The sequence below is a fragment of the Variovorax sp. P1_G12 genome (assembly GCF_056405555.1).
The window spans coordinates 166,956-221,089 of sequence record NZ_JBFUBW010000011.1 but is presented as its reverse complement, the minus strand read 5'-3'; the positions used below and the strand labels follow the sequence as shown (position 1 = coordinate 221,089).

The window sequence follows — 54,134 nt, the reverse complement described above, 5'->3', positions numbered from 1 at the left end:
TGCCGGTGCCGGTGCCGGTGCGGCCGCCGGCGGCGCGGCCGCCGCACGCTGCTGCGCGATCTCGCGTGCGCGCTTCGACTGCGTCAGCCAGTCCTGCACGCTGCCTTCGTATTCGCGCCAGCGCCCGTCGCCCTCGAAGGCGATCGTGCTGGTCACCACGTTGTCGAGGAAGGTGCGGTCATGGCTCACCAGGAACACCGTGCCGTCGTAGTTCTGCAGCAGGTCCTCGAGCAGCTCCAGCGTGTCGATGTCGAGGTCGTTGGTCGGCTCGTCGAGCACCAGCACATTGGCCGGTCGTGCGAACAGGCGCGCCAGCAGCAGCCGGTTGCGCTCCCCGCCGCTGAGCGAGCGCACCGGTGAATGGGCGCGCGCCGGCGAGAACAGGAAGTCGGCCAGGTAGCTCTTCACGTGCTTGCGCTGGCTGCCGATCTCGATCCATTCGCTGCCCGGGCTGATGAAGTCCTCCAGCGTGGCGTCGAGGTTCAGCGCGTTGCGCATCTGGTCGAAGTAGGCCACCTGCAGGTTGGCGCCGCGGCGGATCTTGCCGCCATCGGGCTCGAGCTCTCCGAGGATCAGTTTCAGCAGCGTGGTCTTGCCTGCGCCGTTGGGACCGATCAGGCCGACCTTGTCGCCGCGCAGGATCGTCCCCGTGAAGTTGCGGATCACCGCCTTGTCTCCGAAGGACTTGGAGGCCTCCGTCAGCTCCGCGACGATCTTGCCGCTGGCCTGGCCCGAGGCCACATCCATGTTCACGCTGCCCTGGACCTCGCGCCGCGCCGAGCGGTTGGCGCGCATTTCCTGGAGCCGGCTGATGCGGCTCTGGCTGCGCGTGCGGCGCGCCTCCACGCCCTTGCGGATCCAGATCTCTTCCTGGGCCAGCAACTTGTCGGCCTTGGCATTGATCACGGCCTCCTGGGCGAGCTGCTCCTCCTTCTGTATGAGGTACTGCTCGAAGTTGCCCGGGTAGGAGCCGAGCTTGCCCCGGTCCAGCTCGATGATGCGGGTCGCTACGCGGTTCAGGAAGCTGCGGTCATGGGTGATCGTCACCACACTGCCCTTGAAATCGATCAGCAACTGCTCGAGCCATTCGATCGAATCGAGGTCGAGGTGATTGGTGGGTTCGTCGAGCAGCAGCACATCGGGCGAAGCCACCAGCGCCTGCGCCAGCGCGACCCGCTTGCGCGTGCCGCCCGACAGCGAGCCGACGATGGCGCTGCCGTCCAGATGCAGGCGATGCAGCGTTTCTTCGACGCGCTGCTCCCAGTTCCAGGCGTCGAAGGCTTCTATCTGCGACTGGAGCGCATCGAGGTCCAGCCCTGGGGCGCCCGACAGATACTGGTCGCGAACCGCGATCACCGCGGCGAGCCCCGCGCTCGCGGAAGTGAACACGTCGGCTTCCATATCGAGCATCGGCTCCTGCGCGACATACGTCACCCGCACGCCTTGCTGGATCTGCAGCGTCCCGTCGTCGGGCTTCTCGAGGCCGGCCAGTATCTTGAGCAGCGAGGACTTGCCCGCGCCGTTGCGTCCGATCAGCCCGATGCGCTCCGATTCGATGAGAGAGAAGTCCGCATGGTCGAGCAGCGGGACGTGACCGAACGCGAGTTGCGCGTCGAGGAGTGTGATGAGTGCCATGTGGACCCAATTATCGGAGCGAAGTGCCTGCGAGCCGTTAAAAGTGGCATATACTCGCAGGCTCGGCTGAAAACGCGAAAGCGTCTTCTGTCAGGCGGCCCGAAAGGACCTGCCAGGCAAGTCGAAAAAAAGCCGAAGACGGTTGACGAAGTTAGAAAAAACGAGTCATAATCGAAGGCTCCGCTGAACGAAGGCGATGCGGCATTCCTCCCGAGGGGTGTTGCGGAAGTCGAAGGGAAGCGGGAAGAAAAAAGACCTCCGGGTTTGACGAAGTTGAAAAAACTGTGTCATAATCGAAGGCTCCGCAGAAAACGCAGACTGCAGCGGCTTCCAAGTGAAGCGGTTGTAGAAAACGAAAGAAAGCGAAAAAAGTTTGCCGGTTCTTAAAAAACCGTGTCATAATCGAAGGCTCCGCTGATCGCAGCGAAGCAAGCAAAACAAGAGATTGTTTTGACGGATCGTTAAAAATATACAGCCGATAAGCGTGGGCGTTTGAGGCGAATGGCTAAGTTCTTCGGAACAAAGTCTTCAAGACTTTAAACGCTCATGAGAATAGAAGTGAAGTTCACTTCAATTTCTTTTTTTATGAGTTTTGCTTGACCGCGAGGTCGGGCGCAAAATCAAGATCGAACTATAGAGTTTGATCCTGGCTCAGATTGAACGCTGGCGGCATGCCTTACACATGCAAGTCGAACGGCAGCGCGGGAGCAATCCTGGCGGCGAGTGGCGAACGGGTGAGTAATACATCGGAACGTGCCCAATCGTGGGGGATAACGCAGCGAAAGCTGTGCTAATACCGCATAAGATCTACGGATGAAAGCAGGGGATCGCAAGACCTTGCGCGAATGGAGCGGCCGATGGCAGATTAGGTAGTTGGTGAGGTAAAGGCTCACCAAGCCTTCGATCTGTAGCTGGTCTGAGAGGACGACCAGCCACACTGGGACTGAGACACGGCCCAGACTCCTACGGGAGGCAGCAGTGGGGAATTTTGGACAATGGGCGCAAGCCTGATCCAGCCATGCCGCGTGCAGGATGAAGGCCTTCGGGTTGTAAACTGCTTTTGTACGGAACGAAAAGGTTCTTTCTAATAAAGAGAGCTCATGACGGTACCGTAAGAATAAGCACCGGCTAACTACGTGCCAGCAGCCGCGGTAATACGTAGGGTGCAAGCGTTAATCGGAATTACTGGGCGTAAAGCGTGCGCAGGCGGTTATGTAAGACAGTTGTGAAATCCCCGGGCTCAACCTGGGAACTGCATCTGTGACTGCATAGCTAGAGTACGGTAGAGGGGGATGGAATTCCGCGTGTAGCAGTGAAATGCGTAGATATGCGGAGGAACACCGATGGCGAAGGCAATCCCCTGGACCTGTACTGACGCTCATGCACGAAAGCGTGGGGAGCAAACAGGATTAGATACCCTGGTAGTCCACGCCCTAAACGATGTCAACTGGTTGTTGGGTCTTCACTGACTCAGTAACGAAGCTAACGCGTGAAGTTGACCGCCTGGGGAGTACGGCCGCAAGGTTGAAACTCAAAGGAATTGACGGGGACCCGCACAAGCGGTGGATGATGTGGTTTAATTCGATGCAACGCGAAAAACCTTACCCACCTTTGACATGTACGGAATTTGCCAGAGATGGCTTAGTGCTCGAAAGAGAGCCGTAACACAGGTGCTGCATGGCTGTCGTCAGCTCGTGTCGTGAGATGTTGGGTTAAGTCCCGCAACGAGCGCAACCCTTGTCATTAGTTGCTACATTTAGTTGGGCACTCTAGTGAGACTGCCGGTGACAAACCGGAGGAAGGTGGGGATGACGTCAAGTCCTCATGGCCCTTATAGGTGGGGCTACACACGTCATACAATGGCTGGTACAAAGGGTTGCCAACCCGCGAGGGGGAGCTAATCCCATAAAACCAGTCGTAGTCCGGATCGCAGTCTGCAACTCGACTGCGTGAAGTCGGAATCGCTAGTAATCGTGGATCAGAATGTCACGGTGAATACGTTCCCGGGTCTTGTACACACCGCCCGTCACACCATGGGAGCGGGTTCTGCCAGAAGTAGTTAGCCTAACCGCAAGGAGGGCGATTACCACGGCAGGGTTCGTGACTGGGGTGAAGTCGTAACAAGGTAGCCGTATCGGAAGGTGCGGCTGGATCACCTCCTTTCTGGAAATAAAGCTGTTCAAGCTGAACGCCCACACTTATCGGTTGTTGGAAGATGTCGAAACATCGACATGGGTCTGTAGCTCAGCTGGTTAGAGCACCGTCTTGATAAGGCGGGGGTCGTTGGTTCGAGCCCAACTAGACCCACCATATCTTCCGATAGTCTCGTGAGGACCCGGGGGATTAGCTCAGCTGGGAGAGCACCTGCTTTGCAAGCAGGGGGTCGTCGGTTCGATCCCGTCATCCTCCACCACTTCAACACGAAAAACATTCAACACCAAAGCTGCTTCGCAAGAGGCATCTTTGTTGTTGATCAAGATCTCTTGATCAATCGGCTGTTCTTTAAAAATTCATAGAGTCGAATTAGCGTCGCTGATGGAAACTGCACATTCGTAAAGGTTTAGTGCAGACCGTGCCATCAGCGACATGAATTTTTGATTGCGTCAATTATGAACTTCAATTTCGAATCAAATCGAAAGTATGAAGTACGGCATAACGCGCCAGGTGAAAGACCTGGCAATTCCTTGATTAATTTTGGTTTCTGTGAAGAAACGTCAAAGTTATAGGGTCAAGTGAATAAGAGCACGTGGTGGATGCCTTGGCGATGATAGGCGACGAAGGACGTGATAGCCTGCGATAAGCTTCGGGGAGCTGGCAAATTAGCTTTGATCCGGAGATTTCCGAATGGGGAAACCCACCTGAAAGGGTATCGCATGATGAATACATAGTCATGCGAGGCGAACCGGGTGAACTGAAACATCTCAGTAGCTCGAGGAAAAGACATCAACCGAGATTCCGAAAGTAGTGGCGAGCGAAATCGGAAGAGCCTGTTAGTGATAGCACAAGACTTAACGGAACAGTTTGGAAAGACTGGCCATAGCGGGTGATAGCCCCGTACGTGAAAAGACCTGTGTGGTACTGAGCTAACGAAAAGTAGGGCGGGACACGAGAAATCCTGTCTGAATATGGGGGGACCATCCTCCAAGGCTAAATACTCATCATCGACCGATAGTGAACTAGTACCGTGAGGGAAAGGCGAAAAGAACCCCGGGAGGGGAGTGAAATAGATCCTGAAACCGCGTGCTTACAAAAAGTAGGAGCCTCGTAAGGGGTGACTGCGTACCTTTTGTATAATGGGTCAGCGACTTACATTCAGTGGCAAGGTTAACCGAATAGGGAAGCCGTAGAGAAATCGAGTCCGAATAGGGCGATCAGTCGCTGGGTGTAGACCCGAAACCAAGTGATCTATCCATGGCCAGGATGAAGGTGCCGTAACAGGTACTGGAGGTCCGAACCGACTAGTGTTGCAAAACTAGCGGATGAGCTGTGGATAGGGGTGAAAGGCTAAACAAACTTGGAAATAGCTGGTTCTCTCCGAAAACTATTTAGGTAGTGCCTCAAGTATTACCGTCGGGGGTAGAGCACTGTTTTGGCTAGGGGGTCATGGCGACTTACCAAACCAAGGCAAACTCCGAATACCGACGAGTACAGCTTGGGAGACAGAGCACCGGGTGCTAACGTCCGGACTCAAGAGGGAAACAACCCAGACCGCCAGCTAAGGTCCCTAAAATTGGCTAAGTGGGAAACGAAGTGGGAAGGCTAAAACAGTCAGGATGTTGGCTTAGAAGCAGCCATCATTTAAAGAAAGCGTAATAGCTCACTGATCGAGTCGTCCTGCGCGGAAGATGTAACGGGGCTAAGCCAGTTACCGAAGCTGCGGATTTGCAATTTATTGCAAGTGGTAGGAGAGCGTTCTGTAAGCCTGTGAAGGTGCGTTGTAAAGCGTGCTGGAGGTATCAGAAGTGCGAATGCTGACATGAGTAGCGTTAAAGGGGGTGAAAAGCCCCCTCGCCGTAAGCGCAAGGTTTTCTACGCAACGTTCATCGGCGTAGAGTGAGTCGGCCCCTAAGGCGAGGCAGAGATGCGTAGCTGATGGGAAACAGGTCAATATTCCTGTACCGATGTGTAGTGCGATGTGGGGACGGATCTTAATAGGTCATCCGGGTGTTGGATATCCCGGTTTAGTGGGAAGTAGGCGATGGGTAGGCAAATCCGCCCGTCATATACCGAGGCCCATGATCGAGCCAGCTTGCTGGTGAAGTGACTGAWCGAGGTTCCAGGAAAAGCCACTAAGCTTCAGCTACACACGACCGTACCGCAAACCGACACTGGTGCGCGAGATGAGTATTCTAAGGCGCTTGAGAGAACTCAGGAGAAGGAACTCGGCAAATTGACACCGTAACTTCGGAAGAAGGTGTGCCCTATTAGTGTGAAGTGAACAACGGAGCATGAATGGGTTGCAAAAAATCGGTGGCTGCGACTGTTTATTAAAAACACAGCACTCTGCAAACACGAAAGTGGACGTATAGGGTGTGACGCCTGCCCGGTGCTGGAAGATTAAATGATGGGGTGCAAGCTCTTGATTGAAGTCCCAGTAAACGGCGGCCGTAACTATAACGGTCCTAAGGTAGCGAAATTCCTTGTCGGGTAAGTTCCGACCTGCACGAATGGCGTAACGATGGCCACACTGTCTCCTCCTGAGACTCAGCGAAGTTGAAATGTTTGTGATGATGCAATCTCCCCGCGGAAAGACGGAAAGACCCCATGAACCTTTACTGTAGCTTTGTATTGGACTTTGAACAGATCTGTGTAGGATAGGTGGGAGGCTTTGAAGCAGGGTCGCTAGATCTTGTGGAGCCAACGTTGAAATACCACCCTGGTGTGTTTGAGGTTCTAACCTAGGTCCATTATCTGGATCGGGGACAGTGCATGGTAGGCAGTTTGACTGGGGCGGTCTCCTCCCAAAGCGTAACGGAGGAGTTCGAAGGTACGCTAGTTACGGTCGGACATCGTGACGATAGTGCAATGGCATAAGCGTGCTTAACTGCGAGACTGACAAGTCGAGCAGATGCGAAAGCAGGACATAGTGATCCGGTGGTTCTGTATGGAAGGGCCATCGCTCAACGGATAAAAGGTACTCTGGGGATAACAGGCTGATACCGCCCAAGAGTTCATATCGACGGCGGTGTTTGGCACCTCGATGTCGGCTCATCTCATCCTGGGGCTGTAGCCGGTCCCAAGGGTATGGCTGTTCGCCATTTAAAGAGGTACGTGAGCTGGGTTTAAAACGTCGTGAGACAGTTTGGTCCCTATCTTCCGTGGGCGCTGCAGATTTGAGGAAGCCTGCTCCTAGTACGAGAGGACCGGAGTGGACACACCTCTGGTGTATCGGTTGTCACGCCAGTGGCATTGCCGAGTAGCTAAGTGTGGAAGAGATAACCGCTGAAAGCATCTAAGCGGGAAACTCGTTTCAAGATGAGATCTGCCGGGGCCTTGAGCCCCCTAAAGAGTCGTTCAAGACCAGGACGTTGATAGGTCAGGTGTGGAAGCGCAGTAATGCGTTAAGCTAACTGATACTAATTGCTCGTGCGGCTTGACCCTATAACTTTGATCTATACGATCAAGGCTGTTATGCCAAGTTGACGCATTCAAAATAATTCTAGCCAAAAGCTAATTCCAGACTCTATGAATTCGTTGTGCTGACCCAGTCAGCATGACAACCCTTTATGCCTGATGACCATAGCGAGTTGGTCCCACTCCTTCCCATCCCGAACAGGACAGTGAAACGACTCAGCGCCGATGATAGTGCGGGTTCCCGTGTGAAAGTAGGTCATCGTCAGGCTCTTACAGCCCCAAATAGCCCAGCCCCTCAAAAGGCTGGGCTTTTTGCGTTTTTGGCGCCACCACACGCGTGGGCGTCCCGGCACCGGCGGGCACGGGCTTTGCGACAATCACGCCATTTCCTACCGGAGTATTCCCATGTCCCCTGTCTGGTCCCGCCGTGCCCGTTGGGTGGCACTGTCTGCCGTTGTTGCATTCGCCGCGGGTTGCGCTTCGACGCCCCAGCCGCCCGTGGCCGAGCCCGTGAAGGTCAAGGTGTTTGTCGGCGCCATGTTCGAGATCGGCAAGAACACCGGCGACCGCGCCGGTGAATTCCAGCACTGGTACGAGCGCTACTGGAAGAGTGCGACGCCGGTCACGGTGCCCGGTGCGCTGCAACCGGTGTATTGCAACGCCGACGGCGTCTGCGGTTCGGTGCTCGGCATGGGCAAGGTCAATTCGTCGTCGTCGATGCAGGCCATCCTGACCAGTCCGAAGTTCGATTTTTCCAAAGCCTACTACGTGATTTCGGGGGTGGCCGGCACGCCTCCTTCGCGCGGGACCATCGGTGAGGTCAACTGGGCCACCTGGCTGGTCGATTACGACCTCGGCCATCGCTGGGCACCCGAGGAGAACAAGTCCGGCGAGCCGACCTTCATGCCGCGCAAGGGCTACGAGGAGTACCGCCGCTTCAAGCTCAATCCCGAACTGGTCGCCTGGGCGATGATGCTCTCGGCCGACACGCCGCTGAAGGACTCCGATTCGGCCAAGGCCTACCGCCTGCGCTATCCGCAGGCGGCTGCGCGGCGCGCGCCTTTCGTCGGCACCGGCACCCACATGACCGGCGACACCTTCTTCCACGGCCCGGGCATGTCGAACCAGGCGCAGTACATCGCGAAGCTGTATGGCGCCGACGACTATGTGATCACCGAGATGGAAGCCGCCGCGATCACGCTGGTGATCAAGCGCCAGCACGGCACCGATCGCGTGATGAGCCTGCGCGGCGCGGTCAATTTCGACCAGGGCAATCCCCGCGAGACCACCTTGCAGCATCTGGACCCGGCGCCCGGCGAAACCGCGGGCGGCTTTGCCGAAACGGTCGAGAACATCGAGCTGGTCGGCAGCCGCGTGGTCGATCACATCGTCGTCAACTGGCCGCAGTGGCAGGCCGGCGTGCCGGCGCTGGCCCCGCAGCGCTAGAACAGCGAGGCGGTCCGGGCTGCGGCACCGTCGGACGATGATCTGCCGCGGCCTGCCGGGCCGCTTTGGGGGGTCGCCTCCACCTGAACCTCACCGGCTTTGGCGAGCGCGCCCACGCGCACCCCGAGCAGGCGCAGCGGGCGTTCCAGCGGCACCCGCTTGAGGCACTGGCCCGCGATTCGGCGGATCGCCTTTGGATCGGCCGTGAAGCCCTCGATGGTCTGGTCGCGGGTCGCGATCTTGAAGTCGCCGTAGCGCAGCTTGATGCCGATGGTCTTGCCGACGTAGCCCTTGCGCTGCAGGTCCTCGGCCAGCTTCTCGCACAAGTGGGTGAAGATGGCGCCGAGTTCGGCGCGGTCGCGCACCGCGTGCAGGTCGCGGTCGAAGGTGGTCTCGCGACTCATCGAGACCGGCTCGCTTTCGGTGACCACGGGCCGGTCGTCGCGGCCCCAGGCGACTTCATGCATCCAGGCGCCGCTGGCTTTCCCGAAGTTCGCGACCAGCCAGTCGCGATCCTTCGAGGCCAGTTCGCCGATGGTGCGGATGCCGTGCCGCTGCAGCTTCTCGTCGGCCTTCGGGCCGATCCCGTTGACCTTGCGGCAGGGCAGCGGCCAGATGCGCGCCTGCAGGTCGCTCTCGAACACGATCGAGATGCCATTGGGTTTGTCGAATTCACTCGCCATCTTGGCGAGCAGCTTGTTCGGCGCCACGCCGACCGAGCAGGTCAGCCCGGTGGCGTCGAGGATCGACTTCTGGATCAGCCGCGCCAGCACCCGCCCGCCCTCGCGCTGGCCGCCCGGCACCTCGGTGAAATCGATGTAGACCTCGTCGACGCCGCGGTCTTCCATGACCGGCGCGATCTCGGTGATGACCTGCTTGAAGCGGCGCGAGTACTTGCGGTACTCGTCGAAGTCCACCGGCAGGATCAGCGCCTGCGGACACAGCTTGGCAGCCTTCATGAGCCCCATCGCGGAGCCGATGCCGAACTGCCGCGCCGCATAGGTCGCGGTGGTGATCACGCCGCGCCCCGCGTAGTCCTTGAGCAGCGGAAAGGCGGCCACCGGGATGTCGGCCAGCGTGCCGCCTGCGGGCATCGCGCGCAGGGCCTCGTCGACCTTGCGGCGACCGCCGCCGATCACCATCGGCAGGCCCTTGAGCTGCGGGTAGCGCAGCAGTTCGACCGAGGCGTAGAACGCGTCCATGTCGAGGTGGGCGATGCGGCGGATCGGTGCGGTCGTCACGCCTGCAATTGTCGCTGCTGCGGCTGCGCCCGACTGGCACTGCTTGGACGGCCCGATGGGCGTGTCGGCGTGCCGATCGACGCTTGCGCTGCGCGGCCTGCCGGTGCCATGATCCGGCTCATGCAGACCCTCGCTTCGATCCTGTGGCGCCGGCTCGGCCAGCCGGGGCACGATGTCTGCCGGCTCGAGCGCCAGGGCGACAACTGGCAGATCGACGGCGGGGCGGCATTTCGCCATGAGGACGGAAGGGTCGCGCAGCTGCACTATCGCGTGCGCTGCGATCGCGCGTGGCACACGCAGTGGGGCACGGTGCGCGGCTGGCTCGGAGGCGAGGGGATCGACCTGTCGATCGTGCGCGATGCGCACGGCGGGTGGAAGCTCAACGATGCGCCGGCGATGGAACTCGGCCATTGCGTCGATCTGGACCTGGGGTTCACGCCGGCGACCAATCTGCTGCAGCTTCGAAGGCTGCATCTCGCGCCCGGCGAGGCTGCGGATGCCCCGGTGGCCTGGCTGGACCTGGACGGCGGCGGCCTGAGCGAACTGCAGCAGCGCTACGAGCGGCGCAGCGAGCGCGACTACTGGTACAGCGCACCGCGCTTCGACTACGAGGCGATGCTGGAAGTCACGCCGGACGGCTTCGTGCGTCGCTACCCGGCGATCTGGGAAGCCGAGGACTGACGCGCCGCCGTCGGCCTTTGCGCACCTTCAGAAGGTGCCGGGCAGCAGGATGCTCGAGTCGACGTCGTCGATCTGCGTCCGGCCGCAGAAGGCCATGGTCAGATCGAGTTCGCGCTGGATGATCTGCAGCGCGCGGGTCACGCCGGCCTGGCCGAAGGCGCCCAGGCCGTAGAGGAAGCTGCGGCCGATCAGGGTGCCGTGGGCGCCCAGTGCGCGCGCCTTGAGCACGTCCTGGCCGCTGCGAATGCCGCCGTCCATCCAGACCTCGATCTCGGTGCCGACCGCCTCGGCGATCGCCGGCAGCGCGGCGATCGAGGAAGGCGCACCGTCGAGCTGGCGGCCCCCGTGGTTCGAGACGATCAGCGCATCGGCGCCGCTGGCCGCCGCGAGGCGCGCGTCTTCCACGTCCATGATGCCCTTCAGGATCAGCTTGCCGCCCCAGAGCTTCTTGATCCACTCGACGTCGGCCCAGCTCAGCGTCGGGTCGAACTGCTCGGCGGTCCACGAGGACAGCGAGGAGAGATCCTTCACGCCCTTGGCGTGGCCCGCGATGTTGCCGAAAGTGCGGCGCTTGGTGCCCAGCATGCCCATGCACCAGCGCGGCTTGGTGGCGAGGTTCATCAGGTTCTTGAACGTGGGCTTGGGCGGCGCGGTGAGGCCGTTCTTGATGTCCTTGTGGCGCTGGCCGAGGATCTGCAGGTCGAGCGTGAGCTGCAGCGCCGAGACATTGGCGGCGCGGGCGCGTTCGATCAGGCGCTCGATGAAGTCGCGGTCGCGCATCACGTAGAGCTGGAACCAGAACGGATGGCGATCGGTCTTCTCGGCGATGTCCTCGAGCGAGCAGATGCTCATGGTCGAGAGCGTGAACGGAATGCCGAAGGCCTTGGCCGCGAGCGCGCCGAGGATCTCGCCGTCGGCATGCTGCATGCCGGTCAGGCCGGTCGGGGCGATCGCCACGGGCATCGTGACCTCCTGGCCGATCATCGTGGTGCGGGTCGAGCGGCCCTCCATGTTGACCGCGACGCGCTGGCGCAGCAGGATCTTCTGGAAGTCGCTTTCGTTGGCGCGGTAGGTGCCTTCGGTCCATGCGCCGGAATCGGCGTAGTCGTAAAACATGCGTGGCACGCGACTTTTGGCGATGACTCGCAGGTCTTCGATGGTCGTGATCTTGGACAGGTCTGGCACGGGAAAGGGCTCCTGGGTTCTGTGGCTGCGCAATGCCTATTATCTGCGGCGCTCGAGCGCCCCTTTCCGGACGCCCCGCCGACAGCGTTGCGAAACACGGCTCAGAATCCCTCGTCCATCGTCGGACCGCCCGAGCTTCCTACTTCAGCCTGCAGAACGGCCAGCCTTCGACGCCGGCCCAGATGCAGGCACGGATCCAGGCGACCACGACATGGGGGTCTTGTCCCTGCGGCACGGTTGTCATCTTGATCAGCATCACGGCCTCCGTGGAAGTGGTGGAGCGAACTCCCATGCATGAAGGTATAGACCCGGTGGGCTTGACCGGACAGCAGCCTGTACCCTGCGATGCCGTGGGCCGTGGCGCGGGATGCCTGTACGCCGTTTGCCCATGAGCGGCCATCGGTTCCGGCTGACAGATGTCGGACGCCTTCCGGGCGACGTCGCGCGGCGCTTCGCGCCGGCCTCAGCGCTTCGCGCTCGCCACCACGCCGGCGCCGCGCACCTCGAGCCTGACCTGGTCGGCCACCTGGCCGCGCGCATCGAGCAGCTCCACCACGTGCCGCCCCGGCCACGGCAGCCATTGCGCGCTGGCGCCGCGCGCGAAGGGCCTGCCGTCGATGCGCCATTGCACGCCGCGGCCTTCGGCCTCGAAGCGCACGCGCTGGCGGCTGGGCGGGATATCGGGGTCGAGCGCGATGATGGTGCCGTCGGACGGCGCCCTGATGCGCGGCGCCGCTTCGGCCGCCGATGCATCGGGCGCGATCGCGAACACCGGCTGCTCGGTGCCGGCGATGAACCATTCGCCGCGGGCCGCCTCGAGGTCGTCGCCGAAGCGCACGCGGGCCTGCACCACGCCTGCCGGCGGCGCCGGCGCCCGGCTCGGCTCCTGGCGATGCAGGAAGCCCATGAGCTGGGCCCAGACCGGCGCTGCGCCGCTGGTGCCGCTGACCTCCCACATCGACGCGCCGCTGGCGTTGCCGACCCAGACGCCGACGGTGTAGCGCCCGGACCAGCCGATCGCCCAGTTGTCGCGCATGTCCTTGCTGGTGCCGGTCTTCACGGCGCTCCAGAAGCGGGTGCCGAGCACGCTGTCGAGGCCGAAGGTGCGGGCGCGGGCGTTGGGGTCGGCCAGGATGTCGCCGACGATGAAGGCTGCGCGCGCATCGATGGCGCTGTGGTTGGCTCCCGCTGCGGACGAGGGGCTGGGCAGATAGCGCGTGTCGCCGAAGCGCCCGCCGTTGGCCAGCGTCCGGTATGCGTTGGTGAGTGTCAGCAGCGAAACCTCGGCGCTGCCCAGCGCCAGGCTGTAGCCGTAGTAGTCGCCGTTCTGCGCCAGCGGCAGCCCGGCTGCGCGCAGCTGCCGCGCGAAGGCTTCGGGCGACACCATCACCAGGGTGCGCACAGCCGGCACGTTGAGCGAGGCCGCCAGCGCGGTGCGTACCGAGACGTAGCCCTTGAACTGGCGGTCGTAGTTCTGCGGGATGTAGAGCCCGCCGGCGGTGTTGATCTGCGCCGACGAGTCGTCCAGCAGCGAGGCCGCCGTGAGCCGGCGCTCGGCGATCGCCTGTGCGTACAGGAAGGGCTTGAGGGTCGAGCCCGGCTGTCGCTGTGCGAGCACGCCGTCGACCTCGGCCGCGCGGCTCAGCGCGCCCGAGGAGCCGACCCAGGCCAGCACCTCGCCGCTGGCGTTGTCGAGCACCACCAGCGCGCCGTCCTCGACGTTGCGCCCGCGCAGTTCGCGCAGCTGACGCTGCAGCGCGTCGAGCGCGAAGCGCTGCAGCGGAGCCCGCAGCGTCGTGCGAACGGGCTGGGCCGTGCCGGCGTCCTTCAAGGCGCGTCGCGCCAGGTGCGGGGCGATCCCTTCGCTCGGATCGAAGGCGCGCCGCTGCAGCGCCGCACTGGCGAACATGTCGAGCGCATCGCAGTCCGGCTTGCCGGTGGGTTCCATCACGCGCATCAACTCGCAGGCCCGCTGCGCTACCAGCGCGGGCTTGGCGTTGGGTGCCCGCACCAGTGCCGCGGCGACCGCCGCCTCGCGCGCGTCGAGCCCATGCGGCGCCTTGCCGAACAGCGTGCGCGACAGGGCGTCGATGCCGACGATCTCGCCGCGGAAGGGCACGGTGTTCAGGTAGGCCTCGAGGATCTGGTCCTTGCGCCAGCCGCGCTCCAGCTGTTGGGCCGCCACCGACTGGCCGAGCTTCTGCGTCAGGCTGCGGCCGCCGCCGGCGCGCCGCAGATCGTCGTCGAGCAGGCCGGCGAGCTGCATCGTGATCGTCGAGGCGCCGCGGGTGCGGGTGTTCCAGACATTGCCCCAGGCCGCGGCGGACACCGCGCGCCAGTCGACGCCGCTGTGTTCGTAGAAGCGCTTGTCCTCGCTCAGCAGCATGGCGCTGCGCAAGGCGGGCGAAATGTCCGCGAGGGCGATCCATTCGCCGCGCCGCACGCGGGCGTCGGTGCGCACGCGCTGCAGCAGGGCGCCGTCGCGGTCCAGCACCGCGGTGTCGGATGGATGGAAGTCGCGCCGGACCTCGTCGAAGCTGGCAAGCGCCCAGGCCGGCGCCGCGAGCACCGCGGCCAGCGCCAGCGCCAGCGACGGACAACGAAGGGAGGTCATGCCATCTCGAGCGCCGCGCCGCGCAGGTCCGCAGATTTTCAAGCCGGCCGCCGGGCGAGCAATGCCCAGATTCCCGCGGCCGACAGGAGCGAGCCGCCGGTGAGGTTGAAGCGCCGCTGCGCGCGCGGCGACGCCAGCAGCCGGCGCGCCGAGCCCGCGAACACCGCATAGAGCGTGGCGTTGAGCGCGGCCATGGCCACGAAGGTCAGGGCCAGCACCCACAACTGCGGCGTCACGCTGGTGCGCGGATCGATGAACTGGGGCAGGAAGGCGACGAAGAACACGATGCCCTTGGGATTGAGCGCCGTCACCAGGTAGGTGTTGGCGAACAGTCGCCAGCGTGAGCCGGGGGCCGCGGGGGCGGCAAGAACGGCGGGCGAGATGCCGGCGCGCAGCAGCTTGATGCCGAGATAGAGCAGGTACAGCCCGCCCGCCCACTTGATCGCGGTGAACCAGAAGGCCGAGGTCGCGAGCAGCGCGCCGAGGCCGAGCAGCGACACCACCAGCGCCGTCGAATCGCCGAGCGCGACCGCGGCCACCAGCGGCGCGTTGGCACGCCGGCCGTGGGCCACGGAGTAGCTGATGACCGTGAGGATGGTCGGCCCGGGGATGATCAGGAGCACCGCCGATGCGGCGACGAAGGCGAGCCAGAGCTGGATGGACATGACGGTTGTTCTTTGTGTGAACGGGGTCGAGCGTGATTCGAATGGTGTCTTCAGTTGCCCGGGCCTGCAAGCACGCGCTGGACGAACGGGGTATTGGCCTCCGAGTAGGCCTGCAGCAATCGGCGCTCGGCTTCGAAGCGCGCGGGCCAGGCGGTGTCGTAGCCGGCGACCTCGATCGCCGCGTCAGTGCCGCCGCTCAAGAACGACCTCCCAGAGTGCCTTGGATTGCGCATAGCGCTCGACCACCTGCTCCTCCCTGCCGAGCGTCCGCCAGCCGGTGGCGAACAGGCGGTCGACCGCGGCGCGATCGAAGAAGCGCTTGGGCACGCCGTCCACCAGATAGAAGTTGTCCGCGAGGTCAGGATCGCGACTGGCGCCATGTTGGAAGTCGTGGGTCGAATTGAGGCGGCACAGCAGCACGCCGCCGGGCCGCAACTGCCTCCGGATGCGCTCGACGAGTTCGACCGTCTCGGGCCAGTCGAAGTAGTGCAGGCAGAGGCTTGCGAGCACGACCCCACAGGTGCCGGCGGGCAGCGGAAAGGGCTCGCGGATGTCCTGGCCATGGAACTGTGCGGAGGGCGCCCGGGCGCGGGCCGCTTCGATGGCTTCGTCGCTGAGCTCGATGCCCACCACCGCCAGCCCGGCGCTGGCCAGCGTTTCGGTGTCGCGCCCGCTGCCGCAGCCGAGCTCCAGGATCGGCTGGCCGCCGGCGCGCTCGGCCACCAGGGGCAGCCAGCGTTCGAGCCAGGGGTCGGTGGGCGAGGGGGCTGGCTGCCTCATGCCCTGGCCTTCCTCGGCCTGGCGGCAATCTTCAGCGATTCCCTCGCCAGGGCCATCAGCCGCTCGCGATCTTCGAGCAGTTCGGCCGGCAGCGCGAAGTAGCGCCGGACCTCGACGCGCCGCACCCGCGTGGCGTAGGAGAAGCACTGGCTGCCCATGGCTTCATAAGCCGGGCGCGTCGTGTCGTCGACCACGAAATAGAGCACGTTGCCGATGATCATCGCGAACTGCACGCCATGAGCCGACAGCCCGACGCCACCGAACAGGCGGGCGCCTCGCAGGTCGCGAAAGGCGTCCAGCTGATCCTTCACGAAGTCGACGAAATCCTGCGAATTCTTCACGGTGCCTTGGGGACTACGCATCCATGACCAGTTGCGTCTGCGTGACGACTGCGCACAGCTTGCCTTGCGCCGACCTGATCGTGGTCTGCCACACCATCGTGGTCCGCCCGCGGTGCAGCGCCAGGCATTCGCCGACGACCGTGGTGTCCCTGCGCGCGCCACCGATGAACTTGGTGCTGGAATCGGTGGTCGTGGTGCGCTTGCCTTGCGGGAGATTGATGATCGTGCCTACCGCGCCGAGCGTGTCGGCGAAAGCCATGTAGGCGCCGCCGTGCAGGATGCCGCCGGCGGTGCACAGCTCGGGTCGCACCTCGAGCTCGGCGACGACGCGCTCGGGCTCCAGCGTGACGAGGCGCACGCCCATCAAGCCGGGAAAGAGCGGTTCCAGGATCTGCTGGATCTGTTCGATGGTTGGCATCGGTGTTTCCTGTCGCGGTCAGCCCGGTGCACCGAAGCGAACCGCCGACCGCGCGCGGGCCCGCGCGGCCTCGATCTCGCGATCGCGCGGATCGGCGGTGGTGACCAGCGATTCGATCAGCGCGCGGGCCGCGGTCGTGACGTCTTCCACGGCCCGGTCGAAGGCCGCCTCGTTGGCCTTGGAAGGTTGATGGAAGCCGCTGAGCTTGCGCACGAACTGCAGCGATGCGGCACGCATCTCTTCTTCGGTCGCCGGCGGGTCGAAATTGAACAAGGTCTTGATACTTCTACACATCATGACTCCATGTGAGGGGCGAGGCCGCAGTGTGCGCAAGATCGAGCGCGATCTCAAGCCTGCCGCCGCGCTACTTCGCCGCCTCCACCTTCACCCTGGCATTCGGCATCTCGCCGAACATCTCGGGTGCATACAGCGCCTCGACGCGGCTCGGCGGCAGCGCGAAGTCGCCGACGTTGTTGAGGCGCAGCGTGTATTCCATCTTGACGACGCCCTTGGGCAGGTACTCGTAGTAGCTGCGGAAGGCCTCGAAGCTGCGTTCCTCGAAGGCCGGCCAGCCGCCGCCCGAGCGCTTCTCGCCCTGGGTCGCGATCTGCGAGTCGCGGCCCAGGCCGCCGCCCAGGATGGTCGCGCCGCCGGGGATCGGATCGGTGATCGCGACCCAGGTCATGTCGGCGCTGGCGTTGACTTCCAGGCTCACGCGCAGCACGTCGCCGCGCGAGTAGACGCCGCTCACCGCCTGCTCGACCGGGGTGACGGTCTTCTTGATCGCATAGCCGGCGGCGAATGGCGCCTTGAGCTGCACCGCAGCGAGCGATTGCAGCGTGAGCCAGGGCTTGCCGCTGCCGCTTTGCGTGACCAGCAGCGTGTCGCGGCCCGTGGCAGCCGGCCAGGGGACGAACAGGGTGTTGTTGCGCAACATGCCCGGCGACGCCGGCGCACCGAAGGCGCTGGCCTGGTTCGGAGCGCCGCCCGTGTCGCTCGCCTTGACCCGCTCGACCTTGCTCCAGTCCACCTGCGCCTTGGCCGTGCCCAGGCTGGCCGCGGTGACGCCGCTGACCGGCGCGTGTTCGAAGCGCCTGGAGAAGCTCTCGAGCGCCAGGCCGCCCCACAGGTTGGCCGTGGTGGTGCGCCAGGCGCCGTTCTGCTGGCGGCCGATGAAGCCGCTGGCGAGGCGGCCGATGTCGTCCTTCCATGCCGGATCGTCCATCACCGCGAGCAGCAGCCGGGCGGTGTTGACGTCGCCGTTGGCCATCAGCCACCACCAGTTGTCGTCCTGTTCGGTGCTGAACACCAGCCGTGTGCCCTGGTAGCTCAGGCGCGCCTTGAGCACGTTGTCGGCTTCGTCCAGGCGCTGCTGGCGCTGCGGCACGTCCTGCACCCGTCGCAGGATCTGGAGCCAGTCGATCACCGCGCTGGTCGGCCATTGGTTGGGCGCGATCGTGATGCTGCCGATCATGCGGCCCTGGGCCTTGCCATAGCGCGACAGCGCTTCGAGCGCCGCCAGCTTGCGGACGTCGAGATCCTTGCGCGGGCTCCAGAAGTCGCGCTGGATGCGGCCTTCGACGAAGGCGACGAGGCCCTGCAGCATCGGCGCGCTGGCCGCTTCGGGCAGCGCGAAGACGGGGTCGAGCGAAGCCGCCTCGTGCGTCGATGCGAGCAGGTAGGCGGTCAGGATGTCGCTGCCGCGGTTGGCCTCGCCATCGCGCGGCGGGAAGTAGTTGGCGAGGCCGTCGCCATCGAGGTAGCTCGGCAGCTGCGCCACCAGCGCCTGCCAGCCCTTGCCGTCGCGCAGGCCGATCGACTTGCTGGCCTTCTGCTCCAGGCAGGCATAGGGGTAGGCCGCGAACCAGTCGCGCACGCCACCCAGGCCTTCGGCCAGTCGTGGCTGCAGCGACATCCGCAGGCCGCCGCGGCCGGGCAGGGCGTCGGCCGGCGGGCCGACGTCGAGCGTGAAGGGGCCATCGAGCTGCACCAGCGTCGCCTGCTGCACGGTCAGCGGCACGGCGGGAAGGATGCGCTGGCGAACCTTGAGCGCATCGCGCGCACCGCCCAGCGTGTCGCGGGCCTCGATTTCCCACAGGATCGCCTCGGCGCGGGTCTGCGCGAGTTGCGCGGGTGCGGTCACGGGCCAGGCCAGTTCACGCGCTTCGCCGGGCGGAATATCGATCGTCTGCGGCTCGAGCGTGAGCAGCGTGGCACGCGGCGTCGCCTCGACCTTCATCGGTTGCTGCGTCGTGTTGCGCAGCGTGATCTGGGCCCGGAACTGGTCGTCCTCGCGCACCAGCGGCGGCAGGCCGCTGATGATCTGCAGGTCCTGCGTCGCCCGGATCGAGGCCTGGCCGGTGCCGAACAGGCCGGTGCCGGCATCGGCCACCGCGACGATCCGGAAGGTGGTCAGCGCGTCGTTGAGCGGCACGCTCAGCGTGGCCTGGCCGTTGGCGTCGAGCACCACTGCGGGCTTCCACAGCAGCAGGGTGTCGAGCAGCTCGCGCGTGGGGCTCTTGCCGCCGCCGCCGCCCGCGGGCACTGCCTTGCGGCCGTAGTGCCGGCGGCCGACGATCTCCATCTGCGCGGTCGAGGTGGCGACGCCCCAGCTGCGCCGCTGCAGCATGGCTTCGAGCAGGTTCCAGCTGTCGTTGGGCAGCAGCTCGAGCAGCGCTTCGTCGACCGCGGCGACGGCGACCTCGGCCCCGGCCGCGGGTTTGCCGTCGGGCAGCCGGCCGGTGATGGTGACCTGCGCCTGGCTGCGCACGGGGTAGGCGGGCTTGTCGCTCGCGACCTTGACCTCGATGCGATGGGACTGCGTGCCGACCCGGATCTCGGCCAGGCCGAGCCGGTAGGCCGGCTTGCTGAGGTCGACCAGCGCGGTCGGCGCCACGTACTCCTTGCCCTCGTACCAGAAGGCGGTCCACCATTCGCGCGGCGCCTTGAAGCCCCAGGTGAAGAAGCTGTACCACGGCACCTCGCGCAGCCGGCCGCGCAGGGCCAGCACGCTCACGTAGGCGTTCGGCCCCCACTCGGGCTTGACCTGAAGGCTCACGGTCGGGTCCTGCCCGTTGAGCTGCACCACGTGGGTCTCGATCACGCCCTCGCGTTCTACCGACACCAGGGCGGTGGCGAAGCGGAACGGACTGCGGACCTGGAACCTGGCGACCTCGCCGGGCTGGTAGCTCTTCTTCTCGGGCAGCACGTCGATGCGGTCGTGGTCCTCGCCGCCGAACCAGAGCTCGCCCTGCCGCGTCACGTAGACCGAACTCGCCGCGCGGCTGTCGCGACCGTCCTTGTCGGTGGCGCTGGCGATCAGCTCGACCTGGCCCGGCTCCTTGAGTTCGATCTCGCACAGCAGCAGGCCGCGGTTGTCGCTCTTGCCGCTGCAGACGGTCCCGATCTCCTTCACCTCGGTCTTGTTGTCGTAGGTGTAGAAGCCGCCCACCATGCGCTTGCGGCTGGTGGTGGTGATGCGGGCGACGGCGCGCACGTTGAGCGTCACGCCTTCCTGCGGCTTGCCCGCGAGGTCGAGCGCCAGCGCCTGGAACCTGAGCTTCTGGCTGGCCGACACCCAGCCCTCGGTCTTGATGCCGGCGACCACCGCGGCCGGCCACAGCGTGTGGGTGCTGCGCAAGGTCTGGACTTCACCGTTGGGGTCGGCGTAGCTGGCTTCGAGCAGCAGCTCGCGCGGCGTCGCCCTGGCGACCGGGATCTTGTCGATCGTGAGCTTGCCGGTGCCTTCCCGGTTGAGCGTGAGCGGGAGCTTGTCGGCGATCACGCGCGCGTCTTCCTCGTTCGCCGAGTCGCTGTCGCCGTCCTTGCTGGGGGCGGCAAAGCTGAAGGCATCGAAGTCGGCGAAGGAGGGCTGCTTGCCGCGCACCAGCGCCGACACGCGCACCGGCAGCGCCGCGGCGCCGCCGCCGGCGACGTAGTTGATCTGGACCTCGACCGGCAGCGAGCCGACCGCGACCAGCGGCTTGCCGTCGGCCGGCGCGATCCGGCCCGCGAGCACCGGCAGGCGGAACTCTTCGACGCGGAACTGCCCGGTGGCGTAGCTGCCCGGGCCGCCTTCCCCGGCGCTCGCGCTGCCCTCCTTGCCGCTTCTCAGCTCGACCTGGTAGACGCCGAGCTTGGCCGCGGGCGGGATCGCGAAACTGCTCTCGCCGCTGAGCCCGCCGGTGGCGGTCTTGCGCCATTTCAGCGGCTGCTCGAACTGCTGGCCGCTGCCCACATGGGTGACGACCAGCGTGTCGGGCCGCACCTCGGGCAGGCCGAAGCCCTTCTGCGTCTGCGTGCGCAGCAGGTGCTTCATCGACACGGTCTCTCCGGCGCGCAGCAGCGTGCGATCGAACACGGTGTGGGCGATGCGGTCGGGCTGGGCTTCGAGGCTGGTGGGCACGTTGAAGCGCCAGGGCTCGATGCCGCGCTGCCAGTCGCTCCAGGTGAAGGCGAGATCCTCGACGCCCTGCGTGTCCTTCGCGCGGGCGCTGACGAAGTAGGCCCCCGTGCTGTAGTCGTCCTCGGTGGCGCAGGACGGCGCGTCCGGGGAAATGCCGGACAGCCTGACCAGCCCGTTCGCGTCGGTGGTGCCCGTCGCCACTTCACGGCCGTCGCAGCGGGACACGCGCACCGCGGCGTTGGCGACCACGCGGCCCTTGTCCAGCGTCGTGACCCAGGCCACCGCGTTCTCGCGGCCCAGCTTGAAATGCACCGCGAGGTTGGTGGCGAGCGCGGTAGTGCGCACGTACATCGTGCGGCCGCTGCCGTAGCGCTCGTCGAGCAATGCGTCGCCGAGCTTCTGCGACGCGATCTCCAGCACGTGGAAGCCGGGTGTCAACGGAATGCCGACGACCTCGAAAGGCCGCGGGTCGCCGTTCTCGGCCTTGGGCATGTCCAGTGTGCGCACGCCGGCCTGGCCGCCGAGCAGCGACACCATGCGGGTCTGGATGCTGTCGCGGTCGTCCTTGTCGATCACCTTCGGCAGCGCGCCCTTGACGTCGCGCGCCGCGCGTTTGCGCGACATCGTGTCGTTGCCGTCGTAGCGGCGCACCTTGCGGAACCAGGCGATGATCTCGGCGTCGCTTTTCGGATTCAGGTCGCTGACCTGGCCGGGCGTCGATCCCAGGGTCAGCGCCTGCACCTGGAGGGCCGGCTCGACGCGGCGCACCGTGACCGGCATCAGCGCCACCCCGCCGGGCTCGGCCAGGCGCTCGACCACGCCGAAAGGCGAGGCGGCGAACTTGGCCAGCGGCGGCATCGCGCCGGTCGCGACCTTGAGCGGAAAGCTGTCGGGCGATGCCAGCGCGCGGCCCGAGGCATCCTCGAACTTCGGCGGCAGCGCGATCGTGAACGGGGTCTGCTCTGCGAACGGGGCCGGGAAGTTCAGCGACTCGACCACGCCATCGTCGTCCCTGGCGGCGTTGTCGTCGAACACAGGGTTGAAGGTCTTGCCCGCGCCCTTGAGCGTGATGGCGGCGGCCAGCTTGCGCGCCACCGGTGCGTTGAACCGCAGCACCATGGGCTTGAGCGGCAGGCAGCCCGATTGCGCGTTCTCGCGCTCGCAGCTGAACGAGACCGCGAAGGGTTCGCGCACTTCGAAGTTGAGCCGCCGCTCGACGTTGTTGACCACGCCCGAGGGCGTCGCCACGCCCTTGCCATAGATCAGCTGCACCCGGCTGGCCGGCGGCAGCGTGCGATTGCACTGCAGCGCGAGGAAGCGCAGCGGCGCCTTCTCGGCCTCCTTGTCGCGCCCCAGCGCCTTCAGCAGCGCGGCGCGCTGTTCGCCGTCGATCAGCCTGACCGGGATGCGCTCGCCGATGCCGGCGGCCGCGCACCAGACGTTCTCCTGCACGCTCTCGGGCGTGGCCGGGCCGTTGAGCTCGAGCATGAAGATCTGCTGCTCGTCGATCTTGCCGTAGCTGGGCTGCCAGTTGCGCACGAACGGGCCGCCGCTGTTGAAGCGGTAGCTTTCCGGACCGGTCAGCTCCGAACCCGCGGCGGACTTGAAGCCGGCCACGCGCGTCACGCTGCAGCGCACGCCCGGCGGCAGGTCGTTCTCGAAGTCGAAGACCCATTGCTTCTCTCCGGTCCAGCGGCCCGTGCCCTTGCCGGCTTCGGCGTCGGCGCAGCTGACGGCGAGCGGCGCCGGGGCCTTGGGGTCGCCGAAGCGGACTGCGGGCTGGTCGAACTTGGCGACCACCTGGCGCACGCGCGAGACTTCGCCCTGGGGCGTCAGGCTGGTGATTTGCAGTGCCTGGGCCGCGCCGGGGGCGAGCAAGGCGCTGGCGGCCAGCAGGAAGGCGGGTATCGATCGGCTCAAGCTTGGGTTCTCCATCCAGATTCTTCTTAGCGCGTCGAGCGTAGCCCATTTGCTCCCTCGGATCGGCCCGTTGTCGGCCCCCTCCTTACAATTCCGCACTCGTCGTGCGTGTCTCGCGCGGACCGCTCAAAGAACACGCCGACCGATGAAACGCTACTGGGAAATCGATGCATTGCGCGGGCTCATGCTCGTGCTGATGACCGTCACCCACCTGCCGACCCGGTTGACCGATCCGCTGGGACAGCCGTTCGGCTTCGTCTCGGCGGCTGAGGGCTTCGTGCTGCTGTCGGCCTTTGTCTCGGGGCTGGTCTACAGCCGCATCGCGCGCACCCGGGGCGTCGACTCGATGCGCCGGGCCTTCTGGCGACGGGCGCTCAAGGTCTACCTGAGCCAGGCGGCGACGCTGCTCTTCCTGTTCACGATCATCTCGGCGGTGGGCCTGCGCATCGACCAGCCGGCGGTGAAGAACCTGCTGTCCTTCTACCTGGCCAATCCGCGCGAGGGCTTCCTCTATTCGCTGCTGCTGGTCTACGAGCCGGCGCTGCTCGACATCCTGCCGATGTACATCTTCTTCATGCTCCTGAGCCCCTGGGTGCTGGCCTTCGCGCTGCGCCACGGCTGGACCGGCGTGATGGTGGCCAGCGCAAGCCTGTGGGCGCTGGCGCAGTTCGGGCTCAGCGAATGGCTCTACGCGCTGGCCGTGCGTTACCTGGGCCTCGCGGTGCCTTTCCACGAGATGGGCGCTTTCAATGCCTTCGCCTGGCAGTTCCTGTGGTTCGCGGGACTGTGGATGGGCGCCAGTCGCAACGCGCCCGACGCCAGGCCTTTTTTGAGCTTCCCGTCCTGGCTGGTCGTGCTCGCCGGTGCGGCAGCGCTCTACGGCTTCTGGTGGCGGCACCACGGCATCCATGGCCAGGCGCCCTTCGGCGGTGACGTCGAGCTCAACCTGCTGTTCGACAAGTGGCAGCTCGGGCCGCTGCGCCTGGTCAACCTGGCGGTGCTCGGCATCGTGGCGGTGCGCTTCGGGCCGGCCGTCATGCGGCGCATCCCGCGCCTGCACGGGCTGGAGGATCTGGGCCGCGCCTCGCTGCCTGTCTTTTGCGCCCACCTGGTGGCTGTGCTGTCGGTGCTCGCGATCTACGGCGACAGCCAGACGGTCCGCCCCTGGTGGGGCGACGGGCTGTTGCTGGGCGTCGTGTTCGGCTGGCTCTACGGTGTCGCCCGCCTCACGCTGTGGTGGGACGACCGGCCCAGGCCGCCGCAGCCCAGGCAGCTATCGCGTGCCCTGGGTGACTGACGGCCCTCGGGCTCCCTCGCCCTGTGCCGCTTGCTCCTGCAGGTGCGGGGCGATGGCCGACTGCCACAGCCGGTAGCCCTCGTCGTTGAGGTGCAGCTGGTCGCCCCGGAAGAGCTCCGGCCGGGGTCGGCCATCGGCGCCCAGCATCGGCGTGAAGATGTCGATGTAGGCGCTGTTGGGCAGCCGCTGGAGGTAGGCGCCGATCACGTTGTTGGTTTCGCGGATGCCCGGCAGCAGCTTCTCGCGCGAAGGGCTGGGCTTGACCGAGATGTAGGCGATGCGGGTGCCTGGCAGCTCGGTGCGCACCGTGTTGGCGAATTGGGCGAAGCTCTCCAGCACCTGCAGAGGCGTCCGTCCCTCGGCCAGGTCGTTGTCGCCGGCGTACACGAGCACCATGCGCGGCTTGTAGCGCACCACGAGCTCGCGCGCGAACAGGCCGCAGTCGGCCATGGTCGAGCCACCGAAGCCGCGGTTGATGACCACCGGCTGCTGCCGGAAGTCCTGTGCCAGCCGGGGCCACATGCGGATCGTGGAACTGCCGACGAAGAGCACGCCGCCGGGGGCGGGAAGGCGCTCGGCGTCGGCGGCGTCGAAGGCGTTCAGTTCGCGTTGCCAGCGTGCGTGGGCCGCAGCGTAGGCGGCCGACTCGGCCGCCTTCGAATCCGGCTCGGCCTGCGAGGCCAGCGGGCTCAGACATGCGAGCCAAACCAGGGCGACGCGGACAGCAGCTTTCATCGAATCAATGTTAACCAAACAGGGGCGCGGCCGGCGCAGCCTGGCCCGTCGGTGAAACACCGCGGAACCGGCTTTGCCGGGCCGCTGGTGTTGCCCCCGGCAGGGGGTGGGAGGGCTACACGCAGTGAGCCCGACCTGGGGGCGAGCTAGAAACTATTTCGCCCGATGCCCTGGTAGATGACGCCGGCATCCTTCATGGTGCCTGGTTCATAGAGATTGCGGCCATCGAAGATCACCGGCGTCTTCATCAGCGCCTTGAGCCGTTCGAGGTTCGGGCTGCGGTAGGCCTTCCACTCGGTCACGATGATCAGCGCGTCGGCGCCGGCCAGGGCCTCCATGGGGTCCTTGGCGCTGAACGTGATGCGTTCGAGCAGCGCCGGCGCGTCCGCGAAGTCCAGCTTCAGTGCCCGCCGCGTCTCGTCGACCGCGATCGGGTCGTGCGCCACCACGCGGGCGCCGGCGCGCAACAGCACGTCGAGCACGACCCGGCTCGGCGCTTCCCGCATGTCGTCCGTGTTGGGCTTGAAGGCCAGTCCCCACAGTGCGAAAGTGCGGTCGCTCAGGTCCGGGCCGAAGCGGGCCAGCACCTTGTTGGTCAGCACACGCTTCTGCTCGTCATTGACTGCCTCGACCGATTCGAGCACGCGCAGCGCCTGCCCGTGGTCGCGCGCGGTGCGGGTCAGCGCCTGGATGTCCTTCGGGAAGCAGCTGCCGCCGTAGCCGGTGCCGGCATACAGGAAGCTGTAGCCGATGCGCGGATCGGATCCGATGCCCTGGCGCACCGACTCGATGTCGGCGCCGACGCGGTCGGCCAGGTTGGCCAGTTCGTTCATGAAGCTGATGCGGGTCGCCAGCATCGCGTTGGCCGCGTACTTGGTGAACTCGGCCGAGCGCACGTCCATCACGCGGGTGCGCTCGTGGTTGCGGTTGAAGGGCGCGTACAGCCGGCGCATCCAGGCCAGCGCCTCGCGGCCGTTGTCGTCGTCGCTGTAGCCGATCACGATGCGGTCGGGCCGCATGAAGTCCTCGACCGCCGCGCCTTCCTTGAGGAACTCGGGGTTGCTGACGACCGAGAACTGGAGGTCGGAGCGGCCGCGCCGGTCGAGCTCCTCCTGGATCACGGCCGTGACCTTGTCGGCCGTGCCCACGGGCACCGTCGACTTGTCGACCACGACCTTGAAGCCGTTCATGTAGCGGCCGATGTTGCGCGCCGCGGCCAGCACGTACTGGAGGTCGGCGCTGCCGTCCTCTTCGGGCGGTGTGCCCACGCCGATGAACTGGACGTCGCCGAAGGCCACCGAGGCCTCGATGTCGGTCGAGAAGGACAGCCGCTGGGCCGCCACGTTCGATTCCACGACGGCGTCCAGGCCGGGCTCATAGATTGGGATGCCGCCGGCGTTGAGGGTGGCGATCTTGCTGGCGTCGACGTCGAGGCAGAAGACGTTGTTGCCGATGTCCGCCAGGCAGGCGCCCGTGACCAGTCCGACGTAGCCGGTGCCGATGATCGTGATGTTCATGAGATCAGGCCGCGTTGGGTTCCGAAAGAACCTGGTCGAAATAGGCGATGGTCTTCTTCAGGCCTTCGTCGAGCTGGGTGCGCGGCGTCCAGCCGTCGAGTTCCTTCTGCGCCAGCGAGATGTCGGGCCGGCGCTGCTTGGGATCGTCGGCGGGCAGCGGCTGCTTGATCAGCTTGCTCTTCGAGCCGGTGAGCTCGATCACCCTGTTGGCCAGCTCGAGCATCGAGAACTCGCCGGGGTTGCCGATGTTGATCGGACCCGGTACTTCGTCGCCGGTGGCCATCATGCGCAGCATCGCCTCCACCAGGTCGTCCACGTAGCAGAAGCTGCGGGTCTGCTGGCCATCGCCGTAGATCGTGATGTCCCCGCCCCGGAGCGCCTGGACGATGAAGTTCGACACCACGCGGCCGTCGTTCATGTGCATGCGCGGCCCGTAGGTGTTGAAGATGCGCACCACCTTGATGCGCAGCTGGTGCTGACGGTGGTAGTCGAAGAACAGCGTTTCGGCGCAGCGCTTGCCCTCGTCGTAGCAGCTTCGGAGGCCGATCGGATTCACGCGGCCCCAGTAGGCCTCGACCTGCGGGTGGATCTCCGGGTCGCCGTAGACCTCGCTGGTGGAGGCTTGCAGGATCTTGGCGCGCACGCGCTTGGCCAGGCCGAGCATGTTGATGGCGCCGTGCACGCTGGTCTTGGTGGTCTGGACCGGGTCGTGCTGGTAGTGGATCGGCGAAGCCGGGCAGGCGAGGTTGAAGATCTCGTCCACTTCGATGTAGAGCGGAAAGGTCACGTCGTGCCGCATCAGCTCGAAGCGCGGGTGGTGGAGCAGATGCTCGACATTGCGCTTGCTGCCGGTGAAGAAGTTGTCGACGCACAGCACGTCGTGGCCCTGCTCGATGAGGCGGTCGCACAGGTGGCTGCCGAGGAAGCCGGCGCCGCCGGTGACCAGGATTCGCTTGGAAGCGTTGTATTTGCGCATGCGCGTGATCACTCCGTAATGTCAGTTCGATGGCTGCTGGTTGCGTTGCTCGTACATCTTCGCATCGACCAGCATGCGGAACCAGAGCGCCTGGAAAAACGCGAAATAGAAACCGGTCCTGCCGTCCAGGAAACCGAGGCGAAAGACATAGCGATAGACGAAATAGCCGAGCGAGCGGATGCCGATCGGGAGCTTGTAGTAGAGCTCCTTGATGAAGCGGGTGCGCTCCCGGGCATCGCCCATGAGGCGGGGTTTCAGCACGTCGTCGGCGGCGCCGCGCGGGCCGAGCTTCTCCTTCGCCTCGGCGTCGCTCCAGCGGTTGTGGCTGGCGATCCAGTCGCTGAGCCGGGCCGAGTTCTTGTCGTGCATGAAGCCGCCGAGGCGCCCGGGCGTCGCGGGGCTGATGAAGTGCTGGTCGTAGAGCCGCGATTCGCAGCGTCCCTGGCCCGAACGGAACAGGCGCAGGTGCCAGGGATTGAGGCCGCTGAAGCGCAGCATCTTGCCCATGAAATAGTCGCGGCGGCGGATCAGGTAGGCGTCCGACCCGGGCGTGCCGGACAGCAGCGCATTGATGTCGGCCACCGCGCGGGCGTCGAGCACCTCGTCGGCATCGAGGTGCAGTTGCCATTCATAGGCCTGCTCGACCTGCGCGATCGCCCAGTTGCGCTGGTCGCTGTAGTTGGTAAACGGGCGCTGAACCACGGTGCAGCCCAGTTCCGCGAGGATCGCGGGCGTGCCGTCCGACGAATGGGAGTCGACCGCGAAGACGTGCGGGCTGACTTTCTTCGCCTCGGACACGGTTTCCCGGATGATGGAAGCGGAATTGAAGGTCAGGATGACGACGACGCAGCGGGGTTTTTCCATGGAGTTCGGCGCTCGGTAACAGCTTCGGTTCAGGGTTCACCCTGAACCGTAAGCGCAAAGAATGCCAAACTTTAGCACTACATTCTTACATTTAGGAACACAACGGACGGTCGATGCCTTTCGTCCATGGGCCTATTGCCGCAGAACTTCACATTGTCGGCCGTGAAGTCGACCACGCACCGTGCGTCTCTCTCAGGCCAGCCTGGCCTGGTGCCGGGCGATCTGCCGGCGCACCTGCGCCGGCGCGGTGCCGCCGAGGATGTCGCGGGCGTTCAGCGAGCCGCGCAGGCTCAGCACGCCATAGACGTCCTTCTCGATCTTCGGGTTGAAGGTCTGCAGCACGGCCAGCGGCAGCTCCGACAGGTCGACCTGGTGCGAGATCGCCGCCTTGACCGCGTGGGCCACGGTTTCGTGCGCGTCGCGGAAGGGCAGGCCCTTCTTGACCAGGTAGTCGGCCAGGTCGGTCGCGGTGGCATAGCCGCGCAGGGCGGCGCGCTCCATCGCCTCCGGCTTCACCGTGATGCCGCCGACCATCTCGGCGAAGATCCGCAGCGTGTCCTTGAGCGTGTCGACGGTGTCGAACAGCGGCTCCTTGTCTTCCTGGTTGTCCTTGTTGTAGGCCAGCGGCTGGCCCTTCATCAGCGTGATCAGGGCCATCAGGTGGCCGACCACGCGGCCGGTCTTGCCGCGGGCGAGCTCGGGCACATCCGGGTTCTTCTTCTGCGGCATGATCGAGCTGCCCGTGCAGAAGCGGTCGGCGATGTCGATGAAGCCGAACGATTGGCTCATCCACAGCACCAGCTCCTCGCTCAGGCGGCTGATGTGCACCATGGCGAGCGAGGCGGCGGCCGTGAATTCGATCGCGAAATCGCGGTCGCTGACTGCGTCCAGGCTGTTCTGGCAGACCTCGTCCATCCCCAGCGCGCGGGCGACGGCCTCGCGGTCCAGCGGGTAGCTGGTGCCGGCCAGCGCCGCGGCGCCCAGCGGCAGCCGGTTCACCCGGCGGCGCACGTCGGCCATGCGCTCGCCGTCGCGCGCGAACATCTCCACGTAAGCCAGCATGTGATGGCCGAAGCTCACCGGCTGGGCCACCTGCAGGTGGGTGAAGCCCGGCAGGATCACCTCGACGTTCTTCTCGGCCAGCGCCAGCAGCGACTTCTGCAGGTCGGTCAGCAGGCCGCCGATCAGGTCGATCTCGCCGCGCAGCCACAGGCGCACGTCGGTGGCCACCTGGTCGTTGCGGCTGCGGCCGGTGTGCAGCCGCTTGCCGGCATCGCCCACCAGCTGCGTGAGCCGGGCCTCGATGTTCAGGTGCACGTCCTCGAGGTCGAGCTTCCAGTCGAATGCGCCCGATTCGATTTCCTCGCGAATCTGCTTCATCCCACCCTGGATGGCGGCGTGGTCCTGCGCGCCGATGATCCCCTGGGCTGCGAGCATCCCGGCATGCGCCAGCGAACCTTCGATGTCCGCCTGCCACAGCCGCTTGTCGAAGAACACGCTGGCCGTGTAGCGTTTCACGAGGTCGCTCATCGGTTCGGAGAACAGGGCGGACCAGGCTTCGGATTTCTTGTCGAGTTGGTTTTGGGTCATGGGAACCGATCAGGGGAGGCAATAATGGGTTTGACACCCATTGTTTCTGCGATGCGCAACCTGTCGATTTTATCGGCCCCCCTTTCGGCGTCGCCGGCGACGCCTTCAACTTCGCCCTTGCAGCGCAGGGGGCGGGTGTCGGCGCGTCCCGGCAGGCCGCTGTTCGACGCCTGCCAGATCGGTGTCGTGCTGCGCGCCGTGCTGTTCGTCGAAGTGGTGGTCGCGGTGGCCACGATGTTCCTGGCGCCGACGCTGTCCGAATGGCTGCTGCTGGCCGCAACCGTCACCGGCGGGGCCTTGCCCGCCACGCTGGTCTGGCTGCTGGCCACCTGTGGGCTGAAGCGGCTGCTGGCACGGCTGCCGGCCCCGGCGCAGTACGCAACGGGGGCCCTGCTCGGTGCGCTGTCGGCCCTCTATGGCTGCGGCCTGCTGCGGCTGACCGCCGTGGTCGGCGCGGCGCCCTGGCTGGCCAGCGCCCTGGCCGGCGTCCTGTTTTCGGGGCTGATGATGGCGGCGCTGGTGCTGCGGGCGCGCGGCCAGACCCCGGCGGCCACCACGGCGCGGCTCGAGGAACTGCAGTCGCGCATCCGGCCGCACTTCCTGTTCAACACCCTCAACAGCGCGATCGCCCTGGTGCGCCAGGAGCCGGCCAAGGCCGAGGCCATGCTGGAAGACCTGAGCGAGCTGTTCCGCCAGGCGCTGGCCGATCCGGGCGAATCGGTCACGTTGGCGGACGAGATCGCGCTGGCCGAGCGCTATCTGGCGATCGAGCAGGTGCGCTTCGGCGACCGGCTGCGGATTCGCTGGGACATCGATCCGGCCGCCGACGACGCCCGATTGCCGCCCCTCCTGCTGCAGCCGCTGGTGGAGAATGCGGTCAAGCACGGCGTCGAGCCGAGCCCGGACGGCGCCCGCCTGCGTATCCGAACCGAGCGTCGCGGTGGCATGGTGTTGATCGAGGTGGTCAACAGCCTGCCGCCGCTGCGCTGGGCCGATGCGCCGCTGCCCCGCGGCCATGGCATCGCGCTGGCGAATGTGCGCGACCGCCTGCGGCTGCTGCACGACATGCAGGCGCAGTTCAGCGCCGGCATGGACGAGAAGAGCTACCGCGTACGCATCGCCATTCCTGCCGAGTCATGAGCATGAATCCTCTTCGCACCCTGATCGTCGACGATGAAGCGCTGGCGCGCTCGCGCCTGCGCGCCCTGCTGGCCGATTGCCGTTCGCCGGCCGCGGAGGTGGTGGCCGAGGCGGCGCACGGCGAGGGCGCCCTCAAGCAGCTCGCCAACGCGCGCTACGACCTGGTGCTGCTGGACGTCCACATGCCCGGCCTCGACGGCCTCGAACTGGCCCGCAGGCTGCGCCATCACGAGGCTGCGCCGGCCGTGGTGTTCGTCACCGCCTATGCGGCCCACGCGGTCACGGCCTTCGAACTCGAGGCGGTCGACTACCTGACCAAGCCGGTGCGGGCCGAACGCCTTCAGCAGGCCCTGCAGAAGGCCGAGCGCTATCTGAAGGAGCGGCGCGTGCCGGTCCCGGAACCGCAGGACGCGCTGCTGATCCAGGACCGCGGCCGCACCGAGAGGGTCCCGCTGTCGGAGGTCCTCTATCTGAAGTCCGAGCTCAAGTACCTCACGGTGCGCACCGCATCGCGCAGCCACATCTTCGACGGCTCCCTGTCCGAGCTGGAGGAACGCTATCCGGCGAAGTTCGTCCGGGTGCACCGCAACGCGCTGGTGGCGCGCTCGGCCATTCGTGCCCTCGAGAAATACGACGACGGCGAAGACGCCGAAGGCTGGGCGCTGCGGCTCGACGGCATCCCCGAACCGGTGGTGGTGTCGCGCCGCCAGCTGTCGACCGTGCGCGAAGCGCTCAAGGACGCACGGTGAACGATGTGGTCGAGCCGGGGGCAGACGCCGCGGTCGAGCCGTCGCAGGAGCCCGAACGCATGCTGCTGCACATGCCGGTCGACGTGCGCAGCGCGTCGCTGCTGGTGCTGGCGGTGCTGGCCAGCGTGTTCGCGCTGCGCTGGGCGGCGGCGGTCTTCATCCCGCTCATGGTGAGCCTGATGCTGACCTATGCGCTGGCGCCGCTGGTCGATCGTCTCGAACGCTGGAAGATCTCGCGCTGGGTCGGCGCGGCCGTGATCCTGCTCGGTATCGGCGGTGCCTTCGGCTGGACCGGCTATTCGCTCGCCGGCAGCGCCTCCGAGCTGGTCGATTCGCTGCCGGTGGCGGCGCAGAAGCTGCGCCTTGCGATGCGCACCAGCAGCCGCACCGCCGACACCAACACCCTCGACACGGTGCAGAAGGCTGCGGCGCAGCTCGAGCAGGCGGCCGAGGAGAATTCGGCCAAGGTGGCGGCGCGCAAGGGCGTGGCGCGGGTGATGATCGAGCGGCCCCCGTTCAACGTCCGCGACTACCTGTGGAGCGGCACGGTGGGGCTGATCGCCGCCGCCGGCCAGCTCACGCTGGTGGCCTTCCTGACCTTCTTCGCGCTGGCCTCGGGCGACACCTTTCGCCGCAAGCTGGTCAAGATCACGGGGCCCAGCTTGCAGAAGAAGAAGATCACGGTGCATGTGCTCGACGACATTACGGTGCATATCGAGCGCTACCTGCTGGTTCAGATCCTCACCAGCGCGCTGGTCGGCATCGCGACCGGCCTCGCGTTCTGGGGCATCGGGCTCGAGAACGCGGCCGTGTGGGGCATCGTGGCGGCGGTGACCAACCTGATCCCGTACATCGGCTCGCTGATCGTGATGTCGGCCGCGGCGCTGGTGGCTTTCCTGCAATTCAATGGCGTCGAGATGGCCCTGCTGGTGGGCGGTACTTCACTGCTGATCCATACCCTGGTCGGCAGTCTGCTGGTGCCCGTCCTCACGAGCAAGAGCAGCCGCATGAATCCGGTCGCGGTCTTCGTCGGCGTGATCTTCTGGGGCTGGCTGTGGGGAATCTGGGGCCTGCTGCTGGGCATTCCGATCACGATGGTCGTGAAGGCGGTCTGCGACCACGTGGAAGACCTGCAGTCGATCGGGGAGCTGCTGGGGGACTGATCCGATGGGCCCCCGCGCCGCGGCCCCATCGGGCCGTTAGCCGGTGTTGCGCAACCCCGCCGCCACCCCGTTGATCGACATGTGGATGCCCTTTTGCAGCCGCTCGTCGACCTGCCCCGCACGGTAGCGGCGCATCAGTTCGACCTGCAGGTGGTGCAGCGGGTCGATGTAGGGGAAGCGATGCCGGATCGAACGCTGCATGTCGGCGTTGCCCTCCAGGCGCTGCTTCGCGCCGGTGATTAGCGTCAGCGCCTCGGAGGTGCGGTGCCATTCCGCCTCGATCATCGAGAACACCTTCTGCCGCAGCTTCTTCTCGGCCACCAGCTCCGAGTAGCGCGAGGCCAGCGCCAGGTCGCTCTTGGCCAGCACCATGTCCATGTTCGACAGCAGTGTGCGAAAGAACGGCCACTGGGCGTACATGCGCTGCAGCAGCGCCTGGCGCTCCTTGCGTGCGGCCGGGTTGGCGGCTTGCGCGAGGAATCGCTCGATCGCCGAGCCGAAGCCGTACCAGCCGGGCAGTGTCAGGCGGCACTGGCCCCAGCTGAAGCTCCAGGGCACGGCGCGCAGGTCCTCGATGCTGCGGCTCGGGTTGCGCGAAGCCGGGCGCGAACCGATGTTGAGCTCGGCGATCTCCCGGATCGGCGTGGCGCTGAAGAAGTAGTCGCCGAAGCCCGGCGTCTCGTAGACCAGCGCGCGGTAGGCCGCCATGCTGGCCTCGGACAACTCGGCCGCTGCGGCGACGAAGGTGGCGGGTGCCGCCTTGGCGGGCGGCAGCAGCGTGGCCTCGAGCGTCGCGGCCACCAGCGTCTCGAGGTTGCGCCGGCCGATCTCGCTGTTGGCGTACTTGGAGCCGATCACCTCGCCCTGCTCGGTCAGGCGGATCTGGCCGCGCACGGTGCCCGGCGGCTGCGCCAGGATCGCCTGGTAGCTCGGACCGCCGCCGCGGCCCACGGTGCCGCCGCGGCCATGGAACATGCGCAGCCGGATCGGCGCTCCGCCGTCGGCGTTGAGGTCGTCGAACAGCGCCACCAGCGCCAGCCCGGCGCGGTACAGCTCCCAGTTGCTGGTGAAGATGCCGCCGTCCTTGTTGCTGTCGCTGTAGCCCAGCATCACGTCCTGCTCGGCGCCCGAGCGCCGCACCAGCGCATGGATGCCGGGCAGCGCATAGAAGGCGCGCACGATCGGCGCCGCGTTGCGCAAGTCCTCGATGGTCTCGAACAGCGGCACCACGATCAGGTCGCAGGTCGCGTTGTCGGCCAAGGTGCCTCGCAGCAGTCCCACTTCCTTCTGCAGCAGCAGCGCTTCGAGCAAGTCGCTCACGGTTTCGGTGTGACTGATGATGTAGTGGCGGATCGCAGCCGCGCCGAAGCGCGCGCGGGCGGTGCGTGCCGCCGCGAAGATCGCGAGCTCGCTGCGGGCGAGCGCCGAGTAGTCGGCGTCGGGCACGCGCAGGGGCCGGGCGTCGTCGAGCAGGCGCAGCAGCAGCGCCTGCTTGTCCTCTTCCGCCAGCGCCGCGTAGCCGGGCTCGATGCGCGCGGTGGCCAGCAGTTCGGCCACCACCGCCTCGTGCTTGTCGGAGCTCTGGCGCAGGTCGACGGTCGCCAGGTGGAAGCCGAACACTTCCACGGCACGGATCAGCGGATGCAGGCGCGGCGCGGCGAGCACGGTGCCGTGTTCGTCGGCCAGCGACTCCTCGATGGTGTGCAGGTCGGCCAGGAATTCCTCGGCCGTCGCATACGGGTTCTGCGGCGGCACCGCATGGCGCGCGGCCTCGCCGCCGGTCAACTCGCGCAGGGTGGCGGCCAGCCGCGAGTAGATGCCGGCCAGGGCCCGGCGATAGGGCTCGTCGACCCGGTGCTCGTTCCTGTCGGGCGAGCGCTCGGCCAGCGCCTGCATCTCGACCGACACGTCCACCAGCGTGGCCGACAGTGACAGCTCGCCGCCCAGGTAGTGGACTTCGGTGAGGTAATGGCGCAGCGCCAGTTCGCTCTGCCGGCGCAGCGCGTACTCCAGCGTTTCGGCGGTCACGTTCGGGTTGCCGTCGCGGTCGCCGCCGATCCACTGGCCCATGCGCAGGAAGGGCGCCACCGAGGGCACGCTGGCGCCGTGGGCCAGGGCCTTCTCGAGATCGGCATAGACCCGCGGGATTTCGCGCAGGAAGGTCGCCTCGTAATAGCTCAGCGCGTTCTCGATCTCGTCGGCCACCGTGAGCTTGGAGAAGCGCAGCAGGCGGGTCTGCCAGAGCTGCGTGACGCGCGTGCGCATCTGGCGCTCGTTGTCCGCGTACTCCAGCGGCGTCAGCGCATCCTTGCCACCGGCGAAGGCGCGCTGCCGCAGCGCGATCTCGTCGCGGGTGGCGAGCAACTGCGCGATGGCCCGCTCGGCGTCCAGGATGCTCTTGCGCTGGACCTCGGTCGGGTGCGCGGTGAGCACCGGCGAGACGTAGCTGTGGGCCAGCGACTCGACCACCGCTTCGGGCTTGATGCCGGCCTTGCGGATGCGCGCCAGCGCGGTCTCCAGGCTGCCCTCGGCGCTGTCGCCGGCGCGGTCGGCCTCGGTGCGGCGGCGGATCTGGTGCCGGTCCTCGGCCAGGTTGGCCAGGTGGCTGAAGTAGGTGAAGGCGCGGATCACGCTCACCGTCTCGGCCGCGCTCAGTCCCTTCAGCAGGTTCTTCAACGCCCGGTCCGCCGCATGGTCGGCATCGCGCCGGAAGGCCACCGACAGGGTGCGGATCTTCTCCACCAGCGCGTAGCTGTCGTCCCCCTCCTGTTCGCGGATCACGTCGCCGAGGATGCGGCCCAGGAGCCGGATGTCGGCGACCAGGGGCAGGTCTTCGTCACGGGTCCGGCGCTTCGCGGCAACCGGTGCGGGGCTCGTCTTCATTCGAAACTTCTCCTCGTGGACTGGGGACATGCCGACGTTGCTGCGGCGCAACATGCTAGCATCCCACGGGTCTCTCATTCATACGGAAAACGGTCTTGAGCAACATCGTGATCGCCACGCGCGAAAGCCGCCTGGCCATGTGGCAGGCCGAACACGTCCAGGCGCTGCTGCAAGAACAGGGCCACGCGGTGGAACTGCTCGGCATGACCACCCGCGGCGACCAGATCCTCGACCGCTCGCTCAGCAAGGTCGGCGGCAAGGGCCTGTTCGTCAAGGAACTCGAACTCGCGCTCGAGGAAGGACGCGCCGACATCGCGGTGCATTCGCTCAAGGATGTGCCGATGGACCTGCCCGAAGGTTTCGCGCTGGCCTGCGTACTCGAGCGCGAAGACCCGCGCGATGCGCTGGTGTCGCCGCGCCATGCCTCGCTCGCCGCGCTGCCGCAGGGAGCGGTGGTCGGCACTTCCAGCCTGCGCCGCGTCGTTCTGCTGCGCGCGTTGCGGCCCGATCTGCGCATCGAGCCCCTGCGCGGCAATCTCGACACCCGGCTGCGCAAGCTCGACGAGGGCCAGTACGACGCGATCGTGCTCGCCGCCGCCGGGCTCAAGCGGCTCGGTCTCGAGAGCCGCATTCGCGAGTGCTTCGAGCCCGACACGATGCTGCCCGCCGCCGGGCAGGGTGCGCTCGGCATCGAGGTCCGGTCCGACCGCGCCGACCTGTTCGCGTTGCTCGCGCCCCTGGCGAGCCGCGGCGACGGCCTCGCGACCGCCGCCGAACGGGCCGTCAGCCGCGCCCTCGGCGGCAGTTGTTCGATGCCGCTGGCCGCGCACGCGCGCTGGCAGGCCGACGGCCGCCTGCGCATCGACGCCGCCCTCGGCGATCCCGAAGGCGTGACGCCGCTGGTGCGCGTGCATCGGGTGGCCGATGCGGCCGATGCCGCACAAGCGGCGGCGCTGGGCGAAGCGGTGGCGCGCCTGCTCCGGACATGAAGCGTCGCCAGGCTTGCCCATGTTGTTGATCACACGGCCGGCCAGAGAGGCTGCGCGATGGGTGGACGACCTGCGTGCGGCGGGGCTGGAGGCCGTTGCGCTGCCATTGATCGCGATCGAGCCGCTCGAAGACCCGACGCAGCTCCACGCCGCCTGGCAGCGCCTTTCCGACTACCACGCGCTGATGTTCGTGAGCGCTGCCGCGGCCGAGCATTTCTTTCGCGGCATCGATGTCCGCGTGCCCGCGCAGGTGCGTTTCTGGGCCACCGGCCCCGGCACCACCCGCGGGCTGCGTGAGGCCGGGGTGCCGGCATCGGCGATCGACGCGCCGTCCGCCGATGCGGCGCAGTTCGATTCCGAAAGCCTGTGGGCTCTGGTCCGGACGCAGGTGGGTCCGGGCGTGCGGATCCTGATCGTGCGGGGCGGCGATGCCGCGGGACGGGCCACGGGGCGCGACTGGCTGGCCCGCGAAATCGCGGCCGCCGGCGGCGCCTGCGATGCGGTGGCGGCCTATCGGCGGCTGCCGCCGCCCTTCGGCGAGGCCGAGCGCAGGCTGGCCCTCGATGGCGCCAGCGGTGCCGCGACTTGGCTCTTCAGCAGCTCGGAGGCGATCGCCAACCTGCGCCGGCTGTTGCCCGCCGTCAGCTGGCGGTCGGCACGCGCGCTCGTCACGCATGAGCGCATCGCGGACGCCGCGCGCGACGCGGGCTTCGGCCGCGTGCAGGTCTCGCGGCCTTCGCTGCCGGCGCTGGTGGCGTCGATAGAATCCTTCGCATGAGCGACGCTCCCGTCTTCAACGAGCCCGTGCCGGAACCCGCGCTGCGCGCGCCGATGCCGACCCCTTTGCAGGCCGGCCATCCGGCCGCGGTGGCGCTGCTTTCGCGGCTGGCGTTCGGCCTGTTCGCGATCGTCGCCGTGGTCGCGCTGCTGATCGCGCTGGCACTCTGGCAGAAGGTCAGCGGTATGCAGGAACAACTCGCCCGCCAGAGCGCCGACGCCTTGGCCCAGTCGCTGGAGGCGCGGACCCTGGCGCGCCAGGCGCAAGAAGTCGTGCGCGACACCGCGGCCCGGCTGGCGCTGGCCGAAACCCGGGTCGGCGAGGTCGCACTGCAACGCTCCCAGCTCGAGGAACTGATGCAGAGCCTGTCGCGCTCGCGCGACGAGAACCTGGTGATCGACATCGAGGCCGCCGTGCGGCTGGCGCTGCAGCAGGCGCAGGTCACCGGCAATGTGCAGCCGCTGCTGGCCGCGCTCAAGGCCGGCGATCTGCGCATTGCGCGCGCGGCGCAACCGCGCCTGGCGCCGCTGCAGCGCGCCATGCAGCACGACGCCGACCGCCTTCGCAGCAGCGCCAGCATCGACAACAGCGATGCATTGCAGAAGCTCGACGAACTCATGCGCGGCGTGGACGACCTGCCGGCGCTCAACGCCGTGGCGCTGCGTCGCGGCGGGTCGGACGCCTTGCAGACCGAGCCGCTGTCGGCCGATGCGCCCTGGTGGCAGCGCTTCCTGCTGATGGTGCGCACCGAGGCCCGCTCGCTGCTGCGCGTCGGGCGCATCGAGCGGCCCGAGGCGGTGCTGCTGACACCCGAGCAGACCTTCTTCCTGCGCGAAAACCTCAAGCTCAAGCTGCTCAATGCCCGATTGGCCCTGCTGTCGAGGCAGGTCGATACGGCGCGCGGCGAGATGGCGACCGTCTCGGCGGCGATCAACCGCTATTTCGATCCGGCCTCGCGTCGGGTCCAGGCCGCGGCCACGCTGGTGCAGCAGGTGCAGGCTCAAATCCGCACCAGCGAGCCGCCACGCGTCGACGAAACCCTGGCCGCGCTCGCCACGGCCGCCGCCGGGCGTTGAGGCAGGCTCGAAGCCATGCGCGCCGTCCTCTGGTTCCTCGCCCTGTTCGGCATCGCCGCCGCGGTGGCGCTGTTCGCCGGCAACAACCAGGGCACGATCACCGTCTTCTGGCCGCCCTGGCGGGTCGACCTCTCGCTGAACCTCGTGCTGCTGCTGCTGTTCGCCGCCTTCGTGCTGCTGCACCTCGCACTGCGCGGCTTGGCGGCGCTGTTTTCGCTGCCCAGGCAGGCGCGCCAATGGCGGCTGCAGCAGAAAGAGCGTGCGCTGCATACGGCACTGCTCGATGCCGCGGCGCAACTGCTGGCCGGCCGTTTCTCGCGCGCGCGCAAGGCGGCCCAGGCGGCGCTGGCGCAGGAAAGAACGCTGGCCGCGCTCGATGCCCGCCTGCCGCAGGCTTTGCAGGTGCGGGTGCTGGCGCATCTGCTGGCGGCCGAGAGCGCGCAATCGCTGCAGGACCGCCCGGCACGCGACGCCCACCTGCAGCAGGCGCTCAACGAGAGTGCCGAGCGCGGCGTGCTGGTCACGCCCGAGACGCGCGAAGGCGTTCAGCTGCGCGCCGCTCGCTGGGCGCTCGACGATCGAGACGCACCGGCGGCCCTGGCGCGGCTCGAGGAGCTGCCGCAGGGCGCCCAGCGGCGTACGCTGGCACTGCGGCTGCGCTTGAAGGCGGCAAGGCAGGATCGGCGCACGCTCGAGGCTCTGGAGACTGCCCGGCTGCTGGCCAAGCACAGGGCCTTCTCGGATGCCGCGGCGCAGAGCATCGTGCGCGGGCTGGCCAGCGAGCTGCTGTCGGGTGCCCACGATCCCTCCCAGTTGCTGCGCGCGTGGGGCGAACTCGAGACCTGGGAGCGCGAGATGCCCGAGGTCGCGATCCATGCGGCCCAGCGCATGGTGGCGCTGCGCGGCGATCTTGCTTTGGCGCGCGCCTGGCTGCTGCCGGCCTGGGAGCGCATGGTCGAGCATCCGCAGAGCCTGGGTGAAGCCTTGCGCGTGAAGCTGGTCCGTGCGCTGGAAGCGGGTCTCGATTCGGTCGATGCCGACTGGCTGTCGCGGATCGAGTCGGCGCAGCGGAACAATCCGCGCGATGCCAATCTGCAGTACCTGGCGGGCATGGCCTGCATGAAGCGCCAGCTGTGGGGCAAGGCGCAACAGTTGCTCACACAAGCTGGCCTGGGGTTACAGGATGCGAACCTGCACCGGCGGGCCTGGCAAGCGCTGGCGCAGCTGGCCGAGGCGCGCGATGACGCTGACCAGGCGTCGGCTGCCTGGAAGCGCGCAGCACAGACGGAAAATCCGTAGTCTGCACCGCCGCGTGCGGCTTTGATGCTATTGAATCAATAGCGCGGGCAGCGAAAAACCTGCCGCTTCGGGCCTGTTTCGAGTCGGGAAATTCCTGAAATCGTGCGATTTCCACGCCTGATCAGAAAAATTTCCTCTGACTAAAGTTCTACGCCAAGAAAGCATTTGAGTCGTCCCCGCTCCTGATGTACAGTCGTAACTGTTTGCAAAAGTATTCATTTCAGGGTCACCATGCGGAGCTGCACTTGAAGCATTTTTTACTACATGCCGTGGTGCTGATTTCGGCGGGCGTGCTGGTACAGGGCTGCGCGCCACTGGCGCCGGGCTTCCGTTCAGCCAGCAACGATGCCCAGCAAGCTGTGTCGCCGGCCGGTTTTTCGACCTCAGAGATCGATCCGCCGCCGGCGGGCGCGTTGACCGAGATCACTCCTGTCCTGATCGGGGCGCATCGCGCGGCCACCCGCCAGACCAAGCTCAGCGCCGAAGTGATGGGTTTGCTGGGCCCGACGGAGCCCTACCGGATCGGTCCCGGTGATGTGGTGGGCATCGTGGTGTTCGACCATCCGGAGATGGTGTTCAGCTCGGTTCCCGCGACCACGGTGGCCGACCCTGCCAGCGTCTCTCCCGCACCCGGCTACATCGTCTCGAACACCGGCCAGTTGAGTTTTCCGTACATCGGGCCGCTCAAGGTGGCGGGGATGACCATCCAGGAAATGGAGCAGGCGGTGGTGAAGCGCCTCGCGCGCGTCTTCAAGGACCCGCAGATCAGTGTCCGGGTCGAGGCCTTCCGCAGCAAGCGCGCCTACATGGACGGTGAGATCCGTACACCCGGACTGATTTTGTTCACGGACATTCCGATGACCTTGGCGGAAGCGATCAACCGCGCGGGCGGCCTGACGCCGAACGGCGACCGTTCGGCGCTCGAGTTGACGCGCGAGGGCAAGACGATCTCCATCGACCTGATGGCGATGGCCGATGCCGGGATCAATCCCAGCCGCCTCCCGCTGCGCCCGGGCGACATGATCTATGTGCGTGGCCGCGAGGAGCGCAAGGTCACGGTGATGGGTGAGGTGACCCAGCAGGGCGGGGTGCTGATGCGCAATGGCCGGCTGAGCCTGAACGACGCCCTGACCGAAGTGGGCGGCGTCAACCTGACGACCGCCAATCCGCGCCAGATCTATGTGATTCGCAACGAAGCCCAGGGCCAGTCGATCTTCCATCTGGACGCCCGCACGCCCAGCGCGATTGCGATGGCGAATGGATTCCCGCTGCAGGCCAAGGACGTCGTGTATGTCGACCCGGTGCCGCTGGTGCAGTGGAACCGCGTGCTGAACCTGATCTTGCCGACTGCGACGACGGCGAGTTCCTACCAGACGCTCACCGTCACCGGCCGCTGACCGAGCCGATCGTGACTATCCGGAACATCCTCGTCGTGTGCATCGGAAACATCTGCCGCAGCCCGATGGCCGAAGGCTTGCTCGCCGCGGCCCTGCCGGACGCGCAAGTCGCATCCGCCGGCCTCGGCGCCCTCGTGGGTGAGCGCGCGGACGCCATCGCCTGCGAACTGATGCAGGAGCGCGGCATCACCATCGAAGGCCACCGTGCGCGGCAGATCAGCTTTGATGCCTGCCAGCGCGCCGACCTGATCCTCGTGATGGACGGCGAGCAGCGCCGCGCGGTCGAGGAGCGCTATCTATTTGCCTCCGGCAAGGTATTTCGTCTCTGTGAGTTCAGCGATCAGGACGTGCCGGACCCCTACCGGGCCGGCCGCGCTTCTTTCGAGCGGTCGCTGACGCTCATTGAAGACGGCACCCAGCAATGGGTCAAACGCATTTCAAGAGTATCCAGCCGATGAATTCCTCTCTCATTCCCAAACCCACTCCAAGTTCCTTCGGCACGTCGGATGAGGAGGATTTCGACTTTGGGCACTACCTCGAGGTGCTCGTCGCGAACAAGTGGCTGATCGCCTTCGTGACCCTGGTCGTGTTCCTCGGCGGCGTGGTGTATGCGTTCCTCCAGCGGCCGGTCTACGAGTCCAACCTGGTGATCCAGGTGGAGGGCCCGGACAACACCGGCAAGGGTGTCCTCAGCGACGTCGGCGGGCTGTTCGACGTCAAGACGCCCGGCAGCGCCGAAATGGAAATCATCCGCTCGCGCATGATCGCCGGCAAGGTCGTCGAGGCGATCAAGCTCGACGTCGTGGCCGGCCCGCGCTATGTGCCCTATATCGGCGGCTGGCTGGCGCGGCGGGCGAGCGGCCTGTCGGACCCGGGCTTCCTGGGCTTTGGCGGCTATGTGTCGGGCACGGAAAGGATCGACGTGGCCCAGTTCGATGTCCCGAAGACGATGGAGGGGACGTCCTTCGTGGTGACGGCCAAGGGCGACGGTCAGTACACGCTGTCGGCCTCCTCGCTGCCTGAGCCTCTGACCGGCACGGTTGGCGCCCTCCTGAAGGCGCAGACCCCCGCCGGGGAGCTCGCGCTCACGGTGAGCGCGCTATACGGCAAACCGGGCGCCGAGTTCAACCTGATGCATCTGCCCAATCTGCCGACCACCCTCGGGCTTCAGGCCGGCCTCCAGCTGAGCGAGCGGGGCAAGTCGTCCGGCATCATCAACGTCGCGCTGCAGGACATCGATCCCAACCGGGTGCAACGGGTGCTGAACGCCGTGGGCGCGCAGTACGTGCAGCAGAACGTCGAGCGCAAGGCGGCGGAAGCGCAGAAGACGCTGGCGTTCCTCGACGTCCAGTTGCCGCTGTTCAAGCGTCAGATGGAGGCCGCCGAAGAGGTCTACAACCGCTATCGCAACCAGAAGGGAACGGTGGCGTTCTCCGAAGAAGCGACCATGATCCTGGGCCAGGCCGTCGACCGCCAGACCAAGCTGCTGGAGGCCCAGCAGCGCCGGCGCGAACTCGAAGCGCGCTTCACCGCCAATCATCCGCTGGTCCAGACGCTGGACGCGCAGATTGCGGCGTTGAAGGCCGACATAGCCGCGATCCAGACGCGGATCAAGGGGTTGCCCGCGATCCAGCAGGAAGCGGTGCGCATGGAGCGCGATGTCAAGGTGAACACCGAGCTCTACCAGTCGCTGCTCAACAATGCGCTGCAGCTTCGCCTGGTGAAGGAAGGCAAGGTCGGCAACGTCCGCGTGCTCGACGAGGCCGTGCTGCCGATGTTCCCCATCAAGCCGAACCGGACGGTCATCATGGCTGCGGCCCTGGCCCTGGGCCTGTTCCTCGGCGTCTGCGCGGCGTTCCTGCGCAATGCCTTCGTGGAGCAGCGCATCCGCGATCCGCACGAGGTCGAGGCCGACATCGGCCTGCCGGTGTTCTCGACCATTCCGCTGAGTCCGGCACAGGATGCCATCGCGAAGCGGCGCTTGAGCGGCGCCACCGGCGTGCGTCTGCTGACGATCGAGAAGACCGACGACCCCGCCGTCGAGAGCTTGCGCAGCCTGCGCACCGCGATGCAGTTCGCCATGCTGGAGTCGCCGAACAACCGCGTGTTGATCACCGGGCCGACGCCGGGCGTCGGCAAGAGCTTCGTGGCCGCCAATTTCGCCGCGCTGATGGCAGCCGCCGGCAAGCGGACCCTGTTGATCGATGCCGATCTGCGGCGCGGCCACACGCACCAGTATTTCGGTCTGCAGCGTCACGGCGGCCTGTCGGAATTGATCGCCGGCAGCTTGACGGTGCAGCAGACCGTGCACCGCCAGGTGGTTCCCAGCCTGGACTTCCTGGCCACCGGGCAGTTGCCGCCCAACCCGGCCGAACTGCTGATCTCGGACTCGTTCAAGTCGCTCCTCGAACGTTTGTCCGACCAGTACGACCTGGTTGTCATCGACGCGCCCCCGGTGCTGGTCGCCGCCGACACGAGCACGGTGGCCACGCACGTGGGCACCGTGCTGCTGGTGGCACGCGCCGAGCAGTCCACGATGGGTGAGCTGAAGGAAAGTACACGGCGTCTCGCGATGGGCGGCAAAGCGGCCACCGGCGTGCTGCTCAACGGCATGAACGTGCGCCGCAGGGGCTACGCGCCCTACAAGTACGGCCGCTACCGCTACACCAACTACAACTACGAGAGCATCCTGCCCGAAGAGCAGTAGCTGTTGCTCGCCCCCAGGTTGCCCGGCACTGCGTGTCCGGGCGCCCACCCCCTACCGGGGGCAACACCGGCGGACTGGCAAAGCCAGATCCGCGGTGTTTTGCGAACAAGGCCGGGCTTCGCCGGCCTTTTCAGCTTTTGATGCAGGACTGGAGGTCGCGTTCGAACTGGGCGAGGACGGCGTCGCGGTCGAAGTGGGCTTCGGCGAAGGCGCGGGCGCGCAGGCCGAGTTCCGCGCGCAAAGCGGGTTGGGAGGCCAGCTGGAGCACCGCATCGGCGAAGGCGCGGGCGTTGTCCGGGGGGACGGCCAGGCCGCAATGGCTGGCCACCTTGCCGAGCTCCGTATCGGCCCTCGCGCCGGCGACCACCGGCCGGCCGCTGCTGAGCATGCCGGTGAGCTTGGAGGGCATCACGAGGTCGGCGGCGTCCGCGCGCTGCGGCAACAGATGGATGTCGGCGAGGCCGAGCAGATCGCCCAGGCGCTTGACCGGCTGCAGGTCAAGGAAGCGCACGTTCGGGAGCTTCCCGCAGCGTTGCATCAACTCGGCGCGGCCGGCGCCGTTGCCGCAGAACACGAACTCGAGGTCGGGCTGGTGCTGCAGCATGTCGGCCATTTCGGCCAGCAGTTCCAGACCCTGCTTGGCGCCGGTGTTGCCCGAATAGAGTGCCACGACGGCATCGTGCCGGATGCCCAGCTCCGCCCGATACGGACTCGCCGCCCGCAGGGGCTGCACGGCCGACACGTCGGCCCAGTTCGGCAGCGAGATCAGCCGCGCATCCTCCGTGCCTTTGTGGGTCGCTCGCTCCATCATGCGCAGGGAGATCGTCGAGATGCGGTCGAACCGGCGCATCAGGCCGCGCTCGATCATGGCCACGAACGATCGCAGGCCGGCGCCCTTGAGCAGGCCGAGATCGAAGGCGGCATCCACCTCGTAGTCCTGGATGTGCAGCCATGCCTTCGCCGAACGCAGGCGCGCGAAGGCCAGCGCCGCCGGGGCACAGAACAGCGGCGGTTCGGTCACCCACACGACGTCGGGTTTCCAGCGCCATTGCGCGAGCAGCGTGGGAACGCTCGAAATCGCGAAGCTGGCCAGGTGAACCAGCCTCTTCAGTCCCGACGCCTTGCGCGGCACCCACAGCGGCGCGCGGAAGACGGTGGCGCCGTGCCACTCTTCGCGGGCGTAGCGCGAGCCCTTGTAGCCGGGCCAGACCGCCCAATCCGGGTAGTAGGGCGGCGCCGTCACCACCCGCACTTCATGCCCCCTGGCCGCGAGCCAGGCAACCATCTCTCCCGTGTATTTGCCGATGCCGGTCAGTTCCGGCGCGAAATTGATTCCGTAGACAAGAAGTTTCATTGACTCTCGGGCAGCGTTCCGGCGCCGGTTCGGCTTGGTCTTGACTGTGTCGCGGCGGCGCCCGACACCGGCGTATGTTCGCCGATGATCCGGACCAGCGTTTGCGCGACCTGCCCGACCTGGAAACGATGCCGGAATGAGCGCTGCGCCGCGACGCGCATGGCCGCCATCTCCGCCGGCGTCAGCGCCAGCCAGCGCTGCAGGGTGTCGATCGTGCCGGCCAGCGTGTCCGGGGCCACAAGGCCTGCGCCGTCCTGCTCGATCTCGCGCCAGATGTTCACCTTGTTGCTGATCAGCACCGGCTTGTTGCAGGCCAGCGCCTCCACCACCGCGATGCCGAAGTTCTCCTGGTGCGATGGGAGGCAGAACACGTCCGCCGTGTGGAAAGCACCCCATTTGAGGTCGCCCAGCAGCATCCCGGTCCAGGTGATGCGCGCCGAAATGCCGAGCTCCGCGGCACGGTTCCTGAGCTGCTGCACCAGACCCTCGTCACCGGGGCCGGCCATGACCAGTTGCAGCTCGGGCGCATCGGCGGCGACGCGGGCGAATGCGTCGACCAGGAGGTCGCCGCCTTTCTTCTCGTGGATGCGTCCGAGATAGAGCAGCGATCGCTTGCCCCGAAGTTCGGGAAAGCGGTTCAGGAAGACCTCGGTGAGGGCCGCCGCGTCCGCAGGCGGCTCGGAGGTGCCGTACGAGCCGACGACTTCCCGGGCGCGGTAGAGCCCGAAGGATTGGCGCGCCAGAAGGCGCTCTTCCTCGCAGGTGAAGATCACTGCAGCGGCGTCGCGCAGCACGCGGTACTCGGCCCAGGGCCAGTACAGCCATTTCTTCAGGTGCTTGAGCGGATAGCGTCGCTTGAACCACGGGTCGAGCATGCCGTGGGTGTACACGAAATAGGGCGTGGTCGACGCATGCAACGCACGCCAGGCGGCGAAGCCGGCGTATTGCCAAAGACCGTTCACGATCACCGCGTCGTAGCCGGCCGCATGCTCGCGCAGCCACGTCACAGCGTTCGCGTTGTACATGTAGCTGGTGCGCGACGGCCCCACCGCGTGAAGCGGCGCCGGGCATTCGCGAACCCAGGCCGAAGCCGGATCGTCCAGCGACAGCAGTTCGCTCTCGTGGCCGAGCGCGACCAGGGCCTCATGGATTCGAAGCACGCCTTCGATCGGTCCGCCTCCGCGAGGATCGACCGAGGGAATCAGATGGAGCAGTCTCACGCCGATGGATTGCGAGGGGGAAAGAACTCGGCCGTGGGATGCCGGAATACGAGCAGGCCGAAAGCCAGCATGATGCCCAGCAGGCCGTGGGCCGAGAGTTGGCCGATCGCCGACCAGGTGAGGATGGCGAGCGACACGACCAACCACAGCAGGATCGGATAGACCGAGTGCAGCTGAAAGGACAGCTTCAAGCTCTTGCGGATGCCGGCGATGACGACGGCCACCTTGAAAGCGGAGAACGCGTAGCCGATCAGGCCGCCCTCGAGCAGGATCCGGCTGGCCTCGACTTCGGCCAGCGCGAAGTCGCCGGTGCTGCCGGTGCGCGTATAGGTCGCGAGGTTGGAGCCCAGGCCGATGCCGGAGCCGAGCCAAGTGAACTGGTCGTATGCAAAGGATTGGCCAAGGAAGATCATCAGCACGCGGCCCCAGAAGCCCTCGACCTCGGAGGCCTCCTGGAAACGCTGCTCGGTGATCTGGATCGCACCGCTGAAGGCGAAGAACAGCACCGCGAGCAGCAAGAGTCCGACGACGACGCCCACGATGGCCCGGCCCTTGGCCTTGCCCCGCGCCAGCCAGAGCCGGCCGACGAAGTAGCCTGCAACCATCAGGCCAGACAGGGTGACGGCAGTGCGCGAGCCGCTCACCATGCTCGAGACGACGAAGGCACCGAACAGTGCCATCGCGAACAGAGTTTGCCACCTGGCCCGCTTTCGCGCCCCGGCGAAAGCGAACACCAGCGGCGTCATGAGCGCCAGGTAGGTGGTGTAGCCGGCCGTGAAACTGAAAGTGCCGGTGGTCCGGACGACATCGGCGATCACCAGGAAAACGCCGGTCTCGTCGCCATCGACCTGGCTGTTGATGCGCGCGCCCGGCGGCGAAAAATGCTGCAGCACGACCAGCGGCGTCATCAGCAGCAAGGTCCAGGCGGCCACCCGCATCGCGGCCCGATAGTCGGCTTCGTTCATTGCGGCGGCTGCGGCCACACCGAACCATATGTACAGCAGCCAGAAGCGCAGCCCGATCAGCAGCACGGTGGGCGAACTCTCTCCGGCGACGAGTTGCAGCAGGCCCCAGGCAACGACCAGGCAGGACCACACGAGCAGTGTCTGGGTGATGCCCTTGTGCCGTTGCAGCGCGCCATTGCGAAGGGCATAGGCGATCACATAGATCGCCAGCAGGTCGCGCATCAGGAGCAGCGGCAGCGTGGCCGCCGAGCTCACCCATTTGCGCACTGCGCCTTCCAGCACGATGATCAGGAACACCGCGATGAAGGCTTTGCCGGCACGGGTCAGCGTCGACTTGCGCGCCGGTGCATGGGAATGGGAAGCCACCGTGCTCATTGAACAAATTCCTCGAACAACTCTCCGGCGCGGCTTCGGTAGCTCGCCCACGAGAACGCATCTCCCGACTGGCGAGCCATGGCCCGTGCGGCATGCAACTGCGCCGGGTTGCGAGCCAATTGTCGCAGCAGCGAATGCAGCGGCTCCACCTCCGGCTCCACGATCCAGCCGCTGCCCGGAAAAGCCTCGATCATCGCCTTGGCGCCGGTATTCGTCGAGACCACGGCAGGCGTTCCGCAGGCCATCGCCTCGGCGACCACCATCCCGAACGAATCGAAGCGCGAGGGCAGCAGCAGGCAGTCGGCACGCGCGAGGATCGAAAACAGCTTGCCCTGCGGCACGCTCGGCGTGTGGCGGGTATTGGGCGTGGCAAGCACGGCGCGCAGCAACTCGGCGTCGGCGACGCCGCCGACGAACTCCAGCTCGTAGCCGATGCCTTCGGCATGCAGCCGCCGGAAGGCGGCAACGATGCTGTCGATCGACTTCAGCCGGCTCAGTGCGCCGGCGAAGACGAAGCGCGGCGGACCGTCGTGGGCCTGCCACGCCGGCACGTCGGGCGGCAACTCGGCACCGAGCATCATGGACCGGATCCTGTCGGCCGGCACGCCGTTGTCCGTGTAGCTTTCCGCGGCCAGCGGAGAGCATGTCAGGATCAGGTCGGCCAAGCGGATCTCCTCGTCCTTGCGGCGATTGATCTCGGGCGTGTAAGGCGTATCGACGGCGCCCAGCAGCCGGGCGGCGGTCCCGTGGTGGAAGGCGGCGGCGTCCAGCACGCAGCGCGCGCCGACCGCCTTGGCCGCCTGGAACGTGTGATAGGCCGCGTTTTCGTAGGCGACGACGACTTTCGGCCTGAACTGTCGTATCTGCTGCGCGGCCCAGTGATCGAACCAGTGGAAAACACGGTGCACGATGTCCGAACCCGGAACGCCGAGCCTGACGATCGAGCCCGACATCCTCAGGGCGAGCTGGAAGCGAGCCGGATGACGCCGCAGCGAGCGGGGGATCTCGACCTTGCGGACCTTCTCGCGATAGCCGGCGGGCAGCCACCACGGCGGCGCTTCGCCGTCCGCCACCACCGGCACGCCGGACCAGAAAGACTGCAGCAGCGAACGCTCATGCAGCGCGAGGGCGAGCTGGTGCGAGTGCTGCAGCCCGGGATGCGTGACCAGCACCATGGTCATGGCCGCGGCTCTAGGCCGTGCATGGGCGGATTCGCCGGACTCGCCGGATCGGCGCGGCGGCCGATCCACGCCTCGAACGGCGGCAGCAGGGCCACGGGGTCGTAGCAGAGGTCGGCGGGGCGCGCGTTCAGCCGAACGACGGCCGGATTGCCGGTGGCGACCGCCAGCGGCGGCACATCCTTCGCGATCACCGCGCCCGCGCCCACGACCGCGCCGTAGCCGATCGTGACACCCGGCAGGATGGTCGCGCCGACCGCGATCCAGGCGTAGTCCTCGATGCGCACCGGCTTCTTGAAGGATCGCCAGCCCGGATCTCCGACATGGTGACTCGCCGTGAGAATGCTGACCCGGTCGTTGATCACGACGCGTGAGCCGATGTGGACCTGGTCGAGCGCGACGATCTCCGAAGACCCCGAAATGAAGCTGTGCTCCCCGACGCTCAGGTTGGCGGCCGCGCCCTTGAGTTCGAATCGATCGAGGATCGACAGTTCGCCCACCTGCGCCCCGCGGACGCGAAAGCTGCGCCTTGCCAGAATGATCTTGAGCAGCGCGCGGAAATGCAGCGCCCGCTTGGCCCATACGACAAACCAGCGCCGGGACCCCAGCGCCGGCCGTTCGCGTGACGTCCACAGGAAGCGGATGTCGCTCATCTGCGAGCCTCGCTGCGCATCGTTCTCAAGGCGGCAACATGTGCTTGCACGCAATGCGGCTCATACCACCCGCGCGCCTGGCGGCCGACGACGCCCGGATCGATGTCCTCGAGCGCCGCGAAGCCGGCCACGTAGTTGACATTGGCGACCAGTCCATCATGCGGCCGGTAGTCGTTCCAGAGCAGGATCGGGCAGATGCCGTGGGCGCTGTAGGAGGCAAGCACACCGCTCTTCGACGCGTAGTCGATGGGATAGGCGAGGGCGCCGTAGCTGGCGCCGGACAGGATCTGGCTCACCTCCTGCGCCGCCAGTCTCCCGTGCACCACGGCGTTCTCCCGGAGCAGGCGCTGCGTCAATGAAGCGTCCTGCAGCGGCGGACCGATGTCATGGATGACCAGGCCCTTTCGTCGCGCACAGTCGAACACTTCGCCGCTGGCCCATTGGTAGACGTTGGCGCGCACCCCGGGGCTGCCGAAGACAACCAGGTGCGGCGCTCTGTCGGTGTCGATCGAAGGCGGCTCTCCCACATTCGAACAAATGGGCAGCACGCGGTGCGGCGTGGTGTCGCGTCGCGCCAGGAGCCATCGGCCGGACTCCTCCCGGTTGGTCAACCAGAAATCCGAGAGGTCGAGCAGCTCGCTGGCGATCCGCTTCTGCCAGGCGCCGAGCCAGAACGCAGAGCCCCAGGGCGGGCTGGAAGCGAACAGCTCATGGAACACGACTCCGAACGCCTGGAAGCGCGTACGCAGGCTGCGCATGTGCTCGACCAGCCAGAGCGGCACGCCGCGTTTCTGGAAGCCGTAGCCGCTGAAGTGCAGCAGCAGGCAGTCGCCCGAAAGGGACGAAATGTCGGTCATCCGGGTCATTTCCAGGGGCGGGGACTGGAGGGCGTTCCCGAGCACGGTCGCATAGTCCCGAACGCCGCCGGAACCCGGCGGAACCAGGGAAAGGAAGGATGCGCGCATGGTAGGAACTGCCCCTGCGGCGCTCTTCAGACCACCAGCGCTTCGCTGCAGAAATCTTCGTAGGCGTTCGCAATACCGTCACGCAACGCCACTTCCGGCTTCCATCCGAGCTGGCGGATACGCGAAATGTCGAGCAGCTTGCGCGGCGCGCCGTCGGGCTTGCTGGTGTCGTAGTGGATGCTGCCGCGGTAGCCGACCACCTCGCTCACCATCTGCGCGAGTTCGGCGATCGACAGGTCCTCGCCGGTGCCCACATTGATGTGGCTGGCCATGACGTCGGTATGCGCCGCGTAGGCCTCCCGCGGCAGGTCCATCACGTGGACGCAGGCGCGCGCCATGTCGTCGACGTAGAGGAATTCCCGCTTCGGCGAGCCGGTGCCCCAGATGACGACCGCCGGCGCATCGCCGGCCTTCGCTTCGTGGAAGCGCCGGATCATCGCCGGCAGCACATGGCTGTTCTCGGGGTGGTAGTTGTCGCCCGGGCCATAGAGGTTGGTTGGCATCACGCTGCGGAAATCGCAGCCGTACTGGCGGTTGTAGCTTTCGCACAGCTTGATGCCGGCGATTTTGGCGATCGCATAGGGCTCGTTGGTCGGTTCCAGCTTGCCGGTGAGAAGCGCGTCCTCCGACATCGGCTGTTGCGCGAGGCGCGGGTAGATGCAGCTCGATCCGAGGAACAGCAGCTTGCCGACGCCGGTGCGCCAGGATTCGTGGATCAGGTTGGCCTCGACCATCAGGTTCGAGTAGATGAACTCGGCCGGAAAGCTGTTGTTCGCATGGATGCCGCCCACCTTCGCGGCGGCGACGTACACCTCCTGAGGCCTCTCCTCGGCGAAGAAGGCCCGCACCTGCGCCTGGTCCGTCAGATCGAGTTCCGAACGGCTCCTGGTGATGATGTGGGTGTGGCCCTGCGCTTCCAGGCAGCGCACGATGGCGCTTCCGACCATGCCGCGATGGCCGGCGACGAAAATCCGCTTGTGCAACTCGTTCATTGAAATATCTTGTCGCCGGTTGGAGGAGTCAGGCGTGCATTCTTGCACCGCCGAGGGCGGGTGACTCGCCATCGGCGAAGCGCACGATGTCGTCTTCGCCCAGGTAGCCGCCGGTCTGGACTTCGATGACTTCCAGCGCGGTCTTGCCGACGTTTTCCAGCCGATAGACTGCACCCACGGGGATGTAGATCGATTCGTTTTCCTTGACCAGCACGGTCTTGTCGTCGCACACCACGCGCGCCGTGCCCTTGACGATCACCCAGTGCTCGGCACGATGGTGATGCATCCGCAAGGTCAGGCGCGCGCCCGGCTTCACGGTCAGGCGCTTGACCGCGAAGCGCTCGCCGTCGTCGATGCTGTCGTAGGCGCCCCAGGGTCTTGGAATGCGGCGGTGCCGGGTCGCTTGGCTGTGGCCGTGCGTGGTCAGCAGCGCGACCACGTCCTTGACCTGTTCCGCGCAGTCGCGGTGCACGACCAGCAGCGCGTCGGGGGTGTCGACCACCAGCAGATCCTTGGTGCCCAGGGCCACCACCGGCCGGCTGGGTGCATGGATGAAGGTGTTGGTCGCCCCCATGGCGAAGCCCTGGCCGCTGATTCGGTTGCCGTTGGCGTCGGTGTCATGGAGGTCGGCGACCGCATTCCAGCTGCCCACGTCGCTCCAGCGGCCCTGGAACGGAATGACGACGACCCGGTTGCATTTCTCGAGTACCGCATAGTCGATGCTCTGGCTGCGGCAGCGGCTGAACGCGGCACTGTCCATCCGGAGGAAGGCGCCATCGGTTTCGATGGCGGCAGTGGCGAGCCTGCAGCTGTCGAGGATGTCTGGGGCATGCTCTTGCAGCGCCGCGATCAGTACCTTCGCCTGGACCAGCAGGATGCCGGCATTCCAGAAGTGGCCGCCTTCCAGGAGGAACTGCTCGGCACGGTCCACCGTCGGCTTTTCGATGAAGGCCGCGACCGCATGGCCTGCCTCCTCGCCCAGCGCGGCATCGAGCTTCTCGCCCTGGCGGATGTAGCCATAGGCGGTGCTGGGAAAAGAAGGTTCCACGCCGAAGGTCACGAGGTATCCCGCCATGGCGGCCGGCACGCCCTTCAGGATCGTGGCGACGAACCGCTCCGGTTCCGGAATGTGGTGATCGGCGGGCGCGAACAGCAGCAACTGCTCCGGGTCGGCCTGAAGGGCCACCGCCGACATCGCGGCGGCGGTATTGCGCGCCACCGGCTCAAGCAACTGCTTGCCGCTCACATGGGCAGCGTCGATGCCTTCCTGGACCAGGAAACGATGCTCCTCCGCCGCCACGCAGGTCACTTCCGGGTTGAGCAGGCGCAGGCGCTCGAGCGTGAGCAGCAGCAGGCTCTTGTTGCCCACCAGCGGGGCGAATTGCTTGGGCAGTGTCTTGCGCGACAACGGCCACAGCCGGGTGCCGCTGCCACCGCACAGAACGACCGGCTGGATCTGTGTCATCTCGAACCCTCGCCGGTGATCACGGCGCGAACGGTCCTCAGCAGGATCTTGATGTCGAGCCACAAGGACCAGTTGCTGACGTACTCCACGTCGAGTTCGACCCGGCGGGCGTAGGAGAGCCGGTTGCGCCCGCTGACCTGCCACAGGCCGGTGATCCCGGGGCGCATCGCGCAGTAGTGCTCCCAGCCCCTGCCGTACAGGCTGCGCTGGCGCTCCATGCAGGGGCGCGGGCCGACCAGGCTCATGTCGCCCTTGAGGACGTTCCAGAACTGCGGCAGCTCGTCCAGACTGAGCTTGCGGATGAACTGGCCGATCGGCGTGATGCGGGGGTCCTTTTCCAGCTTCTGGAAGGTGTTCCATTCGGTGCGCGCCATGTCGCTGCGACTCAGGAACTCGTCCAGCACGTCGTCCGAGTTACGCACCATCGAGCGGAACTTGTAGAAACGGAAGCGCCGGCCGCTCTCGCCGAGCCGGGTCTGCCAGAAATGAACCGGGCGTCCCATGCTGATGAGCACACCCAAGGCAACCAGCAGATAGAGCGGGCCGAAGACAGCGAAGAAGAAGAGGGCCCCGACGATGTCGAGGGAGCGTTTCACGATGCGCTCGAAGAGCGACAGGCGGCGCGGCCGCGCCTGAACGGGTGCTGCGGACGGGCCGCCGCCGTCCGGGGAAAAGCGTCGAACGACGTTGCCGTTGGCGGTCGAATCGGAACGAAACATCTGAAATCCCCCCGTGTCGGGTGCTGCCTCAAACTTTAAGCTTTAAGCGTGGCAGTGTAACGCTTTACTACTATCGGCAAGAATTTGAACATATGTCGCAGCCCGTGTCGTGTCAACAAAAGCCGTACATCGTCCGCCAAACGGCGTAGGCTGCCGCCCTCTGTCAGGGGCCCGACGAGCCAC

The 54,134-nt window shown here is 66.3% G+C and carries 39 protein-coding genes, 2 tRNA genes and 3 rRNA genes; 18 read left to right on the top strand and 26 right to left on the bottom strand.

What is annotated here, in order from left to right; all coding sequences use genetic code 11:
* A partial coding sequence (locus tag AC1D2O_RS15330) for an ABC-F family ATP-binding cassette domain-containing protein (RefSeq protein ID WP_478157357.1) occupies nucleotides 1-1,635 on the bottom strand: 1,635 nt, incomplete at its 3' end.
* 628 nt (nucleotides 1,636-2,263) lie between these two features.
* Between AC1D2O_RS15330 and AC1D2O_RS15325 the strand changes: the two genes are divergently transcribed.
* The 6 genes from AC1D2O_RS15325 to AC1D2O_RS15300 all read left to right on the top strand — a co-directional run bounded on the left by AC1D2O_RS15325 (nucleotide 2,264) and on the right by AC1D2O_RS15300 (nucleotide 8,655).
* A 16S ribosomal RNA gene (locus tag AC1D2O_RS15325) occupies nucleotides 2,264-3,798 on the top strand.
* 70 nt (nucleotides 3,799-3,868) lie between these two features.
* A tRNA-Ile gene (locus tag AC1D2O_RS15320) sits at nucleotides 3,869-3,945 on the top strand.
* A gap of 27 nt (nucleotides 3,946-3,972) precedes the next feature.
* Nucleotides 3,973-4,048 (top strand) — tRNA-Ala (locus tag AC1D2O_RS15315).
* Between the two features lie 313 nt (nucleotides 4,049-4,361).
* Nucleotides 4,362-7,236 (top strand): 23S ribosomal RNA (locus AC1D2O_RS15310).
* A gap of 128 nt (nucleotides 7,237-7,364) precedes the next feature.
* Nucleotides 7,365-7,477, top strand: a 5S ribosomal RNA gene (gene rrf / locus AC1D2O_RS15305).
* The 16S, 23S and 5S rRNA genes sit together here with 2 tRNA genes alongside, the layout of an rRNA operon.
* Before the next feature lie 137 nt (nucleotides 7,478-7,614).
* Nucleotides 7,615-8,655 carry a purine-nucleoside phosphorylase gene (locus tag AC1D2O_RS15300; RefSeq protein ID WP_478157355.1) on the top strand — a complete coding sequence of 347 codons (1,041 nt, stop codon included), beginning with the start codon at nucleotides 7,615-7,617 and terminating at the stop codon, nucleotides 8,653-8,655.
* Here AC1D2O_RS15300 and AC1D2O_RS15295 read toward each other — a convergent pair.
* Nucleotides 8,652-9,857, bottom strand: coding sequence for a Y-family DNA polymerase (locus tag AC1D2O_RS15295; RefSeq protein ID WP_478091119.1), 1,206 nt, complete (start codon nucleotides 9,855-9,857; stop codon nucleotides 8,652-8,654). The two genes, AC1D2O_RS15300 and AC1D2O_RS15295, sit on opposite strands and share 4 nt — an antisense overlap.
* A gap of 159 nt (nucleotides 9,858-10,016) precedes the next feature.
* On the opposite strand from AC1D2O_RS15295, the gene AC1D2O_RS15290 reads away from it, so the two are divergent.
* Complete coding sequence (locus tag AC1D2O_RS15290) at nucleotides 10,017-10,577, top strand: putative glycolipid-binding domain-containing protein (RefSeq protein WP_478091105.1); 561 nt, start codon at nucleotides 10,017-10,019, stop codon at nucleotides 10,575-10,577.
* A gap of 27 nt (nucleotides 10,578-10,604) precedes the next feature.
* Here the strand turns inward: AC1D2O_RS15290 and AC1D2O_RS15285 are convergent, their stop codons facing one another.
* The 9 genes from AC1D2O_RS15285 to AC1D2O_RS15245 all read right to left on the bottom strand — a co-directional run bounded on the left by AC1D2O_RS15285 (nucleotide 10,605) and on the right by AC1D2O_RS15245 (nucleotide 22,920).
* Nucleotides 10,605-11,762, bottom strand: a complete 1,158-nt coding sequence (locus AC1D2O_RS15285; protein ID WP_478157353.1) for an alpha-hydroxy acid oxidase — start codon at nucleotides 11,760-11,762, stop codon at nucleotides 10,605-10,607.
* Between the two features lie 463 nt (nucleotides 11,763-12,225).
* On the bottom strand, nucleotides 12,226-14,376 hold the full coding sequence (pbpC, locus tag AC1D2O_RS15280; RefSeq protein WP_478157351.1) for a penicillin-binding protein 1C: 2,151 nt from the start codon (nucleotides 14,374-14,376) through the stop codon (nucleotides 12,226-12,228).
* A gap of 38 nt (nucleotides 14,377-14,414) precedes the next feature.
* Entirely contained in the window at nucleotides 14,415-15,041 is a 627-nt protein-coding gene (locus tag AC1D2O_RS15275; protein ID WP_478091111.1) for a LysE family translocator, read from the bottom strand.
* A 50-nt stretch (nucleotides 15,042-15,091) separates the two neighbouring features.
* Nucleotides 15,092-15,241: a hypothetical protein gene (locus AC1D2O_RS15270; RefSeq protein WP_478091113.1), complete on the bottom strand. Its 150-nt coding sequence runs from the start codon at nucleotides 15,239-15,241 to the stop codon at nucleotides 15,092-15,094.
* Nucleotides 15,225-15,821 carry a class I SAM-dependent methyltransferase gene (locus AC1D2O_RS15265; RefSeq protein ID WP_478091114.1) on the bottom strand — a complete coding sequence of 199 codons (597 nt, stop codon included), beginning with the start codon at nucleotides 15,819-15,821 and terminating at the stop codon, nucleotides 15,225-15,227. Before AC1D2O_RS15265 ends, AC1D2O_RS15270 begins: the two co-directional genes overlap by 17 nt.
* Nucleotides 15,818-16,162 carry a TfoX/Sxy family protein gene (locus AC1D2O_RS15260; protein WP_478157349.1) on the bottom strand — a complete coding sequence of 115 codons (345 nt, stop codon included), beginning with the start codon at nucleotides 16,160-16,162 and terminating at the stop codon, nucleotides 15,818-15,820. Before AC1D2O_RS15260 ends, AC1D2O_RS15265 begins: the two co-directional genes overlap by 4 nt.
* A gap of 13 nt (nucleotides 16,163-16,175) precedes the next feature.
* A complete protein-coding gene (locus AC1D2O_RS15255) occupies nucleotides 16,176-16,580 on the bottom strand; it encodes a PaaI family thioesterase (RefSeq protein WP_478157348.1) in 405 nt (134 codons plus the stop codon).
* 18 nt (nucleotides 16,581-16,598) lie between these two features.
* Nucleotides 16,599-16,874: a DUF2277 domain-containing protein gene (locus tag AC1D2O_RS15250; RefSeq protein WP_478094750.1), complete on the bottom strand. Its 276-nt coding sequence runs from the start codon at nucleotides 16,872-16,874 to the stop codon at nucleotides 16,599-16,601.
* Nucleotides 16,875-16,944: 70 nt separating this feature from the next.
* Nucleotides 16,945-22,920, bottom strand: a complete 5,976-nt coding sequence (locus AC1D2O_RS15245; RefSeq protein ID WP_478157346.1) for an alpha-2-macroglobulin family protein — start codon at nucleotides 22,918-22,920, stop codon at nucleotides 16,945-16,947.
* Between the two features lie 130 nt (nucleotides 22,921-23,050).
* Between AC1D2O_RS15245 and opgC the strand changes: the two genes are divergently transcribed.
* The gene (opgC, locus tag AC1D2O_RS15240; protein WP_478091630.1) at nucleotides 23,051-24,202 is read left to right on the top strand and encodes an OpgC domain-containing protein; all 1,152 of its coding nucleotides are present in this window, start codon (nucleotides 23,051-23,053) and stop codon (nucleotides 24,200-24,202) included.
* Here opgC and AC1D2O_RS15235 read toward each other — a convergent pair.
* The 5 genes from AC1D2O_RS15235 to argH all read right to left on the bottom strand — a co-directional run bounded on the left by AC1D2O_RS15235 (nucleotide 24,179) and on the right by argH (nucleotide 29,884).
* Nucleotides 24,179-24,937 (bottom strand): SGNH/GDSL hydrolase family protein, encoded by a 759-nt coding sequence (locus AC1D2O_RS15235; protein ID WP_478091632.1) that lies wholly within the window; start codon nucleotides 24,935-24,937, stop codon nucleotides 24,179-24,181. The two genes, opgC and AC1D2O_RS15235, sit on opposite strands and share 24 nt — an antisense overlap.
* Before the next feature lie 146 nt (nucleotides 24,938-25,083).
* On the bottom strand, nucleotides 25,084-26,454 hold the full coding sequence (locus AC1D2O_RS15230) for a UDP-glucose dehydrogenase family protein (protein WP_478091634.1): 1,371 nt from the start codon (nucleotides 26,452-26,454) through the stop codon (nucleotides 25,084-25,086).
* Between the two features lie 4 nt (nucleotides 26,455-26,458).
* On the bottom strand, nucleotides 26,459-27,430 hold the full coding sequence (locus AC1D2O_RS15225; RefSeq protein WP_478091636.1) for a UDP-glucuronic acid decarboxylase family protein: 972 nt from the start codon (nucleotides 27,428-27,430) through the stop codon (nucleotides 26,459-26,461).
* A gap of 21 nt (nucleotides 27,431-27,451) precedes the next feature.
* On the bottom strand, nucleotides 27,452-28,294 hold the full coding sequence (locus tag AC1D2O_RS15220) for a glycosyltransferase family 2 protein (RefSeq protein WP_478091638.1): 843 nt from the start codon (nucleotides 28,292-28,294) through the stop codon (nucleotides 27,452-27,454).
* 192 nt (nucleotides 28,295-28,486) lie between these two features.
* Nucleotides 28,487-29,884, bottom strand: coding sequence for an argininosuccinate lyase (argH, locus tag AC1D2O_RS15215; protein WP_478157344.1), 1,398 nt, complete (start codon nucleotides 29,882-29,884; stop codon nucleotides 28,487-28,489).
* Between the two features lie 24 nt (nucleotides 29,885-29,908).
* Here argH and AC1D2O_RS15210 point away from each other — a divergent pair, with 24 nt between their 5' ends.
* From AC1D2O_RS15210 to AC1D2O_RS15200, 3 genes are read left to right on the top strand one after another with little or no spacing between them, the layout of a single operon-like run.
* Nucleotides 29,909-31,024 carry a sensor histidine kinase gene (locus tag AC1D2O_RS15210; RefSeq protein WP_478091715.1) on the top strand — a complete coding sequence of 372 codons (1,116 nt, stop codon included), beginning with the start codon at nucleotides 29,909-29,911 and terminating at the stop codon, nucleotides 31,022-31,024.
* A 2-nt stretch (nucleotides 31,025-31,026) separates the two neighbouring features.
* Nucleotides 31,027-31,773 (top strand): LytR/AlgR family response regulator transcription factor, encoded by a 747-nt coding sequence (locus AC1D2O_RS15205; protein ID WP_478157342.1) that lies wholly within the window; start codon nucleotides 31,027-31,029, stop codon nucleotides 31,771-31,773.
* The gene (locus AC1D2O_RS15200; RefSeq protein WP_478157340.1) at nucleotides 31,770-32,936 is read left to right on the top strand and encodes an AI-2E family transporter; all 1,167 of its coding nucleotides are present in this window, start codon (nucleotides 31,770-31,772) and stop codon (nucleotides 32,934-32,936) included. The genes AC1D2O_RS15205 and AC1D2O_RS15200 overlap by 4 nt, the downstream gene beginning before the upstream one ends.
* A gap of 36 nt (nucleotides 32,937-32,972) precedes the next feature.
* Here AC1D2O_RS15200 and ppc read toward each other — a convergent pair whose 3' ends face one another.
* A complete protein-coding gene (gene ppc / locus AC1D2O_RS15195) occupies nucleotides 32,973-35,819 on the bottom strand; it encodes a phosphoenolpyruvate carboxylase (protein WP_478157338.1) in 2,847 nt (948 codons plus the stop codon).
* Between the two features lie 95 nt (nucleotides 35,820-35,914).
* Here ppc and hemC point away from each other — a divergent pair, with 95 nt between their 5' ends.
* The 7 genes from hemC (at nucleotide 35,915) to AC1D2O_RS15160 (ending at nucleotide 44,065) form a co-directional block, all read left to right on the top strand.
* Nucleotides 35,915-36,808: a hydroxymethylbilane synthase gene (gene hemC / locus AC1D2O_RS15190; protein WP_478091718.1), complete on the top strand. Its 894-nt coding sequence runs from the start codon at nucleotides 35,915-35,917 to the stop codon at nucleotides 36,806-36,808.
* A gap of 19 nt (nucleotides 36,809-36,827) precedes the next feature.
* Entirely contained in the window at nucleotides 36,828-37,586 is a 759-nt protein-coding gene (locus AC1D2O_RS15185) for a uroporphyrinogen-III synthase (RefSeq protein ID WP_478157336.1), read from the top strand.
* Nucleotides 37,583-38,662 carry a uroporphyrinogen-III C-methyltransferase gene (locus AC1D2O_RS15180; RefSeq protein ID WP_478157334.1) on the top strand — a complete coding sequence of 360 codons (1,080 nt, stop codon included), beginning with the start codon at nucleotides 37,583-37,585 and terminating at the stop codon, nucleotides 38,660-38,662. Before AC1D2O_RS15185 ends, AC1D2O_RS15180 begins: the two co-directional genes overlap by 4 nt.
* A gap of 15 nt (nucleotides 38,663-38,677) precedes the next feature.
* Nucleotides 38,678-39,961: a heme biosynthesis HemY N-terminal domain-containing protein gene (locus tag AC1D2O_RS15175; protein WP_478157333.1), complete on the top strand. Its 1,284-nt coding sequence runs from the start codon at nucleotides 38,678-38,680 to the stop codon at nucleotides 39,959-39,961.
* 203 nt (nucleotides 39,962-40,164) lie between these two features.
* Nucleotides 40,165-41,358, top strand: coding sequence for a polysaccharide biosynthesis/export family protein (locus tag AC1D2O_RS15170; RefSeq protein WP_478157331.1), 1,194 nt, complete (start codon nucleotides 40,165-40,167; stop codon nucleotides 41,356-41,358).
* Between the two features lie 17 nt (nucleotides 41,359-41,375).
* Nucleotides 41,376-41,816 (top strand): low molecular weight protein-tyrosine-phosphatase, encoded by a 441-nt coding sequence (locus AC1D2O_RS15165; protein ID WP_478157359.1) that lies wholly within the window; start codon nucleotides 41,376-41,378, stop codon nucleotides 41,814-41,816.
* Nucleotides 41,813-44,065, top strand: a complete 2,253-nt coding sequence (locus AC1D2O_RS15160) for a polysaccharide biosynthesis tyrosine autokinase (RefSeq protein ID WP_478090976.1) — start codon at nucleotides 41,813-41,815, stop codon at nucleotides 44,063-44,065. The genes AC1D2O_RS15165 and AC1D2O_RS15160 overlap by 4 nt, the downstream gene beginning before the upstream one ends.
* A gap of 130 nt (nucleotides 44,066-44,195) precedes the next feature.
* Here AC1D2O_RS15160 and AC1D2O_RS15155 read toward each other — a convergent pair whose 3' ends face one another.
* From AC1D2O_RS15155 to AC1D2O_RS15115, 9 genes are all read right to left on the bottom strand, one after another.
* The gene (locus AC1D2O_RS15155) at nucleotides 44,196-45,419 is read right to left on the bottom strand and encodes a WcaI family glycosyltransferase (RefSeq protein WP_478090975.1); all 1,224 of its coding nucleotides are present in this window, start codon (nucleotides 45,417-45,419) and stop codon (nucleotides 44,196-44,198) included.
* Nucleotides 45,416-46,639 carry a glycosyltransferase gene (locus AC1D2O_RS15150; RefSeq protein WP_478090973.1) on the bottom strand — a complete coding sequence of 408 codons (1,224 nt, stop codon included), beginning with the start codon at nucleotides 46,637-46,639 and terminating at the stop codon, nucleotides 45,416-45,418. The genes AC1D2O_RS15155 and AC1D2O_RS15150 overlap by 4 nt, the downstream gene beginning before the upstream one ends.
* The gene (locus AC1D2O_RS15145) at nucleotides 46,636-47,979 is read right to left on the bottom strand and encodes a hypothetical protein (protein WP_478157330.1); all 1,344 of its coding nucleotides are present in this window, start codon (nucleotides 47,977-47,979) and stop codon (nucleotides 46,636-46,638) included. Before AC1D2O_RS15145 ends, AC1D2O_RS15150 begins: the two co-directional genes overlap by 4 nt.
* A complete protein-coding gene (locus AC1D2O_RS15140) occupies nucleotides 47,976-49,160 on the bottom strand; it encodes a glycosyltransferase (protein ID WP_478157328.1) in 1,185 nt (394 codons plus the stop codon). The genes AC1D2O_RS15145 and AC1D2O_RS15140 overlap by 4 nt, the downstream gene beginning before the upstream one ends.
* Complete coding sequence (locus tag AC1D2O_RS15135; protein WP_478094059.1) at nucleotides 49,157-49,810, bottom strand: acyltransferase; 654 nt, start codon at nucleotides 49,808-49,810, stop codon at nucleotides 49,157-49,159. Before AC1D2O_RS15135 ends, AC1D2O_RS15140 begins: the two co-directional genes overlap by 4 nt.
* Entirely contained in the window at nucleotides 49,807-50,667 is an 861-nt protein-coding gene (locus AC1D2O_RS15130; RefSeq protein WP_478157327.1) for a hypothetical protein, read from the bottom strand. The genes AC1D2O_RS15135 and AC1D2O_RS15130 overlap by 4 nt, the downstream gene beginning before the upstream one ends.
* Nucleotides 50,668-50,801: 134 nt before the next feature.
* On the bottom strand, nucleotides 50,802-51,767 hold the full coding sequence (fcl, locus tag AC1D2O_RS15125) for a GDP-L-fucose synthase (RefSeq protein ID WP_478094062.1): 966 nt from the start codon (nucleotides 51,765-51,767) through the stop codon (nucleotides 50,802-50,804).
* A 28-nt stretch (nucleotides 51,768-51,795) separates the two neighbouring features.
* On the bottom strand, nucleotides 51,796-53,232 hold the full coding sequence (locus AC1D2O_RS15120) for a mannose-1-phosphate guanylyltransferase/mannose-6-phosphate isomerase (protein ID WP_478157325.1): 1,437 nt from the start codon (nucleotides 53,230-53,232) through the stop codon (nucleotides 51,796-51,798).
* A complete protein-coding gene (locus AC1D2O_RS15115; RefSeq protein ID WP_478091012.1) occupies nucleotides 53,229-53,951 on the bottom strand; it encodes a sugar transferase in 723 nt (240 codons plus the stop codon). The genes AC1D2O_RS15120 and AC1D2O_RS15115 overlap by 4 nt, the downstream gene beginning before the upstream one ends.
* Between the last annotated feature and the right edge of the window lie 183 nt (nucleotides 53,952-54,134).

Coding starts and splice junctions, on each gene's coding strand:
- AC1D2O_RS15300 (WP_478157355.1), top strand. CDS start 7,615: ATGTCCCCTGTCTGGTCCCGCCGTGCCCGTTGGGTGGCACTGTCTGCC.
- AC1D2O_RS15295 (WP_478091119.1), bottom strand. CDS start 9,857: ATGGACGCGTTCTACGCCTCGGTCGAACTGCTGCGCTACCCGCAGCTC.
- AC1D2O_RS15290 (WP_478091105.1), top strand. CDS start 10,017: ATGCAGACCCTCGCTTCGATCCTGTGGCGCCGGCTCGGCCAGCCGGGG.
- pbpC (WP_478157351.1), bottom strand. CDS start 14,376: ATGACCTCCCTTCGTTGTCCGTCGCTGGCGCTGGCGCTGGCCGCGGTG.
- AC1D2O_RS15275 (WP_478091111.1), bottom strand. CDS start 15,041: ATGTCCATCCAGCTCTGGCTCGCCTTCGTCGCCGCATCGGCGGTGCTC.
- AC1D2O_RS15265 (WP_478091114.1), bottom strand. CDS start 15,821: ATGAGGCAGCCAGCCCCCTCGCCCACCGACCCCTGGCTCGAACGCTGG.
- AC1D2O_RS15255 (WP_478157348.1), bottom strand. CDS start 16,580: ATGCCAACCATCGAACAGATCCAGCAGATCCTGGAACCGCTCTTTCCC.
- AC1D2O_RS15250 (WP_478094750.1), bottom strand. CDS start 16,874: ATGTGTAGAAGTATCAAGACCTTGTTCAATTTCGACCCGCCGGCGACC.
- AC1D2O_RS15245 (WP_478157346.1), bottom strand. CDS start 22,920: ATGGAGAACCCAAGCTTGAGCCGATCGATACCCGCCTTCCTGCTGGCC.
- opgC (WP_478091630.1), top strand. CDS start 23,051: ATGAAACGCTACTGGGAAATCGATGCATTGCGCGGGCTCATGCTCGTG.
- AC1D2O_RS15235 (WP_478091632.1), bottom strand. CDS start 24,937: ATGAAAGCTGCTGTCCGCGTCGCCCTGGTTTGGCTCGCATGTCTGAGC.
- AC1D2O_RS15230 (WP_478091634.1), bottom strand. CDS start 26,454: ATGAACATCACGATCATCGGCACCGGCTACGTCGGACTGGTCACGGGC.
- AC1D2O_RS15225 (WP_478091636.1), bottom strand. CDS start 27,430: ATGCGCAAATACAACGCTTCCAAGCGAATCCTGGTCACCGGCGGCGCC.
- AC1D2O_RS15220 (WP_478091638.1), bottom strand. CDS start 28,294: ATGGAAAAACCCCGCTGCGTCGTCGTCATCCTGACCTTCAATTCCGCT.
- argH (WP_478157344.1), bottom strand. CDS start 29,884: ATGACCCAAAACCAACTCGACAAGAAATCCGAAGCCTGGTCCGCCCTG.
- AC1D2O_RS15210 (WP_478091715.1), top strand. CDS start 29,909: ATGGGTTTGACACCCATTGTTTCTGCGATGCGCAACCTGTCGATTTTA.
- AC1D2O_RS15205 (WP_478157342.1), top strand. CDS start 31,027: ATGAATCCTCTTCGCACCCTGATCGTCGACGATGAAGCGCTGGCGCGC.
- ppc (WP_478157338.1), bottom strand. CDS start 35,819: ATGAAGACGAGCCCCGCACCGGTTGCCGCGAAGCGCCGGACCCGTGAC.
- AC1D2O_RS15185 (WP_478157336.1), top strand. CDS start 36,828: ATGTTGTTGATCACACGGCCGGCCAGAGAGGCTGCGCGATGGGTGGAC.
- AC1D2O_RS15180 (WP_478157334.1), top strand. CDS start 37,583: ATGAGCGACGCTCCCGTCTTCAACGAGCCCGTGCCGGAACCCGCGCTG.
- AC1D2O_RS15175 (WP_478157333.1), top strand. CDS start 38,678: ATGCGCGCCGTCCTCTGGTTCCTCGCCCTGTTCGGCATCGCCGCCGCG.
- AC1D2O_RS15160 (WP_478090976.1), top strand. CDS start 41,813: ATGAATTCCTCTCTCATTCCCAAACCCACTCCAAGTTCCTTCGGCACG.
- AC1D2O_RS15155 (WP_478090975.1), bottom strand. CDS start 45,419: ATGAAACTTCTTGTCTACGGAATCAATTTCGCGCCGGAACTGACCGGC.
- AC1D2O_RS15145 (WP_478157330.1), bottom strand. CDS start 47,979: ATGAGCACGGTGGCTTCCCATTCCCATGCACCGGCGCGCAAGTCGACG.
- AC1D2O_RS15140 (WP_478157328.1), bottom strand. CDS start 49,160: ATGACCATGGTGCTGGTCACGCATCCCGGGCTGCAGCACTCGCACCAG.
- AC1D2O_RS15135 (WP_478094059.1), bottom strand. CDS start 49,810: ATGAGCGACATCCGCTTCCTGTGGACGTCACGCGAACGGCCGGCGCTG.
- AC1D2O_RS15130 (WP_478157327.1), bottom strand. CDS start 50,667: ATGACCGACATTTCGTCCCTTTCGGGCGACTGCCTGCTGCTGCACTTC.
- fcl (WP_478094062.1), bottom strand. CDS start 51,767: ATGAACGAGTTGCACAAGCGGATTTTCGTCGCCGGCCATCGCGGCATG.
- AC1D2O_RS15120 (WP_478157325.1), bottom strand. CDS start 53,232: ATGACACAGATCCAGCCGGTCGTTCTGTGCGGTGGCAGCGGCACCCGG.
- AC1D2O_RS15115 (WP_478091012.1), bottom strand. CDS start 53,951: ATGTTTCGTTCCGATTCGACCGCCAACGGCAACGTCGTTCGACGCTTT.